This is a genomic window from Pseudomonas sp. R2-60-08W (genome assembly GCF_003852335.1).
In the GTDB taxonomy this organism is placed as follows: Bacteria; Pseudomonadota; Gammaproteobacteria; order Pseudomonadales; family Pseudomonadaceae; genus Aquipseudomonas.
Map to the genome: position 1 here is coordinate 1,546,505 of NZ_CP027731.1, position 54,864 is coordinate 1,601,368.

Below are 54,864 nucleotides of genomic sequence, written 5' to 3' on the forward strand. Positions count from 1 at the left end.
CTGGTGCAGGCCGATGATATTGCCCGACAACCCACGGGTCTCGGCGACCTGATACCACACGTCCGGATCATCCGGGCGGGACTTGAGCAAGCCATCCAGGGCTTTTTCTGCATCAGCGGTGCGATTCTGCTTGAGCAGCAGATCTACGCGTACCTGGTTCAGCGGGTAGTTGCTGGGGTACTGGGCAAGCATGCGGTCAGTGCGTTGTTGTGCGTCTGGCATGCGATTGCTGGTGATGTCCAGCTCGATCTGCGCCAGGTTGTAGGTGATGTCGTTGGGCGCTTTGGCCAGCAGCGGTGCCAGGCTCTCCCGTGCTTCCTTGAGCTGGGTGCCCTTGATCTGGGCGATGGCCAGGCCATAACGCGCCACATCGTTCTTCGGGTTCTCGTCCAACTGCGCCTGGAAGCGCTTGGCGGCGAGGCCTGGGGTGTCTTCGTACTTCAATTGCACCCGAGCGCGGATTAACTGATAGCGCAGGCTGTCTTCCTTTCCGCCGGGTTTGGCCTGCTCGGCGCGGTTGCGGGTGTCGGCGATCCGCGATTCCGTCACCGGGTGCGTCAACAGGAATTCCGGCGGCTTGGCGTCGAAGCGGTACTGGCGCATCAGGCGCTCGAACATGGTAGGCATGGAGCGCGGGTCGTAGCCGGCTTTCTCCAGGTTGAGGATGCCGATACGGTCGGCCTCCTGTTCATTCTGCCGAGAGAATCGACGCTGCTCCTGGATCGCGGCGGCCTGGGAGCCGGCAATCGCGGCAATGCCTGCATCGCCAGCGCCGGCTGCGGCAGCAATGATGCCGCCGAGCAGGGCAGCCATCATCGGGATCTGCATGCGCGACTGCGCTTCCACGCCTCGAGCAAAGTGGCGCTGGGACAAATGCGCCAATTCGTGGGCCAGCACCGATGCGTATTCACCTTCGGTCTGGGCATTGAGGAACAAGCCGCCATTGACCCCGACGATCCCGCCGGGTGCGGCGAAGGCGTTGAGTTGTGGGCTGTTGATCAGGATGAATTCCAGGCGCCGGTCATTGACCTGGCTGGTCTCCACCAGCTTGTACACGCTGGTTTCGACGTAGTCCTTGAGCTGCGGGTCGTTGAGTTGCGAGACCTGGCCGCGTAGGTAGGCCAGCCAGGCGCGGCCCAGTTGATATTCCTGTTGCGGCGAGACAATGGCAGAACTGGCGTCGCCAAGTGAGGGCAGCTCGTCAGCGAAGGCCGGGGAGGCCAGCAGGCAGGCCAGCGTCAGCAGGGTAGGGCGCAGGAAAGTCATGCACAAAGCCTTTCGACAAAGAGCTTACTGTAGCCGGACACTGAGCTTCGGACCAGATATTCTAAGCAGCTCAAATGTTTGCCTGGAGTAACACCATGACCGACGCTGTAGCCTTTGACGCCGAACTCGACGCCAGCGGCCTCAACTGTCCGCTGCCCTTGCTCAAGGCCAAGCTGGAGCTCAATCGACTGGCCAGCGGGGCTGTACTCAAAGTGACCGCCACGGACGCAGGCTCCCAGCGCGACTTCCGCACCTTTGCCAAGCTGGCGGGCCACACGCTGGTCCAAGAGGAAGAAGCGGCAGGTGTGTACCGTTATTGGTTGCGCAAAGTCTGATGGCTTTATGGGCTGAAGATCAGCCCTTGTTCAGCGCCTGCGCCGCCGCCAAGACCGCGTCCACATGCCCTGGCACTTTCACGCCGCGCCATTCCTGACGGAGCACACCTTCGCTGTCGATCAGAAAGGTGCTGCGATCCACCCCCAGGTATTCCTTGCCGTACAGCTTCTTCAGCTTGATCACATTAAACAGCTGGCACACCGCTTCGTCCTTGTCACTGATCAGCTCGAACGGAAACGCCTGCTTACTCTTGAAGTTCTCATGGGATTTCACGCTGTCGCGCGACACGCCAAACACTTCGGTATTGGCGGCTTGGAATGCAGCGTATTGGTCGCGGAAACCCTGGCCCTGGGTGGTACAGCCTGGGGTGCTGTCTTTCGGGTAGAAATAGAGCACCACTTGCTTGCCCTTGAGGGCCGCAAGGCTGAAGGTCTGGCCGCTGGTGGCCTGGGCTTCGAAGTCGGCGACGGGTGTGTCGATGGCTACCGGCATGGGTACGTCCTTACATGGGGTTCTGTGGGCGCCACGGCTCGATCAGGGCGTCAAGGTTCAAGGCGTCGGCGAAGTCCAGGAACTGGTCGCGCAACCAGCTGATCTGCACGCCGGCCGGCAAGGTCACGGTGAAGGTGGCGTTGAGCATGGTGCCGCCGGTTTGTGGCGCCTGGTAGGTGTCGCAGGTCAGGTTCTCCAACTCGACGTTGTGGTCGATAAAGAACTGGCACAGCTCGTTGACGATGTCCGAGCGGTAGGCCGAGCTGACATACGCCACGTAAGGCAGGGCCTGTGGACGATTTTCCAGGGCTGCGCTGCGCACCACGTTAACGGTGAAGTCGTGCTTCTTGGCCAGGCCAGGCAGGCCGGTCTCCAGGCGCGCCAAGGCGTCCCAACTGCCGGAAATCTGCAGCACCAGCGCACTGCATTCGCCATGGCGGGTCAGGCGCGAGGTCACGACGGCGCAGCGGTTTTCATGGCTGGCGCGGCACAGGACGTTGGTCAGCTCCATGGGGTTGGCGCCGAGGGCACTGATAACAAGGAATTGTTCGCGAACTGTGGGGGTGGACATGCAGCCTTCCTAAAGCGATGAGCGGTCGATACCGTCAGAGCTGTATCGATCAAAGGATGAAGGGTAGCGAAAACCATCGCCAAGGGCTAGGAGGTGGCGTTTTCATTACGTGAACGGCGTGCTTCACGCGGTGCTTTGGTCCAATGATGGCATTGCCCGTCGTTTAGTTACGCCAGAACGCATCCTCGCACGGTACTTCGCTTGTACAAGTATCTTGGCGCCAGTACCATTACGGCTCTCTTTTTCCGGCAGGAGCGGTTGCATGATTGCGGGCAGTATGGTGGCACTGGTCACACCCATGGATGCACAAGGTCATCTCGACTGGGACAGCCTGGGCAAACTGGTGGACTTCCACCTGCAAGAAGGCACCAACGCCATCGTAGCGGTCGGCACCACAGGTGAATCGGCCACCCTCGATGTGGAAGAGCACATCCAGGTGATCGAGTTCGTGGTCAAGCGCGTTGCGGGCCGCATCGCCGTGATCGCCGGTACCGGCGCCAACTCGACGCGTGAAGCGATCGAGCTGACCAAAAACGCCAAGAAGGCCGGCGCCGATGCGTGCCTGCTGGTGACTCCGTATTACAACAAGCCGACTCAGGAAGGCCTGTACCAGCACTTTCGCACCATTGCCGAAGCTGTCGACATCCCGCAGATCCTCTACAACGTACCCGGCCGCACTGCGTGCGATATGAACGCCGAGACGGTGATCCGCCTGTCCACCGTGCCGAACATCATCGGTATCAAGGAAGCCACCGGCGACCTGCAGCGCGCCAAGGACATCCTTGCCGGCGTGAGCAGCGATTTCCTGGTGTATTCCGGTGACGACGCCACCGCGGTCGAGCTGATGCTGCTGGGCGGCAAGGGCAACATTTCCGTGACCGCCAACGTCGCCCCGCGCGCCATGAGCGAAATGTGCGCCGCCGCCATTGCCGGTGACGCCACGACCGCACGTGCGATCCACGAGAAGCTGATGCCGCTCAACAAGACACTGTTTATCGAATCCAACCCTATTCCCGTGAAGTGGGCGCTGTTTGAGATGGGCCTGATGCCGGACGGTATCCGTCTGCCGCTCACCCGGCTCAGCGAAGCCTGTCACGAACCGCTGCGACAGGCCCTGCGCCAGTCCGGCGTCCTGGTTTAATTGAGGAAGCACTACGCATGAAGCGATTGGCCGGACTTTCCGCACTTGCCTTGATTATCTCCAGCACCAGTGGCTGCGGTTGGGTATGGGGCCCGGAAGGCTACTTCCGTGACCGCGGTAGCGATTACCTGGAAGCGCAAGCAACCAAACCGATGCAACTGCCGCCTGACGTGAGCGTCGCCAAGCGCCTCGACCCGCTGCTGCCTATTCCGCGCAATGTCGCCGATGACACCGTCAAGGGCGAATACGTGGTGCCACGCCCGCAACCGATCACGGCGGTGGCCGATGCCAGCGACTACAGCCTGCAGAAGAGTGGCGACAACCGCTGGATCGTGGCTCAGCGCCCACCCGCCGAAGTCTGGCCGGTGGCCGTGCAGTTCTTCCAGGACAACGGTTTCCGTCTCGACCAACAGCGTCCGCAGACCGGTGAGTTCACCACGGCCTGGCAGCGCGGCAGCGAACTGTCCGCCAACATGGCCCAGCGTCTGCAGGCCAGTGGTGTAGCCGCCGATAATGAAGCCCGTGTGCGAGTGCGCATCGAGCCAGGCGTGCAGCGCAATACCAGTGAAGTCTATGTGGTCAGCGCCGAGCGTCCTGCCGGCAGCACCGCCAACGTCGATTTCACCAACCGCTCGGTCAATACCGGTGTCGACGCCGCGCTGGTCGACGAGATGCTGGCCAGCATGAGCCGTATCTCCGAGAAGGGCGGCTCGGTTTCCCTGCTCGCCGCACGCGATTACGACACACCGAGCCGCGTCAGCCTTACCGAAGATGGCAGCGGCAACGTGGTGCTGAACCTGGGTGAAGACCTGGATCGTGCCTGGGCCAGCGTCGGTCGCGCGCTGGAGCAGGGTCCTTGGCGCGTTGAAGACATCAACCGCAGTCTGGGCCTGTACTACATCAACGTGGCTGAAAAGGCCGAGAAAAAAGACGACGAGCCAGGTTTCTTCGGCAAATTGTTCGGCAGCCAGCCGACCAAGGAAGAAGTCGAGACCCGCGCCGAGCGTTACCAGGTTCGTTTGAGCAAGGTTGGCGAGAGCGTGCAAGTCACGGTCGAGAAGAACATCAACACCGTCGCGCCAGCTGAAACAGCGCGCAAGGTGTTGGGCGTGATTCAGGACAACCTGGGCTGATCCGATGCGTTTTGCTGTTCTCGGTAGCGGTAGCCAAGGGAACGGCACGCTGGTCGCCCACGACGACACGTACGTACTGGTGGATTGTGGTTTCTCGTTAAGAGAAACCGAGCGGCGCCTGCTGCGCCTGGGGGTTCACCCCGCGCAGCTGAGCGCGATTCTGGTGACCCACGAACATGCCGATCACGTGCATGGCGTGGGTTTGCTGTCTCGGCGCTACAATCTTCCGGTGTATCTGAGTCGCGGCACGTTGCGTGGGATGCGCAAACCCGTTGAACCCGCAGGTTTCCTGGCGGGAGGCGAGCAACTGCAGATCGGTGCCCTGAGCATCAGTGTTGTCGCGGTCGCTCACGATGCCCAGGAACCCACGCAATATGTATTCAGTGACGGCGAGCGGCGCTTCGGTGTGCTCACCGACCTGGGTTCCTACTGCGCCAAGGTGCTGGACGGTTACCGCGACCTCGATGCCTTGATGATCGAGTCCAATCACTGCCGAGACCTGCTGGCTCGCGGTCATTACCCCTACTTTCTCAAGCAGCGGGTGGGCGGCGAACTGGGACATTTGAACAACCATCAGGCGGCGTACCTGGTGTATGAGTTGGGCTGGCAAGACCTGCAACACCTGGTCCTGGCCCACCTGAGCAGCAAGAACAACCTGCCGACGCTTGCCCGGCAATGTTTTGTCGACACCCTCGGGTGCGACCCGGACTGGCTGCAACTGGCCGATCAAGATTCAGGGCTCGACTGGCGACATATCGCCTAGCCCACCTCACTCAAAGCGGAGCCCATCATGGAAAAACGTGAAGAACTCTACCGCGGCAAAGCCAAGTCGGTATACAAGACCGACGACGCCAACCGCCTGATCCTGCTGTTTCGCAACGACACCTCGGCGTTCGACGGTAAGCGCATCGAGCAGCTTGATCGCAAGGGTATGGTGAACAACAAGTTCAACGCTTTCATCATGCAGAAACTCGAAGAGGCCGGTATTCCGACCCAATTCGACAAACTGCTGGGCGACAATGAGTGCCTGGTCAAGAAGCTCGACATGATCCCCGTCGAATGCGTCGTGCGTAATTACGCTGCCGGCAGCCTGGTCAAGCGCCTGGGCGTGGAAGAGGGCCTCAAGCTCAATCCCTACACCTTCGAACTGTTCCTGAAGGACGACGCCAAGGGCGACCCGTTCATCAACGAATCCCACGTCGTGGCCTTCGGCTGGGGCACTGCTGAACAATTGGCGCGCATGAAAGAGTTGTCCCTCAAGGTCAACGACGTGCTGAGCAAACTGTTCGACGACGCCGGCCTCTTGCTGGTGGACTTCAAACTCGAATTCGGCGTGTTCCACGACGGCTCCATCGTCCTGGGCGACGAATTCAGCCCTGACGGCTGCCGCCTGTGGGACAAGGACACCAAGAAGAAGATGGACAAAGACCGCTTCCGCCAGGGCCTCGGTGACGTCATCGAAGCCTACGAAGAAGTCGCCAATCGTCTCGGCGTACCGCTGTAATCGACGCAAGCATCTGATAGCACGGAAAAAAATCTCAACAGAGCTTTGCTTCCACGAAACAGGCTGTTATGATGCGCGCCGTTGGAGAGATGCCAGAGTGGCCGAATGGGACGGATTCGAAATCCGTTGTACCTTCACCGGTACCTAGGGTTCGAATCCCTATCTCTCCGCCATTATTTATAAACGAAAACCCCCAATAACTTTGATGTTGTTGGGGGTTTTTGTTTTTGGGGCAGAAATGCTCAGATGAATTCTGCTACGGTCATCATCACCTGATGACAATGTGGGTCGATCATGAATTTTGAAAAAGTGCTCACACATTTACAGGCTAATCTTCCAGGCCTGTTGGCGGTGTACGTCTTTGGTAGCCAGGTGACGGGCGAGGCCAATGCTGACAGCGATCTTGACTTGGCTGCGCTGATTGAGGGGAGCATTGACCCACTGCACTTGTGGCGTCTATCCGGAGAGTTGGCGGATATCGTCAAAGTCCCTGTTGATTTGCTGGACTTGCGTGCGGCTTCGACGGTCATGCAATACCAAGTCATAACGACTGGGCGTCGACTCTGGAGTAGGGACAGTCAGGCTGGTATTTTTGAAAGCTATATTCTCAGCGAGAAAACCGCGTTGGATTCTGCCAGGGCTGAGCTGCTAGTCGACATTCATAAGGACGGGACGGTATATGGTCGATGATGTACTCATTAACAAGGCTGCCAGCATCGAGCGTTGTGTTGCTCGAGCTCGCGAGGAATACGAAAAAGATCCTGCCAGTTTCGCCACCGATTTTACCCGTCAGGATGCGGCCATTCTCAATATTCAGCGCGCCTGCGAGGCCGCGCTGGACATGGGGCAGCATCTGATCCGTCGTGAGCGCCTGGGCGTTCCCCAGGGCGCTCGTGATGTGTTCGAATTGCTGGCACAGGGCGGATGGGTGAATCCTTCTTTGTTGACCAACCTGAAAAATATGGTCGGTTTCCGCAACATCGCAGTGCATGAGTATCAGACGCTTCAATTGCCGATCACGGTTGCCATCATTACTAAACACCTGGGCGATTTTCTGGCATTCAGTTCACATGTTTTAACCAGGGATTCGGGCCAGCCGCCCGCTTCGAAAGACGCTCCATAATGCGTTTCCGCGCCCGTGTAGCCGGCAGCTAATCCTCAGTCACCAGATCGGGCGTGGAAGGCAATCGCCTCCGTTCGTCTACAAAGTGCGGCGCCTGAAGCTTCGGCTTTTTACCCTTTGATTCTTCTGACGACTTTTTATCGGTTTCCCGCACCGTTTCCCGTGGCCTCTTCTTCGCCTCGTCCGCAGTTACATATTCCCCTGTGACGGCATCTCGATATCTTGTTGGCATATAAGCTCCCTGAAAGTATGTCGCCACACCAGCGACCTTCTCAGGCTAGTCCAAGGAATTACGCACGCCCGTCTTGCGCTGGGAATTCTCATTACCAGGCTTTTCAATAAGCATGTTCAATAATCATCCACGCTCAAAATGAAAAAGCCTGCTGAACTCACGCTCAGCAGGCTTTTTCGCGGTCTCAACCCGGTCAGGCCGGCTGCGCCACCAAGCTATTACTCACTTTGCGTCCCAGCACCAATACCGTCGCAAAACCACATCCTACCAACACCGTCGCCAGGCTCAACAACACCGAGCTACCCATCTGATCGACAATTCGCCCACCAAAGAACGAGCCCAGGGCAATGATCACCTGAAACAGCGCGACAAACAGTGGCATGCCGCGCTCCACGTCCTTGGGTGCCACGACAAACATCCAGATGCTGGCGCAGGCAGGGAAAGCACCGAAGGCGAAGCCCCAAAGGGCTATCAGCATCGCGGCGCCGGTCATGCCGGTGGCGAAGTAGGGGAAGAGCGCGGTGCTGGTACCGATCATCAGCGCGACCAACAGCAGGGTGTTGCGGACGCTGCGGTTGGCGGCGAAGCCAGCGAAGACATTACCCATCACGCCAGCCACGCCATACAGCAGCAACAGTGAGCCAATCGTCGGGCCGTCAAAGCCTGAACTGTGTTTGAAAAACGGCGCGACATAGGTGTACGCGGCAAAGTGTGCCAGGCCGATCAGCAGTACGGCGATCAACCCGACCCGAGCTTGTGGGTTGATGAACAAGGCCGGCAGGTCGCGGATCTGAATGGCTTTTTCCGGGGTGAGTCGGGGCAGCAGGAAAACCTGCGCCAGCAACACCGGAATGCCCACCAGTGCGGTGACCAGGAAGGTCATGCGCCAGCCCATCAGGCCGCTGAGCCAGGTGCCGACAGGCACGCCCAGTACGGTGGCCAGGGTCACGCCCATCATGATGATCGAGGTGGCTTTCGCCACGCCCACGCCCTTGGGCGCCAGCCGTCCGCTGAGCGCAATGGCCGTGGCCCAGAAGCCACCAATACTGATGCCGAGCAGTACACGCCCAAACAGCAATAGGTTGAAATCACTGGCGAAGGCCACCACCGAGTTGGCGATGATCATCACCAACGTCAGGCCGATCAGCAGATAGCGACGGTCCATGGTGCCGATGCTGACCGACAGAAACGGCGCGGCAAGCGCGGCCATGATGCCGGGCAGGGTCACCATCAGCCCGGCGTGACCGGCGCTGATGCCCAGATCGCTGGCGACATCATTGAGCACGCCCACCGGGAGAAATTCGCTGGTCACCAGGGCAAAAGCGCCCACGGCGACCGAGAGAATCGCCAGCCACTGCTGTTTGACACTTTGTTGGTTATGTTCGGGAAGCCCGCTAGGGGCCTGGCTCGCGCTTGGCATGAATTGGGTTCCAAGAGGAATGTCGCCTGAAGCCAGGCGGGGGAGGGAATTTGGAAGGGATTATAGAAAGCAGTGTGGGCAATTGGGCAGGCGCTCGTTTCGATAGTAATCATCAGTGCCATCGATGTGACGAGGCGTGCACTTATTCAATCCGCAAGAAGAAATACTAAAAGCCTGCTGACCCGTTTTCAGCAGGCTGTTTTATCCAGTGTTGGACGTTAACTCTCATCTCCCTGCAACAGCGCCGTGTAGTCTTGCCCGCCGTAAAATATCCCCACTATCGATACCGTTTCGCAGCCAGCCCTCACCCTGAAAGCAATGAGGGTGGTGCGACGATAATGGGTGATGCGCAAGCCTGTCAGCAGGTCGTCACGGCGCAAGCCACGCAAGGGAAACAGGGCAAGGTTTTCACAGTAGCTGACGAGATTGTCGACAAAACGCGCAGCCACAGTCGGGGAGCCGACATCGCTGATGTAGTCTTCGAGGGCATCGAGTTGCGCCAGGGCTTCAGGCGAAAAGACTACCGAGTAGCTCACGCTTTCCCTGTGCCTTTGCGCTGACGTTTGACTGCCATGTGTTCGCGGACCTGTTCAGCGGATAGCCCGAGCTCAGGCTCAGCCTCGAGGGCGGTCGCTGCAGGAATGACTTCATCCCTCAGCCAGTCGTCCATGGCACGGTCACGTGCCAGCAGCACGCGCAGGCCATCCCGAATCACTTCACTTTCGCTGGCATATTCGCCGGCAGCCACCTTGGCTTTGACCAGGGCAGCCATTTCAATTGGCAACGTAATGCTCATTTGCTGGGTTGAGCGCATTTGGATGTCCGCCAGAGGTGAGTAGGATTCAATCCTACTTGACCATTGGCGCGATGCAAGAAGCAGCTGATCGATGCCGATATCCGGCATCTCGTCGTCCATCCAGAAGTGGTAGGTTTCCATGCGGTTTTGCCTCTCCCGTTGTGTAGGTCAGGCCGCAAGTATTGACCCGTTTTGGCGATTGCGTGGTCTGGGGACGCTGATAAGCTGCTGATATGTATGACTTCATATGTGTAACAGCGTTATCTCGGCCAGCCCGCCCGGCACGCATGGCATCCCACCGGCTCCCATACGATAATGCCCGCCACCCCGACCACTTTGGCCTGCCTCCCGTGATCATCAACTTCGACCTCAACGACCTCCAAGCCTTCCGCGCCGTGGTAGACAAGGGCAGTTTTCGCGGCGCTGCCGAGGCCATCCGAATCTCCCAGCCGGCCCTCAGCCGGCGTATCGAAAAGTTGGAATCCGCGCTCGACGTCAAACTGTTCGAGCGCACCACGCGGCGGGTCAGCCTGACCATGGTCGGGCGGGCGTTCCTGCCCCAAGTCGAACGCATGCTCGACGACCTCGACATCGCCTTGATGGGCATCAGTAACGTCGCGTCCACGCGCATGGGCAACGTCACCATCGCCTGTGTGCCGTCCACCGCGTACTACTTCATGCCTCATGTCATCTCCGAATTCCACAAGCTGTATCCGAAGATTCGCCTGCGGGTGCTGGATGCCAGTGCCGGTGAGGTATGCAATGCGGTGGAGAGTGGCGAGGCGGATTTTGGCGTGAGTTTCAGCGGCAGCCTGGCCGATGAAGTGGAGTTCGAGTTGTTGCTGCAGGAGCGCTATGTGCTGGCCTGTCGTCGTGACCATCCGTTGGCCGCGCGTGAGAGCGTGACGTGGACCGAAGCCTACGAGCATGACTACATCACGGTGGACAAAACCTCGGGCAACCGCTTCCTGCTGGACCAGGCCCTGCGCGGCGTGCGTGTGAAAAAGCCGAGTATCTGCGAGACCCACCACGTGACTACCATGATCGGGTTGGTGGAGGCGGGGTTGGGCGTGGCGATGGTGCCGTCAATTGCGATGCCGGCGTGCGAACACCCGATCCTGGTGAGTGTGCCGCTGGTGGAACCGCAGGTGATGCGCAATGTGGGCTTGATCAAGCGCCGCGGGCGGACATTGCCGCCGGCGGCGCTGGAGTTGGAGCGGTTGGTGCGGGAGATGCCGTTTCGGTCAGCGTGACACCGAGTCCAGTCCGGTGGACTGCACCACCGGTTGGGCTTCGGGCGACGCCATGAACTGCAGCAGCGCCTTGGCCTCTTGCGGATGTTCGGCGTTTACCGGAATGCCCGCTGCAAAACGCGTAACGGACTGCACGTCCTCCGGGATTTTACCTACAAACGTCACGCCCTTGACCGGCAATAGTTCCGCCACCTGCTGCAAGCCGACTTCGTAGTCACCCTTGGCGACCTGTTCGCCCACCGGCACGCGTTCGATCATAGTGCCCTTGGCGGGCATGCCGAGCTTTTGGAACAGCTCCTTCTCGACATACACACCGCTGGCGCTGTCCGAATACGCCACTGACTTGGCCTTGCTCAGCACGGCCTTGAGTTCGGCATCGGTGCCGATCGATGGTTTGACCGCGCCTTCCTTCACCACCAAGCCAATCCGCGAATCCGCCAGTTCCACGCGGGAGGCGGGGTCGACCTTGCCTTGTTTGATCAGCTCATCCAGGGCGTAGCCGACCATGATCACCACATCGGCGTGTTCGCCACGGGCCAGGCGGTTGGGAATCGCTTCCGGCGCCTTGCCCATGGACGGGCCGAGGATAGTGTCGAGGGTGTCACCGCTGTGCTTGGCATATTGCGGGCCGAGCAATTTATACGCGGCAGTGAAGCCACCGGAGGTCATCACCTTGAGTTCTTCAGCGTGGGCTGACAGCGCCAGGGCGCCGAGGACTACGGCTGTGAGGGTTTTGAACAGCGGCTTCATTGTGCGGCCCCCTGCATGACCTGGCCACGGGCATTGGCGCGGCGATACAGCGCCAGGGTAGAACACAGGGCACACAGCGCAGCGAATATCATCCAGTAAGCCGGCGACGCTTTATCTCCGGTGATGTGAATGAACCAGGTAGAGATCGCGGGCGTGAAGCCACCGAACACCGCAGTTGCCAGGCTGTAGGCCAGGGAGAAGCCTGCGACGCGCACTTCTACCGGCATGATTTCAGTCAGCGCCGGGATCATTGCGCCGTTGTACATGCCGTAGAGGAAGGAGAACCACAGCAGGGTCTCCAACATATGCGCAAAGCTTGGCGAGTTGACCACGTAGGACAACGCCGGGTAAGCCGTGAGAACGGTCAGCACCGTCATGGCGACCAGCACCGGCTTGCGGCCGAAGCGATCGCTCAGGGTGCCGCCGATCGGCAGCCAGACAAAGTTCGACACCGCTACCAGCAACGTCACCAGCAGCGCGTCGGAGGTGCTCAGCTGCAGCACGGTCTTGCCGAAGGTCGGTGCATACACGGTGATCAGGTAGAACGCGGTGGTGGTCATGGCCACCATCAGCATGCCGCCAATCACCACGGTCCAGTTTTTCACCAGGGTGGCCATCACTTCACGCATGGTCGGGCGGTGCTTGCGGTTGGCGAACTCTTCGGTCTCCTGCAGGTTGCGCCGCAGCACGAAGATAAACGGAATGATCACACAACCGACGGCGAACGGAATGCGCCAGCCCCAGTCGGCGACCACGGCCGGCTCCATCCACACGTTCAAGCCATAGCCCAGTGCGGCCGCGACCACAATCGAGATCTGCTGGCTGCCAGACTGCCAGCTGGTATAGAAGCCCTTGCGGCCCGGGGTGGCCATCTCGGACAGGTACACCGACACACCGCCCAATTCCGCGCCGGCCGAGAAGCCCTGCAGCAAACGACCCAGCAGCACCAGCAACGGTGCCCACAGGCCAATGGTCTGATAACCGGGCACCAGCACGATCAACAGCGTGCCGCTGGCCATGATCGACAGGGTCACGATCAAGCCTTTGCGCCGACCCACGTCATCGATATAGGCACCCAGGATGATCGCGCCCAACGGCCGCATCAGGAAGCCTGCACCGAACACGGCGAAGGTCATCATTAATGATGCAAATTCATTGGCGGCGGGGAAGAAGGCAGCGGCGATGTAGATGGCGTAGAAACCGAACAGAAAGAAATCGAACTGTTCGAGAAAGTTGCCCGAAGTAACGCGCAGTACGGCGCCTACTTTCGAGGAAGCAGCCGCAGGCCGGGAAGGGCTAGTCATGGTTTTGTGTCTCCAGCGTTCTTTTTAAAGTGCTTGTTTCGCTTAAGACTTGGGATAGTGGCTGACACATTTAGAAATGATAAGTGACAAATTTGGATAGATTGATGCGTCTTGGCTATCAATCGAAAGAGCCTTCGGAATTGTCGGTCCTGTTCTACGCTTGAAGCTGGGTTCAATGCTTATGAATGGGAGGTGGCTATGGGTGACGAACACAAACAGCACAATGAGTCGGAGCGTGAACAGCCTCGGCAACGACCTGAGGAAGAAAAACCGCAAACCTGGAAGCATCCCGACGATGGGACTGAGCTTTCAGAGCGGGATCAGGAATTTCCTTTGAAACCTTGATGTCAGGGACGACGCGACCCAACTCTGGAAACCCGATGCGTCGAACGACATAGACGTCGCCCCGTTGCCTTTCTAAACTGCGGCTTGTCTTGGGGAAGGGGCAGGCGCCGATGAATCGCAATGAATTACGCAAAGCCGATATCAACCTGATGGTGGTCTTCGAAGCGCTGATGCTTGAGCGCAACGTGACCCGGGTGGCGGAGAAGCTGTTTCTCGGCCAGCCGACCATCAGCTCGGCCCTCAATCGTCTGCGCACTTTGTTCAATGACCCGTTGTTCATTCGCGTCGGCCACCGCATGGAGCCCACCGCGCGCGCCGAAGAAATCATCCAGCACTTGTCGCCGGCCTTGGATTCGCTGTCGTCGGCCCTGAGCCTGACCCATGATTTCGACCCGTCCATCAGCACCATGACCTTTCGTATCGGCCTGTCCGATGACGTTGAATTCGGCCTGTTGCCGCCGTTGCTGCGGGCTCTGCGGCAGGAGGCGCCGCAGGTGGTGTTCGTGGTACAGCATGTGGATTACTGGCGCATTCCCGACCTGCTGGCCTCCGGCGATATCACTGTCGGCATTACCCAGACCCGCGGCCTGCCGGCGAATGCCAAGCGTAAATTGCTGCGGCATATCCGGCCTTGCCTGTTGCGCGCCGATGCGTCCGACACACCGCTGACCCTCGACGAATATTGCGCACGGCCCCATGTGCTGGTGTCCCACACCGCCAATGTGGCCGGGTTTGCCGATGAATGGCTGGCGGAGATCGGCCGCAAGCGGCACGTGGTACTGTCGGTGCCGCAATACAGCTCGCTACCGGCGCTGCTCGCCGGCACCGACATGATCGCCAGCCTGCCGGACTACACGGCCCAGGCCATGGCCGCCGGCGGGAACCTGTTCTGCGAGGCGTTTCCATTTGAAACGCCGACCCTGGACTTGTCGATGGTCTGGCTCAGCCACGTCGACACCGACCCGGCAGAACGCTGGATGCGCTCGCGGCTGGAGGCGTTCATGAGTGATCGAGGGCTCGGCGTCCAAGTCTGATTCACCGTTTCGCAAAGAAGCCGCAGGGAGTGACAAGCTGCAAGCGCCAAGCTGACAGCCACCCCGGCACCTCTTGCCGCTTTTAACTTGCCGCTTGTAGCTGCTCCTCACACACCTTCACCACTTGCTCGCGAAACCAGGTATTGGCGTTGTCCTGTTCGCTGGTTTCATTCCACTGCATATCCAGGGTGAAGCCCGGCAGACCATTCGGCGCTTCGCAAAACCCGTACGCCGCAGTTGACGCCAGCAGCTTTTGCACGCGGCGGGGCAGGGTCACGATGAAGTCGGTGCCGCTGATCATCTTCAACGCCGCGCTGTAGCTGTTGGCCCGCGCGATCACCTGGCGTTTGTGGGCCTGACGCGCCAGCCAGCCGTCGATCATGTTGGTGTCGGACGTCCAGGGCGTGGGAAACACGTGGCGCCGCTCGACGAAGGCCTGCAGGCCGAATGCCGGTTCCCGGGGCGCCGCGCGTTTATCGAAGACGCATACCAGGTCATCTTCGAGCAGCATTTGGGTCTTGAAGTCTTTATGGGCACGGTGAAAATTCGGGCCGAAACAGATCACCAGGTCGAGGCGGCCTTCGCGCAAGTCGTCGGCGGGAATCTCGGCTTCCAGCTTGCGCACGTTGACGATCACCGGCAGGTCGGCGCGGTCGAAGTTTTTCAGCAGGCGCGGCAGGATCAGCTGTTCGAAGTATTCCGGGGCGCACACATTGAAGGTCACGGCCTTGCGGGTCGGGTCGAAGGCCTGGCCCCCGGCGTGGCACAGGTTGATGCTTTCGAGGATTTTCTGCACATGGCCGTACATCGTGGTGGCCTTGTACGTCGGACGCATGCCTGCGCGGGTGTTGATAAACAGCTCGTCTTCGAAACTGGTGCGCAGTTTCTTCAGGCTGTAGCTCACAGTGGATTGGCTGACGAACAGCGTTTCGGACACGTCGGTAACGCTGCTCTGGTCGTAGACAGCGATAAACACCATCAAGTCCTGCATATCGAGCTTTCTGAGCAAGTTACTGTTTAACATCGGTTCCGTCCGTAAAACCCTTTGTACCGAACTCAGTACAAGACTGCGCAAAATGTTAACGGAACGCTCGTACCAATAGAAAGCTCTGTAGGACTCTTCTATGTTTTGGGTGGGACAAAAAGTGTTTACAACACGACCTCAGCGGATATGCCGCGCGTAATGCGCGGGATTGAAGCGCGTGACCATCAGCAGCATCACCACCACCACGGCCGCCAATGACCACCAGGCCCATTCGAAGCTGCCCAATTGGTCGCGGATCATCCCGGCGATCAGCGGCGAGAGGCCGGCGATCAGGTAGCCGACGCCCTGCACGAACGCGGTCAGGCCACCGGCACGGCGCGGATTGTCGAGGTGGTCGAGGGACAGGATCAGGCTCATCGGAAACAGGCCGCCGATCCCCAGGCCGAGCAGGCACGGCCACACCAGGCTCAGGTGCTGCGGGCTGAGGATCAGGCCGCAGAAGCCGATGATGATCAGCACCAGCAAGACCGCGACCACGCCGCGTTTATCCCGGCGCCGATTGGCGATGGCGGGGGTTGCCAGGCCGGAGACGACCTCCATGGCGGTCAGCAGACCCAGCAGCAAACCGGCCTGCTGTTCGCTCCAGCCCTGCTCGACGTAATACGGTGCCAGCCACGCCAGCACACAGGTGTAGCACGCCGTGCCGAGGCCGAAAAACAGCGCCAGCAACCAGGCCCGGCGATTGCCGAAAAACGACGCCTGCGGGCCGCTGTTGACCTGAGGCAAGGGCGGCAACGCCGAGCGCTGGGCGTACCAGAACACCAGCCCCAGCAGCGCCAGCCCTGCCCATATCGCAAGACCCATGCGCCAACTGCCGGTGTGCACTTGCACAAAGGGCGCAAACGAGGCGGCCAGTGCCGCGCCGCCCATGATCGCGGTGACATACAGGCCCATGAACAACGAAACGTCAGCGCTGAAGCGCGACTTGATCAGCGCCGGCATCAACGCCTGGATCAGCGCGATCCCGATGCCTGCGGCAATGGCGCTGACAATCAGCTCCAGCGCTGAATCCAGCCACAGCCGCGACACTGTCGCCACGCCGATCACCAGCAACGACACCACGATACTGCGGTGTTCGCCAAAGCGCCTGGCCAGGCCCATGCCAAAGAACATCGCCAGGCCCATGCCCATCACCGGCAACATGGTCAGCAAGGCCGCGCTGCTGAAATTCAGCGGCACCTCAGCGCGAATCGACGACAACAAAGGCCCCACGGCCGCCATCGACGGGCGCAGGTTGAGGGCGACCAGCACCACACTAATCATCAGCCACACGGCGGTGGTGGGTTTTGCCTGAACGTTTTCCATGGGCCTGCCTTGAATGAACCAGGGCGAATCAGGCCACGGGTGGGCGAGGGCAGGCAAATGAGAAAGTCGTTGGGGCTATTGAAAAAATGCTTTATGCCCCAGCGAATTGCGCAAATTGCCACGGGTATTGAATGTCGTCGCGTTTGTCCTGTGCGCTCGTATGGGTCGGCCGCCAGTCGGTTCGCTGCGCAACCACACGCCCGAGGTAGGGGGCGGCCGTGTCGAGGATAGGCGTATGGTCCATATCCTCGGCCTCGACGATACCCCGGTCAGGATTGCGCGCCGCCCAGACCATTCCTGCGAACACCCCTGCGGCGACCTGCAGGCTGGTGGCCGTATTGAACGGCACTAGAACCCGCGCCTGGTCAACCGACAGCATCGAGCCAAACCAATAGGCATTCAAGGCATGTCCCATGAGCAATACCCCGAGCGCATCGATCCCGCCGTCGGCAACTTCACTCCCCATCACCCGTTTGCTGCGCGGAGGCGCCCAGTCGTTACCGATCAACTCGTTGATCGACAACAGTGCGTCGTCGCAGCAGCGGTAGGCATAGTGCAGCGTGGGGCGATAAATCACCTCGTCGTGTTCGCGTAGCGTCAGGTAATCGGCCAATGAGCAGGTTTCATGGTGGGTAATCAGCAGGCCCAGGCAGCTGCCCGCCACGGGTGTCCAGGTTCTGACGGGCACGGTGGCACTGGGGTGATCCAGATAGATCGCGTTTTTCGCCCCGGTACGATGGCGTCGTGCGTCTTTGCGCCAGTGTCGTTCATGGGTGCCCCACGCCAACTCTGCTGGCTGCCCGGCCTCGCTGATAAAACCGTCGACCGACCAGGTATTGATGAACTCTCCAGCTTGTCTGGGCTGGGTGGAGCGTTGCGTATCGTGCTCGGCGATATGCACCACCTTGACCCCCATCTGCATCGCCAGGCGCGCCCACTGCACTTGGCCGTCAGCGAGGGGCGCCGGGTGCTTCAACTCGTCAGCCAACCGCATCAGGCCGGCCTTGAGCAAGTGTGAAATCAAGCCCGGGTTGGCGCCATGGGCGACCACCGCCGTAGGCCCCTTGCCGAGCCTGTTGCGCAGCATGAGCATTTGCTGGCGCAAGGCGTAGTTGGTGCGTTGGGCGCTGGACAGTGCCGGGTCGATATAACCGCCAGCCCAGGGTTCGATACAGGTGTCGAGGTACAACGCGCCTGCATGGGCGGCGTAAGTCATCAGGGCGATGGAGCTGACGTCCACGGATAAATTGAGCAGGAAGTCGCCGCGGTCGACATATCGGTCAAGCAAGGCTTCGTAGTTGTCTTCGTCCAGGTGCGCTTGGATAAAGATGATGTTGTTGGCTTCAAACCATGAAGTTTGCTCAAGCACGGGCGCAATCACAGTGATGGTGCGCAGGATCAGCGTTTCTTGTTGTAGCAACAGCGGCAACGTGGCTTTGGCGATCGAGCCAAAGCCAATCACCACGAGATTGCCGGAAAATATCGATAACTTAGCCATGCAGCCTCCTTGTGCATCAACACGGTGCATGGCTTGAATGTTACGGCGTTGTACCCAGGCGTCTACTGGCAGAATTAACAGGGTGGTTGAAGTGGTCCACAGCTCAAAATAGTCTCCTGCATCCACAGCCGCTGATGGATTGGCTGCACACATGCGGGAGGTGGCTTGCCCTAATGCCACTGTAGGAGCGAGGCGCCCGCCTCGCTCCTACAGTGGACTACTTTCGCTTAATTGACGGGTGTCAGTAGCCAACGGTGAAGCGTTTGCGCGAGTGCTTGGGGGTTTCCACTTCATCGAGCATGGCAATGGCGTAGTCGGCGAAACTGATCGAGCTTGTTCCGTCACTGCTGACCAGCAGATCATCCTGGCCCAGGCGGAATTTACCGGTGCGCTCGGTTCCATCGAACAGGGCCGACGGCGACAGGAAGGTCCAATCCAATTCCTTTTCCTGACGCAGCGCTTCCAGGAACTCAGCCCCCGCACTGGCTTCAGTTTTGTATTCTGCCGGGAAGCCCGGGCTGTCGATCACCCGGCTGCCGTCCGGCAGCAGCAGCGAGCCGGCGCCACCCACCACCAACAGGCGTTTGACCCCGGCCTTTTTGACCGGGCCGATCACGGCGCTGGCAGGCAAGGTGGCAAAGTGCGCCGCACTGATCACCACATCGCTGCCGCTTACGGCCTGTTGCAGGGCATCGGCGTCCAGGGCATCGACGCGTTTGGCCGTGATGCCAGGGCGTACGGCCAGTTTGTCGGTATTGCGCGCGATGGCAGTGACGGTATGGCCACGGCGCAGCGCTTCTTCCAGCAGTTGGCTACCGGCACGGCCGGTGGCACCAATGATTGCGATCTTGCTCATGACGTTCTCCAGTCAGGTCAGGGTTTAAAACCAATTACCACTTCATTTCGCCCTTGGCGACTTTGGCGCTCAACTGCAGCGAGCTTTCGTCGGCGAGGGTCGGGTAGCGCTTTTTCATCGCCGCGATCAGGGCGGCAGAATCCTTGGCCTTGGCGGTTTCGATGTCGAAGGCCTTGATGTAGTCGGCGGTGAAGGTGACTGAGGCAGGCGATGGAGTACCCAGGTAGTGGCCCGGAATCACGGTGGTCGGCTTCAAGTCTTCAATACGTTGCAGAGTGGCCAGCCAATCCTTGTGGGACTGCGGGGTCTGGGTGTCAGCCATCCACAGGTGAATGTTTTGCGCGACCACCACGCCGCCGACCACGGCCTTGATCGACGGAATCCACACAAAACTGCGATCCGGCTGCGGGCCGTCCAGGCCGATGACTTCCAGTGACTGGCCTTCCAATGTCAGGCTGTGGCCTTCGAGCACCTGTGGCACGAGGGTCTTGGCCGGTTTGTCGGCGCCCATTTTCGGGCCCCAAAACGCCAGTTTGGCGGCGACGGTGGCGTTGATATGGTCGACCACCGGTTGGGGCGCCAGCACTTTCGCCTCGGGGAATGCGGCGGTGAGCGTGTCGAGGCCGAAGTAGTAGTCCGGGTCGCCGTGGCTGATGTAGATGGTGGTCAGGTGTTTGCCGCTGGCGCGGATGTTCTGCACCAGTTGCTCGGCCTGGCCCTTGCCGAATTGTGCGTCCACTAGGATCGCGTCCTTGGCACCGCTGACCAGCACCGAGCTGACCGGGAAAATCGCGGCTTCGCCGGGGTTGTATACCTCGAGTGTCAACTCTGCCGCCAGTGCGTGGGCGCTGAAGGCCAGGGCGGCGGTCGCCAGGGTCAAGCGTTTGAAGGTCGAGAACATCGGGCAGCTCCTGCCATCGGTAAGGGATGCGCAGAGCTTAGTTGCATAAAACATCACAAAAAATGCGATGCTGAGACATAGTTTGTTTCTGAAATCGGGCAAATCATGGATCGTCTTCAAGCAATGCGCGTGTTTGTCAGCGTGGTGGACCTGGGCAGTCAATCTGCCGCCGCCGATCATCTGGACCTGTCGCGCCCAGTGGTCTCGCGCTATCTGGCCGAGCTGGAAGATTGGGTCGGCGCGCGCCTGCTGCACCGCACCACGCGCAAGCTCAGTCTCACGGCTGCCGGCAGTGAAACCCTGCCGCGTTGTCGGCAATTGCTGGAACTGTGCGCTGATATGCAGGCCGCCGTCAGCGAGCCCGATGAGACCCCGCGGGGCCTGCTGCGCTTGAGTGTCAGCACCTCGTTCGGCCAGGCGCAGTTGGGCGCGGCCATTGCCGAGTACGTCAAACGCTACCCGTTGGTGACGGTCGACCTGCAGATGCTGGATCGCACGGTGAACCTGGTGGATGAGCGCATCGACCTGGCGATCCGCACCAGCAACGACCTGGACCCGAACCTGATCGCCCGGCGCCTGACCGTATGCCGCTCGGTGGTGTGCGCCACGCCGGCTTATCTGCAGGTGCATCCGGCGCCGCAGAAAGTCGAAGACCTGGCCCGGCACAACTGCCTGACCCACTCCTACTTCGGCAAGAACCTGTGGCATTTCGAGGAAAACGGCGAGCATGTGTCGGTGCCCGTACACGGCAATATCACCGCCAACGAGGCCAGTACGTTATTGCGTGTCACGCTGGCTGGGGCAGGGGTGGCGATGCTTCCCAGCTATCAGGCCGGCGACCTGATCCGCAGCGGTGAACTGGTGCGCTTGCTGCCGGGGGCCGAGCCACGGCAGATGAATATCTATGCGGTGTATGCCTCGCGCAAGCACATGCCCTCGGCGTTGCGCAGCCTGCTGGATTTTCTGGTGCTGCGGTTTCCCGAGGCGCCCGCTTGGGATGCCGGTCTCTGAGGCGACATAAACGGGCTGAATGGCCTGCAATCATGGCAACTTGCCCGGACTGACCTATGCTTTAAACAGCACCGTATAGATCTGTTCAGAGGTGTGTCATGAGTATTAAAACCAGAAAGTACCTGATGATTTTCAGCCTGTGCGCATTGGCTACCGCGCTGTACGGGACGGCCGCGTATCGCGTGGAACAGACGCGGATGCAGCCCACCTTTGCGATCAGTTGCCATCAGGATATGTGTGTGCCCCGCAGCGGCAGTTTCAGTGCCTTGCGTTGATGCCGGACACGCTGCACGCCGCCCCATGTTCAATGCTGCGTTCAATGCTGCGGGCTATCGGCCTTCAGCTGCTCGCGAAACGCTTTGGGTGAGAATCCGACCCTGCGGCGGAACAAGCGTGAGAAGTTGGTCGGGTCGGAAAACCCCAGCACTTCCGACATTTCATTGATCGTCATGCTGGTGTAAGTGAGCAGGCGCTTGGCCTCCAGCAACTGGCGGTCATGCATGATCTGCAAGGCTGGCTGCCCGCCCAACTCCCGACACGTCCCATTCAAGTGTGAGACCGAGATGCCTAACTTGTGGGCCAGGTCTTCAATCTTGGGGTGTTCGCGGTAATGCTGTTCGACCAACTGGGTGAAGCGTCGGAAATATTCACGGCTGCGTGGCACCCTGGGGTGGCGGCGCTGGATCGCCTGGCGGCTGACCCACACCAGCAGCACGCTGACCAGGGCGTGCATCATCATGTCGCGTGCCGGTTGATCGTCGGCGTACTCGTCCTGCAAGCGGGTGAACAGGTTGTTGAGGTAATCACTGTCCTTGCCCGCCGGGTAGTTGCCCAGGGCGTGCAGGCCATCGACCGTGCTGCCCAGTTGCGCCTGCAAGTGGCTGACCAGGGGCGCCGACAGGGTCACCACGTAACCTTCGACATCTTCGGAAAAACGAAAACCGTGCACACACAGCGGCGGCAGTACCTGCAGGCTCGCTTCGTTGAGGGTGGTGCGCTGGCCTTCGATTTCCAGGTGTGCCTGGCCTTTGTGCACGTACAGCAGCTGGCAGAGATCCGCGTGCCGGTGGGGTTGGATTTCCCACTGGTATTCCCGACTGCGCCGGGAAATGGTTTCGCAGTGCAACAAATCGGGGGTCGGCCACTGTTGGCTTTCCCCGTAAAGCTTGAAGACCGGAATCGCGGTGTTGGTCATGGTTTCAATCCGATACTCAGGAAGTGGTCGGTAATCGCCCCGATTGGCAAAAAGCGCAGGCTTTGAAACAGTTTTCACCTTCTTATGCTGCTCGCTCAAGTGAAAAATGTCAGCCACACGTCCACTGACAACTCTTTCACTCGTTCGGTTCGGGTGAAGCCTGCAGGCCATAAGAATAATGAAAACGCTGAAAACCCAAGTCGCTATTATTGGCGCCGGGCCTTCCGGACTGCTGCTCGGCCAGTTGCTGCACAATGCTGGCATCCAGACCCTGATCCTAGAGCGCCAGGCCGCCGATTACGTGCAAGGCCGCATCCGCGCCGGGGTGCTGGAGCAAGGCATGGTCGACCTGCTGCGCGAGGCCGGTGTCAGCCGACGTATGGACGCCGAGGGCCTGGTGCATGACGGTTTCGCCTTGGCGCGCGATGGCCGACTCACGCACATCGACCTCAAGACCCTGACCGGCGGCCAGTCGGTGATGATCTACGGCCAGACCGAAGTCACCCGCGACCTCATGGCCGCCCGCGCAGCAGCCGGCGCCACGACATTGTATGAAGCCTCGAACGTACAACCCCATGACCTGAAAAGTGAGCGTCCCTGGCTGACCTTCGAGCATCAGGGCCAGGCCTTTCGCCTGGAGTGCGATTACGTCGCCGGTTGTGATGGCTTTCACGGCGTGGCCCGTCAGTCGATTCCGCCCGAGGCGCTGCAGGTGTTCGAGCGCGTCTATCCGTTCGGCTGGCTGGGCATGCTTGCCGATACGCCGCCGGTGCACCCGGAGCTGGTGTACGCCAAGCATTCCCGTGGCTTTGCGCTGTGCAGCATGCGTTCGCCGACCCGCAGCCGTTACTACTTGCAGGTGCCCGCGCAGGAGCCTTTGGCCGACTGGTCGGACGAGCGCTTCTGGGATGAGCTGAAAACCCGCCTGCCCGCCGACCTGGCTGAACGGTTGGTCAGCGGGCCGTCCCTTGAAAAAAGCATCGCACCGCTGCGCAGCTTCGTGGTGGAGCCGATGCAGTACGGGCGCCTGTTCCTGCTCGGCGATGCCGCGCACATCGTGCCGCCCACCGGCGCCAAGGGCTTGAACCTGGCGGCCAGTGATGTGAACACCTTGTTTCGGATCTTGCTCAAGGTCTATCGCGAAGGGCGCGTGGAGTTGCTCGAGCGGTACTCCGCCATCTGCCTGCGGCGGGTGTGGAAGGCCGGACGGTTTTCCTGGTGGATGACCTCGATGCTGCATCAATTTCCCGAGGCGGACGGCTTCAGCCAGCGCATTGCCGAGAGCGAGCTGGATTACTTCATTAACTCCGAGGCGGGGCGCAAGACCATCGCGGAAAATTACGTCGGGCTTCCTTACGAAGCTATCGAATAGCCTGCTATCGTATTCGGCATTCCCGCAAGCTGCCATTGCCTGCGGGCCCTGCTCGAAGGTTCTGCCGTGACTGCTCTCAATCCGCCCACTCCAACCGTTCCCGCCGTGCGCAGCATCCTCGCCGCGCTGATGCTGGCGATCTTTCTCGGCGCGCTGGACCAGACCATCGTCGCCGTGTCGATGCCGGCCATTTCTGCGCAATTTCATGACGTCAACCTGCTGGCCTGGGTGATCTCCGGCTACATGGTGGCGATGACGGTGGCGGTGCCGATCTACGGCAAACTCGGCGACCTGTACGGGCGGCGGCCGATGATGTTGTTCGGCATGGGGCTGTTCACTGGCGCCTCGCTGTTCTGTGGCTTGGCGCAAAGCATGGAGCAGTTGGTGTTGGCACGGGTTCTCCAGGGCATCGGTGCCGGCGGGATGGTCTCGGTGAGCCAGACGATCATTGGCGACATCATCCCACCTCGTGAACGCGGGCGTTATCAGGGGTATTTCAGCAGCATGTACGCGGTGGCCAGCGTCGCCGGGCCGGTGTTGGGCGGTTATATGACCCAATACCTGTCCTGGCGCTGGGTGTTCCTGATCAACCTGCCGTTGGGCGCAGTTGCCTGGTACGTGGCCCATCGCACCCTCGTGGGGTTGCCGGTGCCGCAACGCAAGCCGATCATCGATTACCTCGGCACCGTGCTGATGATCATCGGCTTGACCGCTTTGTTGCTCGGTATCACGCAAATCGGCCAGGGCCATGCCTGGCGTGACGATCAAGTGCTCGGGCTGCTGGCCTGTGCGTTGTTGGCGTTGAGCGTGTTCGTATGGCATGAACGCCGCGCGCCGGAGCCGTTGTTGCCCATGCACCTGTTCGTCAACCGCAGCGCGGTGTTGTGCTGGTGCACGATTTTCATCACCAGCTTCCAGGCGATTTCCCTGACCGTGCTGATGCCGCTGCGTTACCAGACCGTGACCGGCGCCGGTGCCGACAGCGCGGCTCTGCACCTGCTGCCCCTGGCGATGGGGTTGCCGATGGGCGCCTATTTCGCCGGGCGCATGACGTCGGTGACGGGCCGCTATAAACCGATGATCCTCAGTGGCGCGGTGTTGAGCCCCCTGGCGATTTTCGGCATGGCCTACAGCGCGCCTGAGGCAGTCGGGCTGACGTCATTGTTCATGCTGCTGTGCGGGATTGCTGCGGGGATGCAGTTTCCGACGTCGCTGGTGGGGACGCAGAATTCGGTGGAGCAGCGTGATATTGGCGTGGCGACCAGTACGACCAACCTGTTCCGCTCCCTGGGTGGGGCGGTGGGGGTGGCGTGTATGTCGGCGTTGCTGTTGGCGTTGTTGCAGGATGGGAGTTTTGTTCATTTGGCCAGTGGTGCGTTGGTGGGCGAGGGGGGCTCTGGCAATGTGCTGCTTGATGGGCTTAACGCTGCGCCTGGGGCGGCGCGGGATGCGTTGCGGGGGGAGTTGGCGGTGACGTTTCGGCATTTGTTGATGGTGAGTGCGGGGGTGTCGTTGTTGGGGTTGGCGGCGGCGGTGGTGATGCCGGATCGGGTGTTGCGGGGGCTTGGGGATAAGCGCTGAGGGGTTGGGGGCGTGGCGGCCTCTGGGCCGACCATGTAGTGAGTTTTATTGAGTACATATCCGTTATTTATGTCATGGCGGCTGGCGGTTCCGCTCTTACAGCCAGCCCTTTCAAGGTCTTTGATAAAATCCCGCAAAACTCCGATCAGGGTGACGAAAGCGATGTGGGCAGAGGTTCTAGCGCGGTTTGAGAAAAAAGCACCGGCCAGTGTCATGACCAGAGTGATATTGGAGCAGGCTGTTCCTGCTGAATGGGTCGACCAGATATTCGAAGAGCACCGTCAGCGGCAGTACCCACGAGAGCTTTTGTTTTCAACCATCGTTGAACTGATGTCCCTTGTTTCATTGGGTTTGCGACCTTCGCTGCATGCCGCCGCGCGACAGATGGAAGATCTTCCTGTCAGCTTGGCGGCGCTGTATGACAAGGTCAGTCGTACAGAGCCTGCGCTACTGCGCGCCTTGGTCACCGGTAGCGCAGAGCGTTTGGCACCGACGATAAAAGAACTGGGGCACACAGCCATTTTGCCTGGTTGGCAACTACGGGTCGTTGACGGTAACCACCTGCCTTCGAGCGAAAAGCGTCTGGGCGCTTTGCGCCGTGAACGAGGCGCCGCCCGGCCTGGTTTTTCCGTTGTGGTTTACGACCCCGATCTGGACCAGGTCGTTGATCTGCAGCCTTGTGAAGATGCCTATGCCAGCGAACGCGTCAGCGTGCTGCCGTTGCTGGAAAAGGCCAACGCGGGGCAACTGTGGATGGCTGATCGACTCTACTGCACGCTTCCAGTCATGGAGGCCTGCGAAGATACCGGGGCCTCGTTCATCATTCGCGAACAGAGCAAACATCCACGTCTGCTTAAGGAAAGCGACTGGCAGCTGCCTGTTGCGGTCGCGGCAGGCAGCGTGCGTGAGCAAATCATCGAAGTAAAAGGTGGACGCCAGTGGCGGCGAGTCGAACTGAGCCTGCAAAACCCCACCGAATCCGGCGACACCACGCTGCTGTTCTGGAGCAACTTGCCCGACTCTATCAGTGCTGAGCAAATCGCCGATTTGTACCGCCGTCGTTGGAGCATCGAAGGGATGTTCCAGCGCCTGGAAGCGGTGTTGGACAGTGAAATCGAAACCTTGGGCAACCCTAAAGCAGCCCTGTTGGGATTTGCATCAGCCGTGTTGGCTTACAACGTTCTGGCCGTGCTCAAACGCAGCGTCGAGCAGGCTCATCGCCAGACTTTGCCCGACGATTGGGATGCATCGATTTTCCACCTGACGGTGCAGGTACGCAGCGGTTACGAGGGAATGCAAATAGCCTTGCCAGAATATTTATCCATCCCTATCCCCGCAGCGGGGCTGGCTCAATACCTGCTTGCACTTGCTCGAAATATCCAGCCCAAAGCGGTCGTCAAGAGCAAGCGGGGGCCGAAGGTGCCTAAACCCAAGGAATGGCTGGAAGGCAAAGCCGCGAATGCCCATGTGTCGACGGATCGGGTGCTCAAGGCCGCTAAAATCAAAAGACCTTGAAAGGGCTGGCTCTTACAGCGGGTCACTTTTGGAAGGACCCAAAAGTAACCAAAAGGTCCTCGCCCCACCACTCGGTGCCTCGCCTAGGCTCGGCATGCCCTCACTCCGGCTTGAATCCGTGGGCCGCCGCCATGCGCCATCCATGGCGCAGGGCGGCTAACCCGGCGTCCTGCCGGGTTACCCACGGATTCAAGCCTGCGTTCGGCCAGCGTGGTTAACGGGGCGACTGAGATCAAGATCCAAAGCAAGAGCAAGAGCAAGAGCAAGAGCCAGATCAAAAGATTGCTGACTTCGTCAGCGTCTGAGGAAGTAGAAGCCACACCGCGCACGCTTCAATGATTAGGTCGGCTCGAAGGCCGCCTCGCTTTTGCTTTTGATTTTGATTTTGATCTTAAGCGCCCCGTTAAACCACGCTGGCCGGAATTCGATAGGGATTTGGGGGGTAAACCGGCAGGACGCCGGTTTAGCCGCCCCGCGCCATGGATGGCGCGTGGCGGCGGCCCCCCAAATCACTGTCGGATTACGGGCACACCGAGCCTAGGCGAGGTGCCGAGTGGTGGGGCAAGAGCCCTTTGGTTACTTTGGGGCTTTTCCAAAGTGACCCGCCGTAAGGGCGGAACCCTAAGCCGCCGTTACCTGAATAACGGATATGTACTCAATAAAACTCACTACTTGGTCGGCCCAGAGGCCGCCACGAGAAAACGTGCCCCCCAGTCAGGGACTGTAATACCCCACCGCCACCATAAACCGCCCCGCCTTACGCAAATAAGCATGCTTATTCTCAACCTTCCCCGTCACCGGATTCTTCCACCGATATTTGTACTCCCCCTGATCCTGCTCAGTCATCAGTTGAAGAATCGGCTCACCCACAGGCTTCTCATCCGGGTCCTTGACCTTGGCAAAATCCGTATTGATCAAGCGCAAATTAGTGCCATGGGCCACATAGCGCCGCGTATCCAGGTCCACCACGAACACGTAGAGATCGTCCTGCAGGAAACCACCCTGCAATGAGTTGATCGCCTTGAGCGTCCCCGCTTCATCCTTCACCAGCGCGTTCACCGCTTTGTTGCGCAGCGCCCGTGCCTGTTCCGGCGTAGCCCGTGGCAGGTAATAGCCGACCGCCAGGATGCGCTCGCCCACGCGCTGGTAAAACACGTGCTTGTGCTCGACCTTGCCGTCATTCCAGTTCTCCCAGCGGTAATCGGCCTGCTGGATACCCTGGCCTTCGGGCGCGCTGATAGCTTGCTTGAACGAAGCCTGCAGATCAGGCCCAAGTACCTCGGACACGTCTCGACCGATCAGGGCCGAAGAGGGGCCGCCACTGGCCAGCAGCACGCCTTTGGTATCGACCACGAATACGTAGCGGTCCTGGTCGATGAACTCACCTTGGCGGCTGAAAGCGGCCAATGCCTTGTCACCGTTGCTCTGGTAGTACGCGAGGGCTTTTTCCAGCAGCGCCTTGGCCGCCTGGGCCTCCGCATCCTGGGCCGTGGCGGCGTGCACCTGGCTACAGCACAACAGCAACAGCCAGGTGAATCGCAACAGTGTGTTCATTTATCCATCCCTCGATTTTGTTGGAATGACAAGAGCGTAGACGGTCGGCGAGGGAATCGTGGCGCAAGCTGATCAAGGCGCCGCCAGCCACTGACTGACAATGCCGTCATACACCCCGGTCGCCACGCTCAGGTGCAACCATTGGTCGACGTAGCTTTTCCAGGCCACGTCATCGCGCGGCAGCAGGAAGGCTTTCTGGCTGTACTGCATCTGCCGCTCGGGGTTGACCGCACAGAGCCCCGGTTTTTGCTTTTGCTGGTACCGCGCTTCGCTGGCGTCGGTGATCATCACGTCGGCCTTGCCCGCCAGCAGTTCGTCAAAAATTGTCACGTTATCGTGCAGGCGTATCTGCGCCTGGCCCAGGTGGGTGCGGGCAAATACTTCGTTGGTGCCGCCCGCCGGTTCGATCACCCGCACCTGAGGCTGGTTGATCTGTTCGACGCTCTGGTAGCGCTGCACGTCGGCGCAGCGCACCAGCGGGATCTTGCCGTCGACGCCCAGCGGCTGGCTGAAGAAGGCTTTTTTCTGGCGTTCCAACGACACCGAAATACCGCCCACGGCAATGTCGCAGCGTTGCGCCAGAAAATCCGGCATCAGGGTTTTCCAGGTGGTGGGCACCCAGGTGATCGTCGCGTTGAGGCTCTTGGCCAGGGATTCGGCCATGGCGATATCAATGCCCTGATAGTGGCCATCGGCACGCAGCGAGGTGTAGGGCATGTAGTCGCCGGTGGTGCACACCGTCAGCGTGCCACGCTCGATGACCTCATCCAGGCGAGACGCGCTGGTATCGGCCAGGGCGGTGGTTGCCATGCTCGCCAGTACACACAGGGCTAGAGGTGCTTTCATGCGGTCGAATCCTTGGGGCAGGTCGGGTGGTCATTATTGACAGCGCAGGGCTGGTGGACAAGCTGCGCCGCCGGTTTAGCCCAATGGCAATGGCGTCCCGAATCATCAACGGAAGACCCGGCGGGCTTTCGACCTTTTTTTCACGTTGCAGTGGTTAAGCTGCGGACCAAGGTCGTTCTACTTCCGTTATAGCCACATGAGCCCGCGATGTCGTCACAGCCTCCATCCTCCATCGAGACCGAATTCACCGAGCGCCATGACCGTGAGCATGCCAGGGTCTGCGGTGATACTCGTCCGCCCGGGCTGTTGCAGCGCCTGGCCGCATGGCGCGATGCGCGGTTGGTGCGCCATGCGTTGAAGGTCGCCGGGGAGCCGGGGTTGATCCTGGACCTGGCCTGCGGCTCCGGGCGGTTCTGGCCGGTGCTGGGCGAGCACGTCAATCGGGTGATCCTGGCGTCGGACAACTCCCAGCAAATGCTCGACCATGCCCGCACCCACCATCCGGCGGCGCTGCTCAAACGTGTCAAGACATTCCCCGGCTCGGCGTTTTCCATCGGCCTCTCAGCGAATGCGGTGGATTGCATCTTCTGCCTGGAGTTGTTTCGCCATGTGCCCAGCACCGAGGTGCGCCTGGTGTTGCTGCGCGAATTTCACCGGGTCAGTCGCGATACCGTGATTGTATCCGTGGACGCGCGTACGCCGGTTGAGGAGGAGTTCCGCCAGGCGGGCTTCAAGGTTTTGAACCACCGGGAGTTCCTGCCGGGCTCCAAGCTCTGGTGTGTCTACGTCCTGCGTAAGAGGGGATAACTCCCGCCTGTCGGATTATTCGCCGTCTCCTGTCTGAGTTTTCATGGTTGCCTGTGCACTGCGGATGCTCGCAAGCCCCTTTCGCGATATATACTGCGCGCCATTCTTCAAGGGAGAGCCGTGTGGCCATCGATATTCACTGGATCTGCGACAACGATAGCCTCGGCCAGCATTGCGCCGAATGGCAGCAGTTGCCATTCGTCGCCCTCGACACCGAATTCATGCGGGTCGACACCTTCTATCCCATTGCCGGGCTGATCCAGATCGGTGATGGCGTGCGCGCTTACCTGATCGATCCGCTGACCATCGACAACTGGCAACCCTTGGCCGCCTTGCTGGAAGACCCAGGCGTGATCAAGGTGGTACACGCCTGCAGCGAAGACCTGGAAGTGCTGTTGCGCCTGACCGGCAGCCTGCCGGCGCCGTTGTTCGACACCCAATTGGCTGCGGCTTACCTGAACCTGGGTTTCTCCATGGGTTACTCGCGCCTGGTGCAAGCGGTACTCGATATCGACCTGCCCAAGGGCGAGACACGCTCGGACTGGCTGCAGCGGCCATTGTCCGACACCCAGGTGAGCTACGCCGCCGAAGACGCCGTGCACTTGGCCGAGGTGTATATCCGCCTGCGCCCGCGTCTGTCGGATGACAAGTACGCCTGGGTGCTGGAAGACGGTGCCGAACTGGTGGCCAACCTGCGTCGCGAAGTCGACCCGTACGAGGTGTACCGCGACGCCAAGCTGGCGTGGAAGCTGTCGCGCGCCCAGCTCGCCGTACTGCGTGAACTGTGCGCCTGGCGCGAACAGCAGGCCCGTGCCCGTGACCTGCCGCGCAACCGCATCATCCGTGAACACTCATTATGGCCCCTGGCCAAATCCCAGCCGGATAACCTCGCCGCCCTGGGCAAGATCGAAGACATGCACCCGCGCACCGTGCGTCAGGACGGCCAGTTCCTGCTCGACCTGATCAAGCGTGCGGGCAGCGTGCCCATGGAACAATGGCCGCCTGCCGTGCCTGAACCGCTGCCGGTCGACGCCGCCGCGCTGATCAAGCAACTGCGCGCCCTGGGCCAGGCTGAAGCCGAACGCCTGGACATGGCCCCGGAACTGATGCTGCGCAAGAAAACCCTCGAAGCCCTGGTTAAAAGTGGCTACCCCGATGGGCCTTACCAATTGCCAGACTCGCTGCGTGGCTGGCGTCGCGAGTTGATGGGCCAGGCGCTGCTCGACAGCCTGGCCACCGCCGGAGAACAGCCTTGAAACGTATCTGCTCCATTTATCGCAGCTTGAAAAAAGACGGCATGTACCTCTACGTCCTCAAAAGTGACGCCCTGGAGCGGGTGCCGGAGCCGTTGATGGTGGCCTTCGGCAAGCCGCATCACGCGTTCGACATGGTGCTGACACCGCAGCGCAAGCTGTCGCGCGAAGACATCGTCGTGGTCCTGGAAAACCTCGACAAGCAGGGCTACCACCTGCAAATGCCGCCGGCCGAGGACGAGTACATCGAACACTTGCCCGAAGAGCTGCTGCGACGCAACGACCCGATGTGATCGGTGGGTGCCCGGTGCCGGGCACATTCTTCAACGCAATCGTATTGAGTTGGCGCTGGCCGTAAGGATGCGGGCGGCCGTCTGCACTGTTTTTGAAAGGTTTGAACCATGCGTGTTCTGATTGCTGAACAGGATCACCCGCTCTACGCCCAATTGCTTCGCGAAGCCGCGCCCGACCTCGAGGTGCTGACCAGCGGCGACTCGGCCGAACTCTCGCGCCTGGCCGCCGATTGCCCGGTGTGGCTGGGCCAGCCGGACCTGCTGGCAACGCTGTTGCGCCAGGGCCACCACCCGCAATGGCTGCAATCGACCTGGGCCGGCATCACGCCGCTGCTGGCTGAAGGCCTGCCGCGTGATTATCGCCTGACCCGTGCGGTCGGTATCTTTGGCCAGGTCATGGCCGAATTCGTCCTGACCTACATGCTCGGTCACGAACGTGAAGTGCTGGCGCGGCTGGTCAGCCAGGTCGAGCGCAAGTGGGACAACCGCTTGGGCCAGAGCCTGGCGGGGCGCAAGGTGCTGGTCGTCGGTACCGGCGATATTGGCCAGAGCGTGGCGCAGTTCCTGCTGCCGTTCGGCGTCAAGCTGTATGGCATCGCCAGCCAGGCCCGCGAGCAGGCGCCATTTATTGAAGTCGCCGGGCTCGAACAATTGGGCCGGCTGGTGGGCGAGGTGGATTATGTGATCAACCTGCTGCCCAACACCCCCGAAACCCATGATCTGTACGACGCGGCCCTGTTCAAGCAATTCAAGCCGACCGGGCTGTTTATCAACGTCGGGCGCGGCGTGGCGGTGGTCGATGCCGATCTGGTCGAAGCCCTGAAAGAAGGGCACCTGGCTGGAGCGGTGATCGATGTATGTCGCCAGGAACCGCTGCCGCAGCGCCATCCGTTCTGGACGGCGTGGGGCTTATTGTTGACCGGGCACAGCTCGGCGCCGACCTCGCCGTCGATGATGGTGGAGCTGTTCGTGCAGAACGTGCGTGCGTACCAGGCCAAACAGGCACTGCGCGGGGAAGTGGATTTCGAGCGCGGCTACTGAACCACAGCAGTACAAAAAATGTGGGAGGGGGCTTGCCCCCGATAGCGGTGGGCCAGTCAGTACATTAGCCGGCTGACACTCCGCCATCGGGGGCAAGCCCCCTCCCACATTAGGTTTGCGTACGCTTCAGAGACTGAAATCGCCCTCCGAAACAAGCTCGCTCAGCGGCTTGCGCGGGCTCGGCGCCTCACGCCCTTGCAGGTACTCCGGCAGGCTCGATTTATCCCCCAGCTTGCCGATGGCCACGGCGGCATGCAGTGCATACCCTTCTGGAATCTTCAGCTCTTTGCGGGTCAGCTCCTGATCGAAGCCGGCCATGCCGTGGGTGTGCCAGCCGCTCAGGCTGGCTTGCAGGGCCAGGTGACCCCAGGCGGCGCCCGTGTCGAAGGTGTGCCACAAGGCCGGGGTTTCTTCCTTGGCACCGGGGGCGATGAAGTCGGTTTTCGAGGCGATGATCACCAGCGCCGACGCATGCTGCGCCCAGCCCTGGTTGAATTCATTGAGCAGGCCCAGGAAACGCTGCCAATCCGGCGTGTCACGACGGGCATAGAGAAAACGCCATGGCTGCGAGTTGTACGCCGAAGGGGCCCAACGCGCCGCCTCGAAGAAGCTCAGCAGGGTTTCCTGGGGAATGCTCTCGCCGGTAAAGGCGCGCGGCGACCAGCGGTCGATGAACTGGGGGTGGATCGGGTAGTCGGCAACACGGGTCATAAGCAGTTCCTGATCGTCGATTCGGCGCTCAAAACTACTGCGCCGCTACTAGACTGACAAGTGTTGTTACACCGCCAGTCGACAGCGCTTGGCCCCAGGGGGCTTGGGCACTAGACTGGCGGCCTTTTCACCTACCGATACTGATGCAGAGCCATGGCCGCCAAAGTCGAACCTTTCTGGATACGCAAAACCCTCGAGCACCTCGACCAGGAGGAATGGGAGTCGTTGTGCGACGGCTGTGGCCTGTGCTGCCTGCAAAAGCTTGAGGATGAAGACGACAACAGCGTCTATTACACCCGCATCGCCTGCAAACTGCTCGACCTGAAAACCTGCCAGTGCACCGACTATCCCAACCGTCGCGCGTCGGTGCCCGACTGCATCCAGCTCACACCCGGCCAGGCCGACCAGTTCAAATGGCTGCCACCCACCTGCGGCTATCGGCTGGTCAGCGAGCGCAAGGATTTGCCGCTGTGGCACCACCTGGTCTGCGGCGACCGCGACGCCGTGCACCAGGAACGCATTTCCCAGTCCGGGCGCATGCTCAGCGAAGGCAGCGTGCCAGAGGACGACTGGGAGGATTACCTGATCTTCCGCGCAGGTTGAACGAGGAATGTGTATGAGGGTGGGATTCAAGCTGGCGACCTCTGCGCTGTTGCTGGCGCTGGGCATGCCGGCGTGGTGCGCCAAGAAAGTCGACCTGGATTATCACGTCAAACTCCTGCCCCAGAGCGATCAGGCCGAGGTGCGCGTGAGCCTGTCCCAGGGTTCCGCCGTGCGCAGCCTGGATTTTGACCTGGGCCAGGACGGTGACTACAGCGACTTCAAGGCCGATGGGCAATGGAAAGTCACTGGCCATCGTGGCCACTGGCAACCCGGCGCCGACAAGGCCAGCCTGACCTACCGCGTACGCCTCACTCACGCGCGCAAGCCGGGCAGCTATGAAACGCGGATGACGCCAGGCTGGGCGCTGTTTCGTGGCGATGACCTGGTGCCCGCCGCGAGGCTGGACCAGCAGGACGGGGTGGAGTTGGTCGCGCGGCTGATGTTCGAGCTGCCGCCAGGCTGGAAAAGCGTCGAGACCGCCTGGCCGCGTATCGGCAAGAACCGGTTCCGCATCGACAACGTATCCCGCCTGTTCGACCGCCCCACCGGCTGGATGCTCGCCGGTAACCTGGGCAGCCGCCGCATGCGCCTGGGGGAAACCGAGATCACCGTGACCTCGCCCAAGGGCCAGGGCATGCGGCGTATGGATGTGCTGACATTGCTGACCTTCGTGTGGCCGCAGGTGGAAGCCGCGTTCCCGCGCCACCCGGCCAAATTGCTGGTGGTGGGCGCCAGCGATCCGATGCGCCGTGGCGCAGTTTCGGCGCGTGACTCGATCTACCTCAACAGCCGCACGCCGCTGGTCAGCGAAGACGGCAGCAGCCCGTTGATCCGCGAAGTGGTGCAGGCCATCGCCCGCTTCAATGACCACGACAGCAGTGACTGGATCAGCGAAGGCCTGGCCGGCTACTACGCCATTGAACTGGTACGCCGCGCCGGCGGCATCACCGATGAGCGGTATCAAGCGATACAGGCGCGCCTGGCGAAAGAGGGCAAGGACGTGACGCGCCTGCGTGGTGAGCACGTCAGCGGCGCGACGGTGTCACGGGCCGTGGTGGTGTTGCAGGAGCTGGACCGAGAGATTCGCGTGAAAACCCATAACAAGCGCTCGCTGGATGATCTGGCGCAGGCGGTGATGCGGGCCGATAGCATTACGACACCGGAGTTCGTGCAGTTGGCCGAGCGCATTATTGGTGAGTCGTCGGTGGTACTCGACAGCAAGTTATTACGCTGAGCCACAGCCCTGCACAAAGCAAAATGTGGGAGGGGGCTTGCCCCCGATAGCGGTGGTTCAGTCATTGGATGCGGTGACTGACACTCTGCTATCGGGAGCAAGCCCCCTCCCACATTTGAATCTCCAGCAGATCTATAGCCGGGATCAGCCAGTGGTTTTAACGGCCTTTTCAGCCGCCACTTCAGCCTTGGTTTTCAAGTTCTGCAGCTCCGCGCCAGCGCGCTCGATCTTCGTGCGTACGCTGTTCATTTCCTGGCGGCCTTGCTCCAGCTTGTCCTTGAGCGAACTGTGCCCGGTGAAACCCCGAGCCAGCGCCACGCCACCAATCGCCACCTGGATCAGCCCGAAGAGCCCGCCACGGCGCAGGCCTTTGCCTACCATCATCACGCCGCCGGCCACCGAGCCGATGCGCTCCCAGCCGTGCACGTTCTGTGTACGCGGGGCTTCAGGCTGCTGATGTTCGATGAAAGGTCGCAGGGTTTTGCTGTCGCTCATGGTCTGTCTCCTACAAAGGCAAGTGTAAGTAGCTGACTGTTCTCGAGGGCCGGATGTTCCCGATATTTCAGTACTTGGGGCCCGAGCGGGTGTTGTTGCCCTTGGCCAGGCGGTCGTAGAGCACCACATTGACTGTGGCGGCAAGGTTCATGCAGCCGGTGGTCGGAATATAGACGACGTCTTCGCACCAGTCGCGAATGTCTTTATCCAGCGAGCCGTCTTCCGGGCCGAAGATATACAGCGCGCGGTCGGGGTGGGTGTATTCGGGCAGCGGGCGGGCGCCTTCCACCAGTTCCACGGCGACGGGGATACAGCCCAGGGGCAGGATCTTCTTCAGGTCATCGATGCCGATCAGCGGAATGTCGTGGTGAACCTTCTTGGTGTCGGTGATGAAGTCCCGCGCGCGCTCGTAACGCACGCCGGTATAGAACACCGAAGCCACGCCGTAGCAGCCGGCGGCGCGCATCACCGAGCCGACGTTTTCAGGGGATTTGGGGTTGTACAGACCGATGCAGCTGTAGCGTTTATTGCCCACGGGGGTGCCTTTAAAAAGGCAGCATTATAGCGGCAAGCTGCAAGCTGCAAGTAAAAGCAGGCGGCTTTTTCTTGCAGCTTGCAGCTTGTAGCTTTCAACTGCCTTTCTTCATCAACCCCGCCAACGCCGCAAACGGGTTGTGCGTGGCCTTGGCAATCGTCGGGCTGCTGGTGGAGCCTTCGCCGAAATACTGCTGGTCGGTATAGCGCGAATGTTCGTTGTCATGGCAGTACAGGCAGAGCAATTCCCAGTTGGAGCCGTCCTGGGGATTGTCGTCATGATTGTGGTTGCGGTGATGCACGGTCAGTTCGCTCAGGCGCTTGCCGGCGAATTCTCGGGCGCAGCGGCCACACACGTGGGGATACATTTTCAGGGCTTTGTCGCGGTAGCCCATTTCCCGGTCGCGCTGGGCGTCGGCGAGGATGCGGTCCAGCTTGGCGGTATGGGAGGGCGGATTGGTCGAGCTCATCATGGCTCCTGGCTATTGGGTGGTCACGGACAGGTTGATTCTAGCTAATCACAGCGCAATTAGCCCTTGAGCTTTTCCGCAATCCAGATGGTGTGCCGCGTGCCCTTGTTGCCGTGGGCAAACACCTGCACTTCCTCGGCCTTGAAACCGGCCTTGCGCAGTTTGTCGCTGAACAGTTTGTCGGCGCTGGCTGACCACACCGCCAGCACGCCCTTGGGGCGCAGCGCCTTGGCGCAGGCGGCCAGGCCGCCGGCAGAATACAGCCAGCTGTTGGCCTTCTGCGTGAGGCCTTCAGGGCCATTATCGACGTCGAGCATGATCGCATCAAAGCCCTGGGGCTCGGCTTGCAACACCTTGGCCACGTCTTCCAGGCGGATTACCGTGCGCGGGTCAAGCAAAGGGCGGCCGGACTTTTCGCCCAGCGGCCCACGGTTCCACTCCACCACGCCCGGGACCAATTCCGCCACCACCACTTCGGCGCTCTTGCCCAAGTGCTTGAGCGCCGAGGCGAGGGTGAATCCCATGCCCAGGCCGCCGATCAGCACCCGTGAGCCCGGGCGCCCCGCGACCTTGCGGCACGGAATTTCCGCCAGGGCGTCTTCGGAGCCGTGCATGCGCGTGTTCATCAACTGGCCACCGTCGCCGCCCTGGATCTTGATGACAAAATCCTCGCCGTATTCGAACAGGCACAAGGCACCGCCGTTGTCGGGGATCGGAGTGGTGTCCAGCAGAACGAAACGTTTCATGGAAATCTCATTGGGAAGGGCATTCTTGCGCGGTTGGGAGTAGCCTTACGACATTCCGGTCAGGCCATGGAGCCATCGATGAAGTGCAGCATTCTAACGGTCATTGTGCTTGGCGCGCTCACATTGGGTGCGGCGCAGGCGCAGGAGTCGCAAACCGTACCGGTCGCCCCCGCACCCACCCCCGGCGCGCCGGGCACGCCAACGCCCACGTTGTACCCGCAGGTCACGCCGCCCGTCGTGCCCAAGACCAACGGCTCGCCGCCCCTGGCACCCATCGTGCTGCCGGCGCCGCCCAAGGACCAGACCGTGCCGGGCCTGCAGCAGAACGACAGCAAGCCGAAGACGCCTGGCGGTTAAAACTGTTGCGCCAGTAATTGCCCGTCAGCCATGCGCAAACGCTTGGACAGGGCGATGGCAATCGCGCGGATGATCTTGGCCGCCACCCTGGGCGCTTCGTTGAGCATTTTCTCCAGGGCGTCCTTGCCCAGGTTCAGCAGCACACAGTCGGTGGCCGCCATGCAGCTGGCCGAGCGCCGTTCGCCGTCGAGTACCGCCATTTCGCCAAAGGCCCGGCCGCTGCGCAGGGTGGCAATGGTCAGGCGTTGGCCCGCGTGGTTGGTTTTCTGCACCGCCACCTGGCCGCTGTGGAGGATGCACATGAACGTGCCTGCATCGCCCTCGAGGAAAATCACCTCATCCTGGGCAATGCTGCTGATATTGAAGTAGCCCGCGGCGATATGAAAATCTTCCGGTAGCAGCGGGTCGAACAGGCCGCAGTCCATCAGCATGTCGCGGATTTCTTGGTTGAGCAGGGTGGGTTCTGACATAACTGCAATCTTGGTCCATCAATTCGGTAGGCGGTCCTGTGTTCAGACGGGACCGCCTTGCACTTAGTTCTTAAAACAGTGTTCTTAAAACAGTGTTCTTAAATCAATGTTCTTAAATCAGTGCAAGCGCCTTGAACACAAAGGCGTATTCGAGCGCTACGTCACGTAATCCCTGGTAACGGCCACTCATGCCACCGTGACCGGCACCCAGCTCGGTCTTGAGCAGCAGCAGGTTGTCGTCGGTCTTGGTGTCACGCAATTTGGCCACCCACTTGGCCGCTTCCCAGTACTGCACGCGGCTGTCGTTGTAACCAGCGATCACCAGCAGGTGCGGGTAGGCCTGGGCCCGCACGTTTTCGTAAGGCGCATACGCCTTGATGCGCGCATACACTTCGGGCTGCTGCGGGTTGCCCCATTCGTCGTATTCGGTGACGGTCAGCGGCAGGTCCGGGTCGAGCATGGTGTTGAGCACATCGACAAACGGCACTTCGGCGATCGCCGCCTGGAACAGTTCCGGGCGCTGGTTGAGCACGGCCCCGATCAACAGGCCGCCGGCGCTGCCGCCGCTGATCGCCAGTTGCCTGGCGGTAGTCAGGCCCTGGGCGATGAGGTGTTCGGCGCAGGCGATGAAATCGCTGAACGTGTTCTGCTTGTATTCCTGCTTGCCGTTGCGATACCAGGCTTCACCCAGTTCGCCGCCGCCGCGCACATGCGCGATGGCAAACGCCACGCCACGGTCGAGCAGGCTCAGGCGTGCGTGGGAGAACCACGGGTCGAGGCTTTGGCCGTAAGCGCCGTAGCCATACAGGTACAACGGCGTCGGCTTGCCGAGCTGGTCACGCTTGACCACCAGGCTGATCGGCACCTGGGTGCCGTCGGCGGACGTGGCCCACAGGCGCTGGCTGACGTAGTCGTCGGCATTGAATGCGCCGAGAACCGGGGTTTGCTTGAGCACCTGTTGAGCGCCGCTGGCCAGTTCCAACTGGCGCACCTGGGCCGGGCGGTTCAGGGCTTCATAGCGCAGGCGGACCTTGTCGCTGATAAATTCCAGGCTGTCCTGTACGTAGAGGCTGTAAGCCGCGTCAGGCAATTCCACGCGATAGGCCGGCACGCCCTCGGGGTGCACTTCGATCACTGGCAGGCCACCGATGCGCAGGCTCAAGGTCATGGCGCTGGCATTCAGGCTGACGCCGTCCAGCATCACCTCGTCGCTGTGGGGGATCAGGTTCTGCCAGTCGGCTTCGGTGGGCACCGTGCCGGTGTCGGCGGCAACGAACAGCGCGTAATTGATGCCGTCGCGGTTGCTGCGGATAAACCAGGTCCACTGGCCGTTCAGCTGGCCGTGGTCGACATCGTATTCATGGTCTTCTACCCGTGGCGCCAGGCAGGTGAAACCCAGGTGCGGCTGGTCGGCGTCCAGTGCCCAGATTTCGCTGGTGGTCTTGCTACCCAGGGCCAGCAGCAACTGGCGCTCGGAGCTGGAACGGTAGCAATGCAGGAAGAAACGTCCGTCGGGTTCGTGGAACACTTCCTGCGCCGCCGTGCCGTCCAGGCGGTAGCGGTAGAGTTTGTGCGGGCGATGGGTGTCGTCGAGTTCGCCGAAGAACAGCGTGAGGCTGTCGTTGGCCCAGGTCATGCTGCCGTCGCAATTGTCGAACGCCAGTTCGCTGACCTTGTCGGTGGCCAATTCCTTCACGAACAGGGTGTAGATCTCTTCACCGCTGGTGTCGAGGCTGTAGGCCAGGCGCTGATGGTCGGGGCTGATGCTGAACGCGCCGAGGGAGAAAAACCCGCCATTGGCCAGCTCGTTCGGGTCCAGCAGCAGTTCTTCGCTGTGTTCATCTACCTGGTTGCTGTCATCGGCCGGGCGGCGGCAGCGGTAGTGACGCGCGTATTCGTCACCGGCGGTGGTGCGGGTGTAGTACAGATACGGGCCCCAGGGGGAGGGCAGGGACAAGTCGGTTTCCAGGATACGGCCCTTGATCTCTTCGAACAGGCTCTCGCGCAGCGCCTGCTGATCGGCGAGCTGCGCCTCTTGCCAGGCGTTTTCGGCCTTGAGGTAATCGAGGACGTCGCGGCTGTCACGCTCCTGCAGCCAGGCGTACGGGTCTGGGCCTGGGGCCTTGCGGGCAATCGGTGCGGTCGAAATAGGCATGGATAATTCTCTATCGGGCGGACGGTGGCCGGCATTGCAGCCGCGACACGCAAAAGCCGTTATCATAGCCGCCTCTTTGCCAGCCTTGCCATGGACACCATGACCGAGAACGACTATCTGACCGCTTGGGGCCTTTACGCCTTCGCCGCTTTGGGCTGCCTGTTAGTGTGGTGGCGCATCACCCGCTGGATGTGGCGCTGGCTGCGTGAGCCGTTGCAGTTACTGATGGCGGTGCTGTTGCTCAGCCCCACCATCGTCGACCCGATCAAGACCCAGTTCGCGCCGGCCGTGGCGATCACCGCCCTGGACCTGGTGCTCAAGGTCGGCAATAACGCCTGGCGCGCCATCTCCGACCTGTTCATGTACACCATGATCGTGTTCGGGCTGTACATCGTGTTCGTGCTGATCCGCTGGCCCCTCGAGCGCGCCGCCAACGCCCGCCGCGAGCGCAAGGCCGCCACGGATGCCGCGTTGGCCGCCGAGCCGGAAGAAGACGAACCGTTCCATCGCCCGGCGCCCGTCGGTGGCATGCGGGTCGAACCGCGCCTTTAACGTTGTCCGCCCTGCAGCGAGAGCCCTGGCATGTGTGAATTATTGGGCATGAGTGCCAACGTCCCCACCGATATCGTGTTCAGTTTCACCGGGTTGATGCAGCGGGGCGGGCGTACCGGCCCGCACCGCGACGGTTGGGGCATCGCCTTCTACGAAGGCCGTGGCCTGCGCCTGTTCCAGGACCCGGCCGCGAGCAGCGAGTCGGAAGTCGCGTTGCTGGTGCAGCGTTATCCCATCAAGAGCGAAGTGGTGATCGGCCATATCCGCCAGGCCAATGTGGGCAAGGTGAGCCTGGCCAATACCCACCCGTTCGTGCGCGAACTGTGGGGGCGCAACTGGTGTTTTGCGCACAATGGCCAACTGGCCGATTTCACCCCCCGTGCCACCTTCTACCGACCGGTCGGCGACACCGACAGCGAAGCGGCATTCTGCGACCTGCTCAACCGCGTGCGCGAAGCCTTCCCCGAGCCGGTGGACATCGAGCACATGCTGCCGGACCTGATCGCCGCCTGTGCCGAATACCGTAGCAAGGGCGTGTTCAACTGCCTGCTCAGCGATGGCGACTGGCTGTTTTGCTACTGTTCGACCAAGCTGGCGCAGATCACCCGGCGCGCCCCGTTTGGCCCGGCCCGCTTGAAAGATGTCGACGTGATTGTCGATTTCCAGGCCGAAACCACTCCCAATGACGTGGTAACGGTGATCGCCACCGAACCTCTGACCGACAACGAAAACTGGACCCGCTACGAACCGGGCCAATGGAGCCTGTGGCGACGCGGTGAATGCGTCAGCCAGGGCGTTACCGAATAAGGAATCGACCATGTTGCTCAGTTATCTGCGGTTGGTGCTGTTTGCCATTGGCTTGTTGGTCGGTGTGCAAGTGCCGGGCTTCATCAACGATTACGCCAAGCGCGTCGAAGCCCACCTGATCGAGGCACAGACAGGCCTGCGCGGGTTCGAGTCCACCGCGCAGCAATTCTTCAACGGTGACATGCAAGCTTTGGTGGCGCATTACCGTGCCAGTGACGATCCGGTGTTCCAGAGCGACGCGAGCAGCCTGGGCGCGATGCTCGACCGGCAGCTTGAGTTGGACAAGCAATTCCAGGCCATGCAAGGCCCCTGGTACATCCGCGCCCTGCAAGTGGCGGTGGCCGCCGATCCGGATATTCGCCTGGAAACCTGGAATGGCTACAGCTACCAGATATTGCTCACGCCCGAAGCCATGGGCTGGGGCCTGGGCGGGGCGATGCTGTTGTCGTTCGGTATCGAATGCCTGTATCGCCTGATCGATTGGGTGGTGCTGGGCGGCCGGCGCCTGCGCCAGAGCCGGCCGATCGAAGAGCGGGACCTGAAGGGCCTCTAAAATGTGGGAGGGGGCTTGCTCCCGATAGCGATGTGTCAGTCAGCCTATGTTTGGCTGACCCACCGCAATCGGGAGCAAGCCCCCTCCCACATGTGTATCCGGTTTAGTCAGTTGCTCAGCACCATCCGCTCTTCGCCGACCTCTTCGGCGTAGCGAGCAACGACCTTCTGGCACAACCCCACAATCTCCTCCACCAATTCCACCCCGACCCGCCACGACACCACCACCTGCAGGTTCGGCAGTTGCTGCGCCATCGGCAGCATCACCAATTCCCCCCGTGCCAGCTCTTCGCTGACCAGCACCGGCGGCAGTGCGCCAATGCCAAAGCCATCGCGCAGTAAACGGGTGATGGCCGATACCGAGTTGACGCAATTCATGCGCGGCGCGGCCACGCCGTTGGCCTGCATCAAGCTCAACACATCCTGATGGGGGCAGGAGTTTTTCGAGTAGGTGATGATACGTTCCTGGGCCAATTCGGCGAGGGAAGCGTAGTCGCGGTTATAGATCGACTGGCTGGCGACGATCCACGCCATAGGGTGGCTGCCCAGTTCCAGGCTGCGCACGCTTTCCAGGCGCAACAGGTCAGTTTGCAGGATCAGGTCCAGGAAGCCTTTTTGCAGCTGATCGCTTAAGTTCAATGCAGTATCGGCGACCAATTCGATTTCTACCCGCGGGAACAGGCTCATCAACTCAGCAACCAGCGGGCTGAGCCAGGTGTGGATCACGGTGTCCATCGCGCCGATCCGAATCCGTCCGACCTTGCTGCTGGTGGTTTCCAGGGACTGCTTCAAGCCCTGCATGGTCACCATCATCTGTTCGGCATAATCGAGCACCTTCAAACCTTCCGGGGTCAGGCTTACGCCACGCGAATCGCGCAGGAACAGCTTCACCCCCAACTCGCTTTCGAGCACGGCAATGCGGCTGGAAATCGACGCCTGGGTGGTGAACAGCTTTTCGGCGGTCAGCCGGAAACTCTTGAGCTTGGCCACCCAGACGAAGGTTTCGAGGAACTTCAAATTCATGGGATCAACTTTTTCTTATGCTTGGATCGGTTTTTATTAGTTGGACGCCGCACCGGGCCAGCGCCAAAAATCGAGTCGTTCCACGATAAGCGTCGTTGGGGTTCAGGACAACATCGTTGCGAGATGTTGGTAAAAGATCCCACACTACAAAAAAACAAAGCCTACAGGAGCGACCCCGTGAGCCGCCTGCTATTGAATTGCGACATCGGCGAAAGCTTTGGCAACTGGACGATGGGTCTGGACGCTGAAGTCATGCCGTTCATCGACTGCGCCAACGTGGCCTGCGGCTTCCATGCCGGCGACCCGAGCATCATGCGCAAGACCGTCAGCCTGGCGCTCAAGCACGCCGTGCAAGTGGGCGCACACCCGGCTTATCAGGACCTGCAAGGCTTCGGCCGGCGCTCCATGAACTACACGCCCCAGGAAATCCAGGACCTGCTGCACTACCAGATCGGTGCGCTGGATGGGATCTGCCGGGCACAAGGGGGGCGCGTCAGTTACGTGAAACCCCATGGCGCGATGTACAACGACATGATGGCCAACCCCGCCCAGTTGCGCGCGGTGATCCAGGCCGTGGCCGCTTACGGCGACCTGCCGCTGATGTTGCTGGCCACGCGCGACAACAGCGCGGCCCAGGCCGTGGGCGATGAATACGGTGTGACCCTGTGGTTCGAAGCCTTTGCCGACCGCGCCTATGACAGCCAGGGCCATCTGGTTTCCCGCCAATTGCCGGGTGCGGTGCACCACGACACCGAGACCATCGTCAATCAGGCGGTGACTATTTCCCGAGGTGAGGCCCTGAGCGCCAGCGATGGCAGCGCCTTGGTCTTGCAGGCCCACACCTTGTGCGTCCACGGTGATAACGCCAGCTCGGTGGCTGCGGTGCAGCGTATCCGCCAGGCTTTGAAACCAGCATGAAGCCACGGATTGAAGTGGTGGCCATCGACTGCCTGATGGTGCGGCTGTTCGATGTGATTGCCGAAGCCAACATGCCGTGGATGCTCGCCGCCACCCAGCGGTTGCGCAGCGGGTTCGGCGGTGCCTTGGTCGACCTGGTGCCGTCCTACACCACTTTGATGGTGCATTACGACCTCGCCACCCTGGCCCCGGCCGAGGCGCGGGCGTTGATCGACCAGGCGCTGACCGACCTGCAGCCCCAGGCCCAGGGCGGCGGCCGCTGCCATGTGCTGCCGGTGTGGTACGACCTGAGCGTTGGCCCGGAACTGGCCTTGCTGGCGCAGCGCAGTGGGCTTGCGGTGGCTGAAGTGATCCGTCGCCACAGCACTCACCTTTATCAAGTGTTCGCCCTCGGTTTCGCCCCCGGTTTTGCCTTTATGGGGCTGGTGGATGAAGTCCTCGCCACACCGCGCCTCAGCACCCCGCGCAAACGCGTGACGGCCGGCAGTGTGGGTATCGCCGAGCGGCAAACCGCCGCCTATCCGGTGGTGTCCCCCGGTGGCTGGAACCTGATCGGGCGCACCCCGGCCAAGCTGTTCGACCGCGAGCGCGACGGCTATAGCCTGATGCAGCCGGGCGACACGGTGCGCTTCGAGGCGGTCAGCCACGCGGAGTTCGTCAACCTGGGCGGCGATGACACGCCCTTGGAGGCACAGGCATGAGCCGCTTGTTGATCGAAGCCAGCACGCCGCTGTGCCTGTTGCAGGATGCCGGGCGTTTCGGCGTGCGCCACCTGGGCGTGACCCAGGGCGGCGCGCTGGATTGGGTATCGATGTCGTGGGCCAATTGGCTGCTGGGCAATGCGCTGGATGCGCCCGTGGTGGAAATCACCCTGGGCGGCTTTACCGTGCAGGCCGAGGACTACTGCCTGCTGGCCTTGGCCGGTGCCGACCTTGGCGCCTTTATCGACGAGCGCGCCATCAGCCCGGGGCGCAGTTTTATCCTGCAAAAAGGCCAGCGCTTGCGCTTTACCCAGCCGTTCAAGGGCGCGCGGGCTTACCTGGCGGCGCCGGGCGGGTTCGATGCGCCGCAGGTGTTGGGCAGCTGTGCAACGGTGGTGCGTGAGGAACTGGGCGGCGTCGACGGTTTGGGCAAGGCATTGGTTGAAGGCGGGCGCCTGGCTTATTCCGGTACAGGGGGGGCGATGAGGGTGCTGGCCCAACCGGATCTGCCATCCGCTGCGCCACTGGACGTTATCGTCGGCGCACAGATCGGCCAGTTCAGCGGCCAAAGCCTGTTCGATGCCTTCAATACCGACTGGGCGCTCGACAGCCGCGCCGACCGCATGGGCATGCGCTTGCTGGGCACGCCATTGGAGTACCAGGGACAGTCGTTGATTTCCGAAGGAATTCCGTTGGGCGCGATCCAGGTGCCGCCGGATGGGCAGCCAATCGTGTTGCTCAATGATCGGCAGACCATTGGTGGTTATCCCCGGCTAGGCGCGTTGACGCCTTTATCCTTGGCACGCCTTGCGCAGTGTCTGCCGGGCGAGAAAGTACGCTTGGCGCCGGTAGTGCAGGAAACGGCGCATCGGCAGCACATCGAATATCTGCGCCGATTCCAGTAACACTGCAGTCCAAAATGTGGGAGGGGGCTTGCTCCCGATTGCGGTGGTTCAGTCACTGATGTATTGACTGACACACTGCAATCGGGAGCAAGCCCCCTCTTATCAAACAAAAAATAACTCATTGTTTTTGCTCTTAATTTCAAGCCGCTTTAACCAGCTGCATTCCTAACTTACGCGCCTTGCGCTCCAAGGCGCGCATCTGCCGGTCACGGCTTTTTTCTTCAAACTCCTCGATTCCTTTTTCAACGTACGGTTGACCTTTAGTCAGCATCGCGTAAATCAGCCGGGCCAGTTGATGCGCTGTCGCCTTGATTGCGCAGCAAGTATCCATTCGGGTTAGGCGCGCCCGATGGCTTGCTCCGATAAAGCTTTTATCATTGCGTGCGATAGAAGCGGCTTGCTTTAAAGCCTGTGCAGCTCGGTTAATCACTTTTAGAGATTTCCCGGGCAAGGGTTTTCCTCCCGAAATTCGCGTTGGCGGCGCGAGGCCCAGCCAGGAACAGAAGTGCTGTGAGGTCGGAAACCGTGACAAGTCCGATCCCAATTCGCTAGCCAAAACCAACGCCGTATCGATGCCGATAGTAGGAATTGCGGTTAAATCTACCCCCATCACCTTATTCAGCGCTCGATGCAGGGTCAATTGCTGCTCAGTGGAGCGGTGTGGGTTGCGCAGCGTTTTAGCTGGGAGCACGACCTCGTCTTGAAGAACAGGCAACCGTTCAAGTGCAAAGGCGATGGCTTGGTCGCATTCACCAATCTGTTTTTCAAGGAAGTCGTAAGCCGCCAGTTCCTGACTCAGTGCATGCAAATGCTCAGCTCGCCAGTTACCCCGCAAACTTCGGGCGACAGTGGCCTGGTCGGCTTTGACGCGCTTGTCTCTGAGCATGGCAAGTACTTCGGGGTCACGTTCTCCATCAACGATTGCCCGCAAAATACTCATGCCTGTCACCCCGGCAATGTTGCTGATGACTTGAGCCAGTTGGATGTTCATCTGGACCAAAGCCTTTTGCATCCGGTTGAGGGCCTTGGCTTGGTCGCGGACCTTATTGCCACGCTGACGGACCAGTGAGCGCAATGAACACACATCGTCCGAGGGCCGAAAAGCGCCTCGCAGCAGCCCGTGCGTCATGAGCTGAAGGATCCACTGACAATCCAGTACGTCGGACTTGCGACCGGTTATTTGCCGAGTCGCACGGGAATTCACGAGATAGACTTCAAACCCCCGTCTATCGAGTATTTCAAAGAGCGGGATCCAATAAACTCCGGTCGCCTCCATCGCCACCACCTTGACGCCCATGGATTCAAACCAATCGGCCATGGCATGCAAATCATCGGTGAAGGTTGAAAACCGCTTAACCGGATCATCGCATTTGGTCGGATCAACAGCGGCTAAATGCTCACTGCCGCCCACATCAACCGCAGCGCAGTCCGGATGGATAACCTCAAAACGCTTTTGGTTCTTGCGCGTCATGACAATTCCTCGCAGGATTGAACGACGCGGGCGGGGTACACGGTGGCGAGCGGATTCACTCTCTTATACGTGGTCACAGCTTTGCTGTGCCGACAATGACTCCACGCCGATACCGTGCAGGCCACTCTCCCACTCGGGTGCTGTCACACCAGTGTTGGCTACGGCCTTTGCCCCGCACGCGTTCTTCAACCTTACGATGAACCAGTTTGATGCGCGACAGCGCTACGTCGAAGACTTAGTGGGACCTCCCACATTTGATCTCCTACAGGGCTTGGGTCTTCATTCACTTGGAGAGAAAACGCATACCTTCTTCCAACCCGCGCAACGTCAGCGGGTACATCTGGTCCTCCACCAACTCGCGTACGATCCCCGTCGACGCCGTATACCCCCAGGTATCCTTGGGATACGGGTTTATCCAGATCAGCTTCTTGTACTTGGCCATGAACCGTTGCATCCATACATATCCAGGCTCCTCGTTCCAGTGTTCGACGCTGCCGCCGGCCTGGGTAATTTCATAGGGCGCCATGGACGCATCGCCGATAAAGATCACTTTGTAGTCCGCGCCGTACTTGTGCAGCAGGTCCTGGGTGGAGGTGCGCTCCGAGGTGCGGCGCTGGTTGTTCTTCCACACCGACTCGTACACGAAGTTATGAAAGTAGAAGTACTCCAGGTGCTTGAACTCGGTCTTGCAGGCAGAGAACAGCTCTTCGCAGATCTTCACATGGGCGTCCATCGAGCCGCCGATATCGAACAGCAGCAACAGCTTGATGGTGTTGCGTCGTTCGGGGCGCATCTGGATATTCAACAGCCCGGCGTCGCGCGCGGTGTGGTCGATGGTGCCATCGATGTCCAGCTCTTCCGCCGCGCCCTGGCGGGCAAACTTGCGCAGGCGGCGCAGGGCGATCTTGATGTTGCGAGTGCCGAGTTCCACCTGATCGTCGAGATTCTTGTACTCGCGCTGGTCCCACACCTTCACCGCCTTGCCCTGACGCTTGCCCGCGTCACCCACGCGAATGCCTTCCGGGTTGTAGCCGCCGGAACCGAAGGGGCTGGTGCCGCCGGTGCCGATCCACTTGTTGCCGCCGGCGTGGCGTTCTTTCTGTTCTTCCAGGCGTTTCTTGAATTCCTCGATCAGCTTGTCGAGGCCGCCTAGTGACTGGATCTGCGCGCGTTCTTCATCGCTCAGCGAGCGCTCGAACTCCTTGCGCAGCCACTCTTCGGGGATCAGCGCCTGCAGGTGATCGTCGAGTTTTTCCAGGCCGTTGAAGTAGGCGCCGAAAGCCCGGTCGAACTTGTCGAAATGCCGTTCATCCTTGACCAGGATCGCCCGCGCCAGGTAGTAGAACTCGTCCATGTCGGCGAAGGTCACGCGTTGTTTCAGCGCGTTGATCAGGTCGAGCAGCTCGCGCACCGACACCGGTACCTTGGCGGCCCGCATTTCATTGAACAGGTTGAGCAACATCAGCGATTACCGCGACGGCTCATGAACGCCAGACGCTCCAGCAATTGTACGTCCTGCTCGTTCTTCACCAAGGCGCCTGCCAGCGGCGGGATGGCCTTGGTCGGGTCGCGCTCGCGCAGCACGGCTTCGCCGATATTGTCGGCCATCAGCAGCTTGAGCCAGTCCACCAGCTCGGAGGTGGAAGGTTTTTTCTTCAAACCGGGCACCTTGCGCACGTCGAAGAACACGTCCAGCGCTTCGCTGACCAGGTCTTTCTTGATGTCCGGGTAGTGCACGTCGACGATTTTTTGCAGGGTGGTGCGGTCGGGGAAGGCGATGTAATGGAAGAAGCAGCGGCGCAGGAACGCGTCCGGCAGCTCTTTTTCGTTGTTGGAGGTAATGATGATGATCGGGCGTTTCTTGGCCTTGATGGTCTCGTCGATTTCGTAGACGTAGAACTCCATCTTGTCGAGCTCTTGCAACAGGTCGTTGGGGAACTCGATGTCGGCCTTGTCGATTTCGTCGATCAGCAGGATCACCCGCTCCTCGGACTCGAAGGCTTCCCAGAGCTTGCCCTTCTTCAGGTAGTTGCGCACGTCGTGCACCTTGTCCACACCCAGTTGCGAGTCGCGCAGGCGGCTGACCGCGTCGTACTCGTAGAGGCCCTGGTGGGCCTTGGTGGTGGACTTGATGTGCCAGGTGATCAATCTGGCGCCGAAGGACTCGGCCAGTTGCTCGGCGAGCATGGTCTTGCCGGTGCCCGGTTCGCCCTTGACCAGCAGCGGACGCTCCAGGGTGATGGCGGCGTTGACGGCCAGTTTCAGGTCATCGGTAGCCACATAGGCCTGGGTGCCTTCGAACTTCATCGGTCATTCCTCGAATTCATCAATGCCCGACTATACCGCGCAGCCCCGGCGACTGTGAACGCAGACGGGCTATTCAGTCTCTGAATGGCTGGTCACGTCAGTCCGGTCAACGCAGTCAATGTGGGAGGGGGCTTGCCCCCGATAGCAGTGGTTCAGTCACAGATGTATAGACTGACACACCGCCATCGGGAGCAAGCCCCCTCCCACCGTTCTAATCGGCGCTGGGCTTGGGTTGTTCATAGCGCGCGTTGAACGCCTGGATGAACCCGTTGCGCAGAATCGCGATCACCGCGGAAAACGCACTGACGTTTTGCTGATGCACGCTGCCGCTCAGCTCCACGCGGGTGGCGAACTGGTTTTTGCGCTGGTTCTTCAGCACCGTCTCGCTGGCGCCAACCACAGCCTCCCAGATCGAGCGGAAGATGTTCTTGTCTTTGTTTTCCACGTCCTGCTGCCAGTCGAACACTTCGACATCGCGCAGCAGCGGCTTGATATAACCGCTCAGTTGGCCTTTTTCGGCCTGGGCTTCGACCACCACGTCGCCGGTGCCGGCCTTGAAGTCGAACTTGCCATAGGCCGAGGCGAAGTCATTCATGCGCTTGAGTTGCAGGTCGCGGGCGCGCAAGCGAAATTCGAACTCTTCGAAATCGCTCAGCGGGTCAAAGGTGGCGTTGGCCTCCAGGGGCGCCTGGTCTTGCAACAGCGCCTTGCCCTCGAAACGCGCATCGCGCTTGCCTTTGACGTCCACCACGTTGGTCAGGTTGTAGAAACTGGCGTTGACCCCGGTGGCGTTGAGGTTGACCTTGGGCGTGGAGCTGAAGTTATGAAACGAGATCTTGCCGTCTTCGATGCGCACTTCGTTGAGGGTGATCGGCAGCAGCTTGCGCAGTTGTTCCTGCCAGTCGGTGCCTTTACCGGTCTGGGAGGCCTGCTTGTTGGCGCCACCGTCGACGAAATTGACCTCGGGGCGTACGAAATGCCCTTCGGCCACCACCGCATGGTCGTACCACAGCGAATGCCAGCTTACTGCGAACTCGATGAGCGGCGCCTTGATGAACGGCACCGGTACCTTACCGTCCACCTTGACGATCTGCAGACCGTTGATCCGGTAGGCGCCGCGCCATAAAGCCAGGTCCACATCGGCAATTTCGCCACGGTAGTCGCCCATATTGGCGAGCCTTTCATTCAGGTAGTTGCGCACCAGGTAAGGCAGCGCGATGTGCACGGCAACCAGTACCAGCACCAGCCCGGCGAGGGTCCAGAGCGGCCAGCTGTAACGACGTTTCATGGGGCAGTCCTCCTTGCTCGTAGGTGATGGACTGTTGCAAGGGGCGCAACGTTCCTCCGACTGGACGCCTAGGGGCACGAGGCATACCCTTGGGACCTTTCTGGACATTGCCAAATAGGATCCGTCATGAGCCGCATCTTTGCAGACAACGCGCACTCCATCGGTAATACGCCTCTGGTGCAGATCAACCGCATCGCACCGCGCGGGGTCACCATCCTGGCCAAGATCGAAGGGCGCAACCCAGGCTACTCGGTGAAGTGCCGCATTGGCGCCAACATGATCTGGGACGCGGAAAGCAGCGGCAAACTCAAGCCGGGCATGACCATTGTCGAGCCCACCTCCGGCAATACCGGGATCGGCCTGGCGTTCGTGGCGGCGGCACGCGGCTACAAACTGCTGCTGACCATGCCCGCGTCCATGAGCATCGAGCGTCGTAAAGTGCTCAAGGCCCTCGGCGCCGAGCTGGTGCTGACCGAACCGGCCAAGGGCATGAAAGGCGCGATTGAAAAAGCCGCAGAAATTGTCGCCGCCGACCCTGGCACCTACTTTATGCCGGGCCAGTTCGAAAACCCGGCAAACCCTGCCATCCACGAGAAAACCACCGGCCCGGAAATCTGGAACGACACCGACGGCGCCGTGGACGTGCTGGTGGCGGGCGTGGGCACGGGCGGCACCCTCACCGGTGTGTCGCGCTATATCAAGCACACGGCGGGCAAGCCGATTCTGTCAGTGGCGGTGGAGCCGCTCGTGTCGCCGGTGATCACCCAGGCGCTGGCCGGCGAAGAGATCAAGCCCAGCCCGCACAAGATCCAGGGCATTGGCGCCGGTTTCGTGCCGAAAAACCTCGACCTGTCGATGGTCGACCGCGTGGAGTTGGTCACCGACGAAGAATCCAAGGCCATGGCCCTGCGCTTGATGCAGGAAGAAGGCATTTTGTGCGGCATCTCCTGCGGCGCGGCCATGGCGGCGGCGGTGCGCCTGGCCGAGAAGCCGGAAATGCAGGGCAAGACCATCGTGGTGATCCTGCCGGACTCCGGTGAGCGCTACCTGTCGAGCATGTTGTTCAGCGATTTGTTTACCGAGCAGGAAAACCAGGCTTGAGCTCCTACACCACAGGGCGACGGCGTGTTGATTCAGGTCAGCCGGTTGGCCAAGGCCTTCTGCATAATGGCCCGAATGTTTATCATGGCCGGCTGTTACGTCTGCTGTTGGCCAGGCGCTTATTTTCAGGAGTTGCTGCATGACCTTTTCTTTGGCCGCCAAACTGTCGGTGTTGCTGCTGTTTGTCGGCAGCACGCTGTATGTGCACCTGCGCGGCAAGGCCCGTTTGCCGATGTTGCGCCAGTTCGTCAACCATTCGGCGCTGTTCGCCCCGTATAACGCCCTGATGTACCTGTTTTCCGCAGTACCGTCCAAGCCTTACCTGGACCGCAGCAAGTTCCCGGAACTGGACGTGCTCAAGGACAACTGGGAAGTGATCCGCGAAGAGGCCATGCACCTGTTCGACGAGGGCTACATCCGCGCCGCCGAAAAGAACAACGATGCCGGTTTCGGCTCGTTCTTCAAGAAAGGCTGGAAGCGCTTCTACCTCAAGTGGTACGACAAACCCCTGCCATCGGCCGAGGCCTTGTGCCCGAAGACCGTGGCGCTGGTCAGCAGTATCCCCAACGTCAAGGGCGCGATGTTTGCGCTGTTGCCGGGCGGTAGCCACCTGAACCCGCACCGCGACCCGTTCGCCGGCTCCCTGCGCTATCACTTGGGGCTGTCCACGCCGAACTCCGACGACTGCCGCATCTTTGTCGACGGCCAGGTCTATGCCTGGCGCGACGGTGAAGATGTGATGTTCGACGAAACCTATGTGCACTGGGTCAAGAACGAAACCGATCAAACCCGTGTGATCCTGTTCTGCGACATCGAACGCCCGTTGAGCAACCGCCTGATGACCCGCGTCAATCGTTGGGTCAGCAAACAGCTGGGGCGTGCCACCGCGCCGCAGAACCTCGACGACGAGCGCGTGGGTGGGATCAACCAGGCGTATGCCTGGAGCAAGACCTTCAGCGACAAGTTCAGCGGCCAGGTCAAGCAGTGGAAGCGCAAGCATCCCAAGGCCTACCGCATTGCGCGGCCGGTGTTGGCGGTGGTTGTGCTGGTGTTGCTGTGGAAGTGGTTGTTCGGCTGAGTTCGGTTCTACCAGCTTGAAATGCAATCAAAATGTGGGAGGGGGCTTGCCCCCGATAGCAGAGTGTCAGTCAGCACATTTACAGCTGACCCACCGCTATCGGGGGCAAGCCCCCTCCCACATTTGATCTCCACCGGCCTTTAGCTGGCGATCAACTGGCGCAATACGTAGTGCAGGATACCGCCCGACTTGAAGTATTCCACTTCGTTAAGCGTATCGATCCGGCACAGCACCTCAATCTTTTCGCTGCTGCCATCTTCCCGGGTAATCACCAACGTCAGGTTCATCCGGGGTTCGATCTCGGCATTCGTCAGCCCGAGGATATCGATCTTCTCCTTGCCGGTGAGCTTGAGCGACTTGCGGTTCTGGTCCAGCTTGAACTGCAACGGCAGCACGCCCATGCCCACCAGGTTGGAGCGGTGGATTCGCTCGAAGCTTTCCGCGATCACCGCCTTGACGCCCAGCAGGTTGGTGCCCTTTGCCGCCCAGTCGCGGCTCGAGCCGGTGCCGTACTCTTGGCCGGCGATTACCACCAACGGTGTGCCCGATGCCTGGTATTTCATCGCGGCATCGTAGATCGCCATTCTCTCGCCGGTCGGGATATACAGCGTATTGCCACCTTCCTCGCCGCCGAGCATTTCGTTGCGGATCCGGATATTGGCAAAGGTGCCGCGCATCATCACTTCATGGTTGCCCCGGCGTGAGCCGTAGGAGTTGAAGTCCCGTGGTTCCACGCCTTGCTCGCGCAGGTAATGGCCGGCCGGGCTGTCGGTCTTGATGTTGCCAGCAGGGGAGATGTGGTCGGTGGTCACCGAATCACCGAGCAGGGCCAGCACGTTGGCGCCCTTGATGTCTTCGATCACCGGCAGCGGCCCGGCGATATCGTCGAAGAACGGCGGATGCTGGATATAGGTGGAATCCTTCTGCCACACATAAGTCGCCGCCTGCGGCACCTCAATCGCTTGCCATTGTGCGTCGCCGGCAAATACCTCGGCGTATTCCTTGTGGAACATGCCCGTGCTGACCTGAGCCACCGCGTCGGCGATTTCCTGGCTGCTGGGCCAGATGTCCTTGAGGTACACCGGGTTGCCCTGCTGGTCGTTACCCAGGGGCTCGCTGCTGATGTCGATACGCACCGTACCCGCCAACGCGTAAGCCACCACCAAGGGCGGCGAGGCCAGCCAGTTGGTTTTCACCAGTGGGTGCACGCGGCCTTCGAAGTTGCGGTTGCCGGACAACACCGAGGCGACGGTAAGGTCGGCTTGTTGGATGGCTTTTTCGATCGGCTCGGGCAGCGGCCCGGAATTGCCGATGCAGGTTGTGCAGCCGTAGCCCACCAGGTCGAAACCGAGGGTGTCCAGGTAGTGGGTGAGGCCGGCCGCCTTGTAATAGTCGGTAACCACTTTCGAACCCGGCGCCAGGGAGGTCTTGACCCATGGCTTGCGCGTCAGGCCTTTTTCCACGGCCTTCTTCGCCACTAGCCCGGCCGCCATCATCACGCTGGGGTTGGAGGTGTTGGTGCAGGAGGTGATGGCCGCGATGACCACGGCACCGTTTTTCAGGCGATAGGTATTGCCTTCGTATTCGTAATCGGCTTCGCCCACCAGGTCGGC

Annotated in this window: 58 protein-coding genes and 1 tRNA gene (2 of these 59 only partly in view); 30 read left to right on the forward strand and 29 right to left on the reverse strand. The window is 60.7% G+C overall.

All coding sequences use genetic code 11. The annotated features are described in order from the left end of the window. Window positions 1-1,266, reverse strand: the 5' portion of a protein-coding gene (locus tag C4J90_RS06995) for a M48 family metalloprotease (RefSeq protein WP_124369958.1). The gene continues 168 nt to the left of window position 1, outside the view; only the first 1,266 of its 1,434 coding nucleotides appear in the window; it begins with the start codon at window positions 1,264-1,266; its stop codon lies beyond the left edge, outside the window. 95 nt (window positions 1,267-1,361) lie between these two features. Between C4J90_RS06995 and C4J90_RS07000 the strand changes: the two genes are divergently transcribed. After that, window positions 1,362-1,601 (forward strand): sulfurtransferase TusA family protein, encoded by a 240-nt coding sequence (locus C4J90_RS07000; protein WP_124419487.1) that lies wholly within the window; start codon window positions 1,362-1,364, stop codon window positions 1,599-1,601. Between the two features lie 19 nt (window positions 1,602-1,620). Here the strand turns inward: C4J90_RS07000 and C4J90_RS07005 are convergent, their stop codons facing one another. Further along, a complete protein-coding gene (locus C4J90_RS07005; protein WP_124419488.1) occupies window positions 1,621-2,094 on the reverse strand; it encodes a peroxiredoxin in 474 nt (157 codons plus the stop codon). 10 nt (window positions 2,095-2,104) lie between these two features. Then, complete coding sequence (locus C4J90_RS07010; RefSeq protein WP_003189463.1) at window positions 2,105-2,665, reverse strand: glycine cleavage system protein R; 561 nt, start codon at window positions 2,663-2,665, stop codon at window positions 2,105-2,107. A gap of 262 nt (window positions 2,666-2,927) precedes the next feature. On the opposite strand from C4J90_RS07010, the gene dapA reads away from it, so the two are divergent. The 7 genes from dapA (at window position 2,928) to C4J90_RS07045 (ending at window position 7,566) form a co-directional block, all read left to right on the forward strand. Next, the gene (gene dapA / locus C4J90_RS07015) at window positions 2,928-3,806 is read left to right on the forward strand and encodes a 4-hydroxy-tetrahydrodipicolinate synthase (RefSeq protein WP_124419489.1); all 879 of its coding nucleotides are present in this window, start codon (window positions 2,928-2,930) and stop codon (window positions 3,804-3,806) included. A 17-nt stretch (window positions 3,807-3,823) separates the two neighbouring features. Next, entirely contained in the window at window positions 3,824-4,939 is a 1,116-nt protein-coding gene (gene bamC, locus C4J90_RS07020) for an outer membrane protein assembly factor BamC (RefSeq protein WP_124361739.1), read from the forward strand. Window positions 4,940-4,943: 4 nt separating this feature from the next. Beyond that, complete coding sequence (locus C4J90_RS07025; RefSeq protein WP_124369961.1) at window positions 4,944-5,702, forward strand: MBL fold metallo-hydrolase; 759 nt, start codon at window positions 4,944-4,946, stop codon at window positions 5,700-5,702. A 27-nt stretch (window positions 5,703-5,729) separates the two neighbouring features. Beyond that, entirely contained in the window at window positions 5,730-6,443 is a 714-nt protein-coding gene (gene purC, locus C4J90_RS07030) for a phosphoribosylaminoimidazolesuccinocarboxamide synthase (RefSeq protein WP_003172493.1), read from the forward strand. Window positions 6,444-6,526: 83 nt separating this feature from the next. Continuing rightward, window positions 6,527-6,616 (forward strand) — tRNA-Ser (locus C4J90_RS07035). A 121-nt stretch (window positions 6,617-6,737) separates the two neighbouring features. After that, entirely contained in the window at window positions 6,738-7,133 is a 396-nt protein-coding gene (locus C4J90_RS07040) for a nucleotidyltransferase domain-containing protein (protein ID WP_124361741.1), read from the forward strand. Beyond that, window positions 7,123-7,566, forward strand: coding sequence for a DUF86 domain-containing protein (locus tag C4J90_RS07045; protein WP_124414095.1), 444 nt, complete (start codon window positions 7,123-7,125; stop codon window positions 7,564-7,566). The genes C4J90_RS07040 and C4J90_RS07045 overlap by 11 nt, the downstream gene beginning before the upstream one ends. Window positions 7,567-7,991: 425 nt before the next feature. Here C4J90_RS07045 and C4J90_RS07055 read toward each other — a convergent pair whose 3' ends face one another. From C4J90_RS07055 to C4J90_RS07065, 3 genes are all read right to left on the reverse strand, one after another. Further along, complete coding sequence (locus C4J90_RS07055; RefSeq protein WP_124361743.1) at window positions 7,992-9,218, reverse strand: MFS transporter; 1,227 nt, start codon at window positions 9,216-9,218, stop codon at window positions 7,992-7,994. Between the two features lie 218 nt (window positions 9,219-9,436). Further along, complete coding sequence (locus C4J90_RS07060) at window positions 9,437-9,754, reverse strand: type II toxin-antitoxin system RelE/ParE family toxin (RefSeq protein ID WP_124361744.1); 318 nt, start codon at window positions 9,752-9,754, stop codon at window positions 9,437-9,439. Continuing rightward, window positions 9,751-10,032: a type II toxin-antitoxin system ParD family antitoxin gene (locus C4J90_RS07065; RefSeq protein WP_177412848.1), complete on the reverse strand. Its 282-nt coding sequence runs from the start codon at window positions 10,030-10,032 to the stop codon at window positions 9,751-9,753. Before C4J90_RS07065 ends, C4J90_RS07060 begins: the two co-directional genes overlap by 4 nt. A gap of 332 nt (window positions 10,033-10,364) precedes the next feature. On the opposite strand from C4J90_RS07065, the gene C4J90_RS07070 reads away from it, so the two are divergent. Beyond that, window positions 10,365-11,267 carry a LysR family transcriptional regulator gene (locus C4J90_RS07070; protein ID WP_065886461.1) on the forward strand — a complete coding sequence of 301 codons (903 nt, stop codon included), beginning with the start codon at window positions 10,365-10,367 and terminating at the stop codon, window positions 11,265-11,267. Here the strand turns inward: C4J90_RS07070 and C4J90_RS07075 are convergent. Together C4J90_RS07075 and C4J90_RS07080 are read right to left on the reverse strand one after the other, a co-directional pair. Further along, window positions 11,259-12,017 carry a substrate-binding domain-containing protein gene (locus C4J90_RS07075; RefSeq protein ID WP_124419491.1) on the reverse strand — a complete coding sequence of 253 codons (759 nt, stop codon included), beginning with the start codon at window positions 12,015-12,017 and terminating at the stop codon, window positions 11,259-11,261. The genes C4J90_RS07070 and C4J90_RS07075 overlap by 9 nt on opposite strands. Then, window positions 12,014-13,321: an MFS transporter gene (locus tag C4J90_RS07080; protein WP_124419492.1), complete on the reverse strand. Its 1,308-nt coding sequence runs from the start codon at window positions 13,319-13,321 to the stop codon at window positions 12,014-12,016. The genes C4J90_RS07075 and C4J90_RS07080 overlap by 4 nt, the downstream gene beginning before the upstream one ends. 455 nt (window positions 13,322-13,776) lie before the next feature. On the opposite strand from C4J90_RS07080, the gene C4J90_RS07085 reads away from it, so the two are divergent. Next, window positions 13,777-14,700, forward strand: coding sequence for a LysR substrate-binding domain-containing protein (locus tag C4J90_RS07085; RefSeq protein WP_124361748.1), 924 nt, complete (start codon window positions 13,777-13,779; stop codon window positions 14,698-14,700). An 82-nt stretch (window positions 14,701-14,782) separates the two neighbouring features. Here the strand turns inward: C4J90_RS07085 and C4J90_RS07090 are convergent, their stop codons facing one another. The 5 genes from C4J90_RS07090 to C4J90_RS07110 all read right to left on the reverse strand — a co-directional run bounded on the left by C4J90_RS07090 (window position 14,783) and on the right by C4J90_RS07110 (window position 20,305). After that, a complete protein-coding gene (locus C4J90_RS07090; RefSeq protein WP_124406538.1) occupies window positions 14,783-15,724 on the reverse strand; it encodes a LysR family transcriptional regulator in 942 nt (313 codons plus the stop codon). A 138-nt stretch (window positions 15,725-15,862) separates the two neighbouring features. Continuing rightward, window positions 15,863-17,050 (reverse strand): cyanate transporter, encoded by a 1,188-nt coding sequence (locus C4J90_RS07095; protein WP_124419493.1) that lies wholly within the window; start codon window positions 17,048-17,050, stop codon window positions 15,863-15,865. 91 nt (window positions 17,051-17,141) lie between these two features. Beyond that, complete coding sequence (locus tag C4J90_RS07100) at window positions 17,142-18,548, reverse strand: saccharopine dehydrogenase C-terminal domain-containing protein (RefSeq protein WP_124419494.1); 1,407 nt, start codon at window positions 18,546-18,548, stop codon at window positions 17,142-17,144. Window positions 18,549-18,789: 241 nt separating this feature from the next. Further along, window positions 18,790-19,404, reverse strand: coding sequence for an NAD(P)-dependent oxidoreductase (locus tag C4J90_RS07105; RefSeq protein ID WP_124419495.1), 615 nt, complete (start codon window positions 19,402-19,404; stop codon window positions 18,790-18,792). 34 nt (window positions 19,405-19,438) lie between these two features. Then, window positions 19,439-20,305: an MBL fold metallo-hydrolase gene (locus C4J90_RS07110; RefSeq protein WP_124419496.1), complete on the reverse strand. Its 867-nt coding sequence runs from the start codon at window positions 20,303-20,305 to the stop codon at window positions 19,439-19,441. A 105-nt stretch (window positions 20,306-20,410) separates the two neighbouring features. Between C4J90_RS07110 and C4J90_RS07115 the strand changes: the two genes are divergently transcribed. Next, window positions 20,411-21,316, forward strand: a complete 906-nt coding sequence (locus tag C4J90_RS07115) for a LysR family transcriptional regulator (protein WP_124419497.1) — start codon at window positions 20,411-20,413, stop codon at window positions 21,314-21,316. 98 nt (window positions 21,317-21,414) lie between these two features. Continuing rightward, the gene (locus C4J90_RS26845) at window positions 21,415-21,591 is read left to right on the forward strand and encodes a hypothetical protein (protein WP_164484515.1); all 177 of its coding nucleotides are present in this window, start codon (window positions 21,415-21,417) and stop codon (window positions 21,589-21,591) included. Between the two features lie 41 nt (window positions 21,592-21,632). On the opposite strand, the gene C4J90_RS07120 is transcribed toward C4J90_RS26845, so the two are convergent. Further along, window positions 21,633-22,511 (reverse strand): helix-turn-helix domain-containing protein, encoded by an 879-nt coding sequence (locus C4J90_RS07120; protein ID WP_124361755.1) that lies wholly within the window; start codon window positions 22,509-22,511, stop codon window positions 21,633-21,635. A gap of 187 nt (window positions 22,512-22,698) precedes the next feature. On the opposite strand from C4J90_RS07120, the gene pobA reads away from it, so the two are divergent. The 3 genes from pobA (at window position 22,699) to C4J90_RS07135 (ending at window position 26,979) form a co-directional block, all read left to right on the forward strand. Further along, window positions 22,699-23,883, forward strand: coding sequence for a 4-hydroxybenzoate 3-monooxygenase (gene pobA / locus C4J90_RS07125; protein WP_177413423.1), 1,185 nt, complete (start codon window positions 22,699-22,701; stop codon window positions 23,881-23,883). A gap of 66 nt (window positions 23,884-23,949) precedes the next feature. Continuing rightward, window positions 23,950-25,464, forward strand: a complete 1,515-nt coding sequence (locus C4J90_RS07130) for an MDR family MFS transporter (protein ID WP_256658930.1) — start codon at window positions 23,950-23,952, stop codon at window positions 25,462-25,464. A 213-nt stretch (window positions 25,465-25,677) separates the two neighbouring features. After that, the gene (locus C4J90_RS07135) at window positions 25,678-26,979 is read left to right on the forward strand and encodes an IS4 family transposase (RefSeq protein WP_124419103.1); all 1,302 of its coding nucleotides are present in this window, start codon (window positions 25,678-25,680) and stop codon (window positions 26,977-26,979) included. Between the two features lie 714 nt (window positions 26,980-27,693). Here C4J90_RS07135 and C4J90_RS07145 read toward each other — a convergent pair. Together C4J90_RS07145 and C4J90_RS07150 are read right to left on the reverse strand one after the other, a co-directional pair. Beyond that, on the reverse strand, window positions 27,694-28,533 hold the full coding sequence (locus tag C4J90_RS07145; RefSeq protein ID WP_124419500.1) for a cache domain-containing protein: 840 nt from the start codon (window positions 28,531-28,533) through the stop codon (window positions 27,694-27,696). A 72-nt stretch (window positions 28,534-28,605) separates the two neighbouring features. Next, window positions 28,606-29,379 carry a transporter substrate-binding domain-containing protein gene (locus tag C4J90_RS07150; protein WP_124361760.1) on the reverse strand — a complete coding sequence of 258 codons (774 nt, stop codon included), beginning with the start codon at window positions 29,377-29,379 and terminating at the stop codon, window positions 28,606-28,608. 207 nt (window positions 29,380-29,586) lie between these two features. Here C4J90_RS07150 and C4J90_RS07155 point away from each other — a divergent pair, with 207 nt between their 5' ends. From C4J90_RS07155 to C4J90_RS07170, 4 genes are all read left to right on the forward strand, one after another. After that, entirely contained in the window at window positions 29,587-30,186 is a 600-nt protein-coding gene (locus C4J90_RS07155) for a class I SAM-dependent methyltransferase (RefSeq protein WP_124361761.1), read from the forward strand. 122 nt (window positions 30,187-30,308) lie between these two features. Then, window positions 30,309-31,442 carry a ribonuclease D gene (gene rnd / locus C4J90_RS07160; RefSeq protein WP_124419501.1) on the forward strand — a complete coding sequence of 378 codons (1,134 nt, stop codon included), beginning with the start codon at window positions 30,309-30,311 and terminating at the stop codon, window positions 31,440-31,442. Next, entirely contained in the window at window positions 31,439-31,732 is a 294-nt protein-coding gene (locus C4J90_RS07165; protein ID WP_124361763.1) for a YcgL domain-containing protein, read from the forward strand. The genes rnd and C4J90_RS07165 overlap by 4 nt, the downstream gene beginning before the upstream one ends. Before the next feature lie 108 nt (window positions 31,733-31,840). After that, window positions 31,841-32,773 (forward strand): D-2-hydroxyacid dehydrogenase, encoded by a 933-nt coding sequence (locus C4J90_RS07170; protein ID WP_124366242.1) that lies wholly within the window; start codon window positions 31,841-31,843, stop codon window positions 32,771-32,773. 126 nt (window positions 32,774-32,899) lie between these two features. On the opposite strand, the gene C4J90_RS07175 is transcribed toward C4J90_RS07170, so the two are convergent. Beyond that, a complete protein-coding gene (locus tag C4J90_RS07175) occupies window positions 32,900-33,484 on the reverse strand; it encodes a nitroreductase family protein (protein WP_124361765.1) in 585 nt (194 codons plus the stop codon). A gap of 153 nt (window positions 33,485-33,637) precedes the next feature. On the opposite strand from C4J90_RS07175, the gene C4J90_RS07180 reads away from it, so the two are divergent. Beyond that, a complete protein-coding gene (locus C4J90_RS07180; protein WP_049709459.1) occupies window positions 33,638-34,087 on the forward strand; it encodes a YcgN family cysteine cluster protein in 450 nt (149 codons plus the stop codon). 13 nt (window positions 34,088-34,100) lie between these two features. After that, on the forward strand, window positions 34,101-35,321 hold the full coding sequence (locus C4J90_RS07185; RefSeq protein ID WP_124419502.1) for a hypothetical protein: 1,221 nt from the start codon (window positions 34,101-34,103) through the stop codon (window positions 35,319-35,321). A 144-nt stretch (window positions 35,322-35,465) separates the two neighbouring features. On the opposite strand, the gene C4J90_RS07190 is transcribed toward C4J90_RS07185, so the two are convergent. From C4J90_RS07190 to C4J90_RS07205, 4 genes are all read right to left on the reverse strand, one after another. Next, complete coding sequence (locus C4J90_RS07190) at window positions 35,466-35,816, reverse strand: DUF2892 domain-containing protein (protein ID WP_124361767.1); 351 nt, start codon at window positions 35,814-35,816, stop codon at window positions 35,466-35,468. 67 nt (window positions 35,817-35,883) lie between these two features. Beyond that, window positions 35,884-36,351 carry an RNA methyltransferase gene (locus tag C4J90_RS07195; protein WP_053136646.1) on the reverse strand — a complete coding sequence of 156 codons (468 nt, stop codon included), beginning with the start codon at window positions 36,349-36,351 and terminating at the stop codon, window positions 35,884-35,886. A 94-nt stretch (window positions 36,352-36,445) separates the two neighbouring features. Then, the gene (locus tag C4J90_RS07200; protein ID WP_124361769.1) at window positions 36,446-36,820 is read right to left on the reverse strand and encodes a YajD family HNH nuclease; all 375 of its coding nucleotides are present in this window, start codon (window positions 36,818-36,820) and stop codon (window positions 36,446-36,448) included. Between the two features lie 59 nt (window positions 36,821-36,879). Continuing rightward, on the reverse strand, window positions 36,880-37,566 hold the full coding sequence (locus C4J90_RS07205) for a spermidine synthase (RefSeq protein ID WP_058419598.1): 687 nt from the start codon (window positions 37,564-37,566) through the stop codon (window positions 36,880-36,882). A 78-nt stretch (window positions 37,567-37,644) separates the two neighbouring features. Here C4J90_RS07205 and C4J90_RS07210 point away from each other — a divergent pair, with 78 nt between their 5' ends. Next, window positions 37,645-37,923 carry a hypothetical protein gene (locus C4J90_RS07210; protein ID WP_124414109.1) on the forward strand — a complete coding sequence of 93 codons (279 nt, stop codon included), beginning with the start codon at window positions 37,645-37,647 and terminating at the stop codon, window positions 37,921-37,923. Here C4J90_RS07210 and C4J90_RS07215 read toward each other — a convergent pair. Both C4J90_RS07215 and C4J90_RS07220 read right to left on the reverse strand, forming a co-directional pair. Next, on the reverse strand, window positions 37,920-38,393 hold the full coding sequence (locus C4J90_RS07215; RefSeq protein ID WP_124361771.1) for a cyclic nucleotide-binding domain-containing protein: 474 nt from the start codon (window positions 38,391-38,393) through the stop codon (window positions 37,920-37,922). The two genes, C4J90_RS07210 and C4J90_RS07215, sit on opposite strands and share 4 nt — an antisense overlap. A 112-nt stretch (window positions 38,394-38,505) precedes the next feature. Further along, window positions 38,506-40,548 carry a S9 family peptidase gene (locus C4J90_RS07220; RefSeq protein WP_124419503.1) on the reverse strand — a complete coding sequence of 681 codons (2,043 nt, stop codon included), beginning with the start codon at window positions 40,546-40,548 and terminating at the stop codon, window positions 38,506-38,508. Between the two features lie 24 nt (window positions 40,549-40,572). Here C4J90_RS07220 and C4J90_RS07225 point away from each other — a divergent pair, with 24 nt between their 5' ends. The 3 genes from C4J90_RS07225 to C4J90_RS07235 are packed head-to-tail and all read left to right on the forward strand — an operon-like array spanning window position 40,573 to window position 42,460. After that, window positions 40,573-41,100 carry an MFS transporter gene (locus C4J90_RS07225; RefSeq protein ID WP_124419504.1) on the forward strand — a complete coding sequence of 176 codons (528 nt, stop codon included), beginning with the start codon at window positions 40,573-40,575 and terminating at the stop codon, window positions 41,098-41,100. 30 nt (window positions 41,101-41,130) lie between these two features. Continuing rightward, entirely contained in the window at window positions 41,131-41,907 is a 777-nt protein-coding gene (locus tag C4J90_RS07230; protein ID WP_124361774.1) for a class II glutamine amidotransferase, read from the forward strand. A gap of 10 nt (window positions 41,908-41,917) precedes the next feature. Continuing rightward, a complete protein-coding gene (locus C4J90_RS07235) occupies window positions 41,918-42,460 on the forward strand; it encodes a DUF2937 family protein (protein WP_005786113.1) in 543 nt (180 codons plus the stop codon). A gap of 107 nt (window positions 42,461-42,567) precedes the next feature. On the opposite strand, the gene C4J90_RS07240 is transcribed toward C4J90_RS07235, so the two are convergent. After that, on the reverse strand, window positions 42,568-43,482 hold the full coding sequence (locus C4J90_RS07240; protein WP_124361775.1) for a LysR family transcriptional regulator: 915 nt from the start codon (window positions 43,480-43,482) through the stop codon (window positions 42,568-42,570). Window positions 43,483-43,659: 177 nt separating this feature from the next. Here C4J90_RS07240 and C4J90_RS07245 point away from each other — a divergent pair, with 177 nt between their 5' ends. From C4J90_RS07245 to C4J90_RS07255, 3 genes are read left to right on the forward strand one after another with little or no spacing between them, the layout of a single operon-like run. Then, a complete protein-coding gene (locus C4J90_RS07245) occupies window positions 43,660-44,400 on the forward strand; it encodes a 5-oxoprolinase subunit PxpA (protein ID WP_124419505.1) in 741 nt (246 codons plus the stop codon). Further along, the gene (pxpB, locus tag C4J90_RS07250; protein WP_124361777.1) at window positions 44,397-45,101 is read left to right on the forward strand and encodes a 5-oxoprolinase subunit PxpB; all 705 of its coding nucleotides are present in this window, start codon (window positions 44,397-44,399) and stop codon (window positions 45,099-45,101) included. Before C4J90_RS07245 ends, pxpB begins: the two co-directional genes overlap by 4 nt. Beyond that, complete coding sequence (locus C4J90_RS07255) at window positions 45,098-46,006, forward strand: biotin-dependent carboxyltransferase family protein (RefSeq protein WP_124419506.1); 909 nt, start codon at window positions 45,098-45,100, stop codon at window positions 46,004-46,006. The genes pxpB and C4J90_RS07255 overlap by 4 nt, the downstream gene beginning before the upstream one ends. A gap of 139 nt (window positions 46,007-46,145) precedes the next feature. On the opposite strand, the gene C4J90_RS07260 is transcribed toward C4J90_RS07255, so the two are convergent. From C4J90_RS07260 to C4J90_RS07275, 4 genes are all read right to left on the reverse strand, one after another. Next, entirely contained in the window at window positions 46,146-47,477 is a 1,332-nt protein-coding gene (locus C4J90_RS07260; RefSeq protein WP_124414627.1) for an IS110 family transposase, read from the reverse strand. Between the two features lie 283 nt (window positions 47,478-47,760). Next, window positions 47,761-48,939, reverse strand: a complete 1,179-nt coding sequence (locus C4J90_RS07265) for a VWA domain-containing protein (protein ID WP_032892863.1) — start codon at window positions 48,937-48,939, stop codon at window positions 47,761-47,763. Next, window positions 48,939-49,784 carry a MoxR family ATPase gene (locus tag C4J90_RS07270; RefSeq protein ID WP_003189627.1) on the reverse strand — a complete coding sequence of 282 codons (846 nt, stop codon included), beginning with the start codon at window positions 49,782-49,784 and terminating at the stop codon, window positions 48,939-48,941. Before C4J90_RS07270 ends, C4J90_RS07265 begins: the two co-directional genes overlap by 1 nt. 211 nt (window positions 49,785-49,995) lie before the next feature. Beyond that, complete coding sequence (locus C4J90_RS07275) at window positions 49,996-51,072, reverse strand: DUF748 domain-containing protein (RefSeq protein WP_124419507.1); 1,077 nt, start codon at window positions 51,070-51,072, stop codon at window positions 49,996-49,998. Between the two features lie 126 nt (window positions 51,073-51,198). On the opposite strand from C4J90_RS07275, the gene cysK reads away from it, so the two are divergent. After that, complete coding sequence (gene cysK, locus C4J90_RS07280) at window positions 51,199-52,173, forward strand: cysteine synthase A (protein WP_124361781.1); 975 nt, start codon at window positions 51,199-51,201, stop codon at window positions 52,171-52,173. A gap of 139 nt (window positions 52,174-52,312) precedes the next feature. Further along, a complete protein-coding gene (locus tag C4J90_RS07285) occupies window positions 52,313-53,251 on the forward strand; it encodes an aspartyl/asparaginyl beta-hydroxylase domain-containing protein (protein ID WP_124419508.1) in 939 nt (312 codons plus the stop codon). Between the two features lie 140 nt (window positions 53,252-53,391). Here the strand turns inward: C4J90_RS07285 and acnA are convergent, their stop codons facing one another. Beyond that, window positions 53,392-54,864, reverse strand: the 3' portion of a protein-coding gene (gene acnA, locus C4J90_RS07290; RefSeq protein WP_124419509.1) for an aconitate hydratase AcnA. The gene runs 1,269 nt beyond the window's last position; only the last 1,473 of its 2,742 coding nucleotides appear in the window; its start codon lies beyond the right edge, outside the window; its stop codon occupies window positions 53,392-53,394.

Bases quoted from the DNA above. Each gene is read 5' to 3' on its own strand.
- C4J90_RS07000 (WP_124419487.1), top strand. From the start codon at position 1,362: ATGACCGACGCTGTAGCCTTTGACGCCGAACTCGACGCCAGCGGCCTC.
- C4J90_RS07005 (WP_124419488.1), bottom strand. From the start codon at position 2,094: ATGCCGGTAGCCATCGACACACCCGTCGCCGACTTCGAAGCCCAGGCC.
- C4J90_RS07010 (WP_003189463.1), bottom strand. From the start codon at position 2,665: ATGTCCACCCCCACAGTTCGCGAACAATTCCTTGTTATCAGTGCCCTC.
- dapA (WP_124419489.1), top strand. From the start codon at position 2,928: ATGATTGCGGGCAGTATGGTGGCACTGGTCACACCCATGGATGCACAA.
- bamC (WP_124361739.1), top strand. From the start codon at position 3,824: ATGAAGCGATTGGCCGGACTTTCCGCACTTGCCTTGATTATCTCCAGC.
- C4J90_RS07025 (WP_124369961.1), top strand. From the start codon at position 4,944: ATGCGTTTTGCTGTTCTCGGTAGCGGTAGCCAAGGGAACGGCACGCTG.
- purC (WP_003172493.1), top strand. From the start codon at position 5,730: ATGGAAAAACGTGAAGAACTCTACCGCGGCAAAGCCAAGTCGGTATAC.
- C4J90_RS07040 (WP_124361741.1), top strand. From the start codon at position 6,738: ATGAATTTTGAAAAAGTGCTCACACATTTACAGGCTAATCTTCCAGGC.
- C4J90_RS07045 (WP_124414095.1), top strand. From the start codon at position 7,123: ATGGTCGATGATGTACTCATTAACAAGGCTGCCAGCATCGAGCGTTGT.
- C4J90_RS07055 (WP_124361743.1), bottom strand. From the start codon at position 9,218: ATGCCAAGCGCGAGCCAGGCCCCTAGCGGGCTTCCCGAACATAACCAA.
- C4J90_RS07065 (WP_177412848.1), bottom strand. From the start codon at position 10,032: ATGCGCTCAACCCAGCAAATGAGCATTACGTTGCCAATTGAAATGGCT.
- C4J90_RS07075 (WP_124419491.1), bottom strand. From the start codon at position 12,017: ATGAAGCCGCTGTTCAAAACCCTCACAGCCGTAGTCCTCGGCGCCCTG.
- C4J90_RS07080 (WP_124419492.1), bottom strand. From the start codon at position 13,321: ATGACTAGCCCTTCCCGGCCTGCGGCTGCTTCCTCGAAAGTAGGCGCC.
- C4J90_RS07085 (WP_124361748.1), top strand. From the start codon at position 13,777: ATGAATCGCAATGAATTACGCAAAGCCGATATCAACCTGATGGTGGTC.
- C4J90_RS07090 (WP_124406538.1), bottom strand. From the start codon at position 15,724: ATGTTAAACAGTAACTTGCTCAGAAAGCTCGATATGCAGGACTTGATG.
- C4J90_RS07095 (WP_124419493.1), bottom strand. From the start codon at position 17,050: ATGGAAAACGTTCAGGCAAAACCCACCACCGCCGTGTGGCTGATGATT.
- C4J90_RS07100 (WP_124419494.1), bottom strand. From the start codon at position 18,548: ATGGCTAAGTTATCGATATTTTCCGGCAATCTCGTGGTGATTGGCTTT.
- C4J90_RS07105 (WP_124419495.1), bottom strand. From the start codon at position 19,404: ATGAGCAAGATCGCAATCATTGGTGCCACCGGCCGTGCCGGTAGCCAA.
- C4J90_RS07110 (WP_124419496.1), bottom strand. From the start codon at position 20,305: ATGTTCTCGACCTTCAAACGCTTGACCCTGGCGACCGCCGCCCTGGCC.
- C4J90_RS07115 (WP_124419497.1), top strand. From the start codon at position 20,411: ATGGATCGTCTTCAAGCAATGCGCGTGTTTGTCAGCGTGGTGGACCTG.
- C4J90_RS26845 (WP_164484515.1), top strand. From the start codon at position 21,415: ATGAGTATTAAAACCAGAAAGTACCTGATGATTTTCAGCCTGTGCGCA.
- C4J90_RS07120 (WP_124361755.1), bottom strand. From the start codon at position 22,511: ATGACCAACACCGCGATTCCGGTCTTCAAGCTTTACGGGGAAAGCCAA.
- C4J90_RS07135 (WP_124419103.1), top strand. From the start codon at position 25,678: ATGACCAGAGTGATATTGGAGCAGGCTGTTCCTGCTGAATGGGTCGAC.
- C4J90_RS07145 (WP_124419500.1), bottom strand. From the start codon at position 28,533: ATGAACACACTGTTGCGATTCACCTGGCTGTTGCTGTTGTGCTGTAGC.
- C4J90_RS07150 (WP_124361760.1), bottom strand. From the start codon at position 29,379: ATGAAAGCACCTCTAGCCCTGTGTGTACTGGCGAGCATGGCAACCACC.
- C4J90_RS07155 (WP_124361761.1), top strand. From the start codon at position 29,587: ATGTCGTCACAGCCTCCATCCTCCATCGAGACCGAATTCACCGAGCGC.
- C4J90_RS07170 (WP_124366242.1), top strand. From the start codon at position 31,841: ATGCGTGTTCTGATTGCTGAACAGGATCACCCGCTCTACGCCCAATTG.
- C4J90_RS07175 (WP_124361765.1), bottom strand. From the start codon at position 33,484: ATGACCCGTGTTGCCGACTACCCGATCCACCCCCAGTTCATCGACCGC.
- C4J90_RS07180 (WP_049709459.1), top strand. From the start codon at position 33,638: ATGGCCGCCAAAGTCGAACCTTTCTGGATACGCAAAACCCTCGAGCAC.
- C4J90_RS07185 (WP_124419502.1), top strand. From the start codon at position 34,101: ATGAGGGTGGGATTCAAGCTGGCGACCTCTGCGCTGTTGCTGGCGCTG.
- C4J90_RS07190 (WP_124361767.1), bottom strand. From the start codon at position 35,816: ATGAGCGACAGCAAAACCCTGCGACCTTTCATCGAACATCAGCAGCCT.
- C4J90_RS07200 (WP_124361769.1), bottom strand. From the start codon at position 36,820: ATGAGCTCGACCAATCCGCCCTCCCATACCGCCAAGCTGGACCGCATC.
- C4J90_RS07205 (WP_058419598.1), bottom strand. From the start codon at position 37,566: ATGAAACGTTTCGTTCTGCTGGACACCACTCCGATCCCCGACAACGGC.
- C4J90_RS07210 (WP_124414109.1), top strand. From the start codon at position 37,645: ATGAAGTGCAGCATTCTAACGGTCATTGTGCTTGGCGCGCTCACATTG.
- C4J90_RS07215 (WP_124361771.1), bottom strand. From the start codon at position 38,393: ATGTCAGAACCCACCCTGCTCAACCAAGAAATCCGCGACATGCTGATG.
- C4J90_RS07220 (WP_124419503.1), bottom strand. From the start codon at position 40,548: ATGCCTATTTCGACCGCACCGATTGCCCGCAAGGCCCCAGGCCCAGAC.
- C4J90_RS07230 (WP_124361774.1), top strand. From the start codon at position 41,131: ATGTGTGAATTATTGGGCATGAGTGCCAACGTCCCCACCGATATCGTG.
- C4J90_RS07235 (WP_005786113.1), top strand. From the start codon at position 41,918: ATGTTGCTCAGTTATCTGCGGTTGGTGCTGTTTGCCATTGGCTTGTTG.
- C4J90_RS07240 (WP_124361775.1), bottom strand. From the start codon at position 43,482: ATGAATTTGAAGTTCCTCGAAACCTTCGTCTGGGTGGCCAAGCTCAAG.
- pxpB (WP_124361777.1), top strand. From the start codon at position 44,397: ATGAAGCCACGGATTGAAGTGGTGGCCATCGACTGCCTGATGGTGCGG.
- C4J90_RS07255 (WP_124419506.1), top strand. From the start codon at position 45,098: ATGAGCCGCTTGTTGATCGAAGCCAGCACGCCGCTGTGCCTGTTGCAG.
- C4J90_RS07260 (WP_124414627.1), bottom strand. From the start codon at position 47,477: ATGACGCGCAAGAACCAAAAGCGTTTTGAGGTTATCCATCCGGACTGC.
- C4J90_RS07265 (WP_032892863.1), bottom strand. From the start codon at position 48,939: ATGTTGCTCAACCTGTTCAATGAAATGCGGGCCGCCAAGGTACCGGTG.
- C4J90_RS07270 (WP_003189627.1), bottom strand. From the start codon at position 49,784: ATGAAGTTCGAAGGCACCCAGGCCTATGTGGCTACCGATGACCTGAAA.
- C4J90_RS07275 (WP_124419507.1), bottom strand. From the start codon at position 51,072: ATGAAACGTCGTTACAGCTGGCCGCTCTGGACCCTCGCCGGGCTGGTG.
- cysK (WP_124361781.1), top strand. From the start codon at position 51,199: ATGAGCCGCATCTTTGCAGACAACGCGCACTCCATCGGTAATACGCCT.
- C4J90_RS07285 (WP_124419508.1), top strand. From the start codon at position 52,313: ATGACCTTTTCTTTGGCCGCCAAACTGTCGGTGTTGCTGCTGTTTGTC.